The organism is Dactylosporangium sp. NPDC048998 (assembly GCF_043197855.1).
GTDB lineage: Bacteria > Actinomycetota > Actinomycetes > Mycobacteriales > Micromonosporaceae > Dactylosporangium.
Map to the genome: position 1 here is coordinate 115344 of NZ_JBICTV010000020.1, position 41821 is coordinate 157164.

Annotated in this window: 42 protein-coding genes and 1 pseudogene; 27 read left to right on the plus strand and 16 right to left on the minus strand. The window is 70.1% G+C overall.

Annotated elements, in window-relative coordinates; genetic code table 11:
• Window positions 1–69 precede the first annotated feature (69 nt).
• Window positions 70–486, plus strand: a complete 417-nt coding sequence (locus ACGFI8_RS33005) for a hypothetical protein (protein ID WP_392810734.1) — start codon at window positions 70–72, stop codon at window positions 484–486.
• Window positions 487–600: 114 nt separating this feature from the next.
• A complete protein-coding gene (locus tag ACGFI8_RS33010; protein WP_392810735.1) occupies window positions 601–759 on the plus strand; it encodes a hypothetical protein in 159 nt (52 codons plus the stop codon).
• On the opposite strand, the gene ACGFI8_RS33015 is transcribed toward ACGFI8_RS33010, so the two are convergent.
• The 4 genes from ACGFI8_RS33015 to ACGFI8_RS33030 are packed head-to-tail and all read right to left on the minus strand — an operon-like array spanning window position 724 to window position 5076.
• On the minus strand, window positions 724–2454 hold the full coding sequence (locus ACGFI8_RS33015; RefSeq protein ID WP_392810736.1) for an FAD-dependent monooxygenase: 1731 nt from the start codon (window positions 2452–2454) through the stop codon (window positions 724–726). The two genes, ACGFI8_RS33010 and ACGFI8_RS33015, sit on opposite strands and share 36 nt — an antisense overlap.
• 14 nt (window positions 2455–2468) lie before the next feature.
• Window positions 2469–3092, minus strand: coding sequence for a maleylpyruvate isomerase family mycothiol-dependent enzyme (locus ACGFI8_RS33020; RefSeq protein ID WP_392810737.1), 624 nt, complete (start codon window positions 3090–3092; stop codon window positions 2469–2471).
• Window positions 3092–3922: a fumarylacetoacetate hydrolase family protein gene (locus ACGFI8_RS33025; protein WP_392810738.1), complete on the minus strand. Its 831-nt coding sequence runs from the start codon at window positions 3920–3922 to the stop codon at window positions 3092–3094. Before ACGFI8_RS33025 ends, ACGFI8_RS33020 begins: the two co-directional genes overlap by 1 nt.
• Window positions 3919–5076, minus strand: a complete 1158-nt coding sequence (locus ACGFI8_RS33030) for a cupin domain-containing protein (protein ID WP_392810739.1) — start codon at window positions 5074–5076, stop codon at window positions 3919–3921. Before ACGFI8_RS33030 ends, ACGFI8_RS33025 begins: the two co-directional genes overlap by 4 nt.
• 65 nt (window positions 5077–5141) lie before the next feature.
• Here ACGFI8_RS33030 and ACGFI8_RS33035 point away from each other — a divergent pair, with 65 nt between their 5' ends.
• The 5 genes from ACGFI8_RS33035 (at window position 5142) to ACGFI8_RS33055 (ending at window position 9455) form a co-directional block, all read left to right on the plus strand.
• Complete coding sequence (locus ACGFI8_RS33035; RefSeq protein ID WP_392810740.1) at window positions 5142–5912, plus strand: IclR family transcriptional regulator; 771 nt, start codon at window positions 5142–5144, stop codon at window positions 5910–5912.
• Between the two features lie 110 nt (window positions 5913–6022).
• Complete coding sequence (locus ACGFI8_RS33040) at window positions 6023–7204, plus strand: cytochrome P450 (protein WP_392810741.1); 1182 nt, start codon at window positions 6023–6025, stop codon at window positions 7202–7204.
• Window positions 7201–7389: a ferredoxin gene (locus ACGFI8_RS33045; protein ID WP_392810742.1), complete on the plus strand. Its 189-nt coding sequence runs from the start codon at window positions 7201–7203 to the stop codon at window positions 7387–7389. The genes ACGFI8_RS33040 and ACGFI8_RS33045 overlap by 4 nt, the downstream gene beginning before the upstream one ends.
• Window positions 7386–8522, plus strand: coding sequence for an NAD(P)/FAD-dependent oxidoreductase (locus ACGFI8_RS33050; protein ID WP_392810743.1), 1137 nt, complete (start codon window positions 7386–7388; stop codon window positions 8520–8522). The genes ACGFI8_RS33045 and ACGFI8_RS33050 overlap by 4 nt, the downstream gene beginning before the upstream one ends.
• A gap of 12 nt (window positions 8523–8534) precedes the next feature.
• On the plus strand, window positions 8535–9455 hold the full coding sequence (locus ACGFI8_RS33055; RefSeq protein WP_392810744.1) for a LysR family transcriptional regulator: 921 nt from the start codon (window positions 8535–8537) through the stop codon (window positions 9453–9455).
• Window positions 9456–9505: 50 nt separating this feature from the next.
• Here ACGFI8_RS33055 and ACGFI8_RS33060 read toward each other — a convergent pair whose 3' ends face one another.
• The gene (locus ACGFI8_RS33060) at window positions 9506–10120 is read right to left on the minus strand and encodes a TetR/AcrR family transcriptional regulator (protein ID WP_392810745.1); all 615 of its coding nucleotides are present in this window, start codon (window positions 10118–10120) and stop codon (window positions 9506–9508) included.
• A gap of 197 nt (window positions 10121–10317) precedes the next feature.
• Here ACGFI8_RS33060 and ACGFI8_RS33065 point away from each other — a divergent pair, with 197 nt between their 5' ends.
• The 7 genes from ACGFI8_RS33065 to ACGFI8_RS33095 all read left to right on the plus strand — a co-directional run bounded on the left by ACGFI8_RS33065 (window position 10318) and on the right by ACGFI8_RS33095 (window position 18826).
• Window positions 10318–11928, plus strand: coding sequence for an MFS transporter (locus tag ACGFI8_RS33065; protein WP_392810746.1), 1611 nt, complete (start codon window positions 10318–10320; stop codon window positions 11926–11928).
• 144 nt (window positions 11929–12072) lie between these two features.
• Window positions 12073–13068 (plus strand): hypothetical protein, encoded by a 996-nt coding sequence (locus ACGFI8_RS33070; protein WP_392810747.1) that lies wholly within the window; start codon window positions 12073–12075, stop codon window positions 13066–13068.
• A gap of 47 nt (window positions 13069–13115) precedes the next feature.
• Window positions 13116–14069: a phosphotriesterase gene (locus ACGFI8_RS33075; RefSeq protein WP_392810748.1), complete on the plus strand. Its 954-nt coding sequence runs from the start codon at window positions 13116–13118 to the stop codon at window positions 14067–14069.
• 14 nt (window positions 14070–14083) lie between these two features.
• Entirely contained in the window at window positions 14084–15205 is a 1122-nt protein-coding gene (locus ACGFI8_RS33080) for an FAD-dependent monooxygenase (RefSeq protein WP_392810749.1), read from the plus strand.
• A gap of 4 nt (window positions 15206–15209) precedes the next feature.
• On the plus strand, window positions 15210–16136 hold the full coding sequence (locus ACGFI8_RS33085) for an alpha/beta hydrolase (protein ID WP_392810750.1): 927 nt from the start codon (window positions 15210–15212) through the stop codon (window positions 16134–16136).
• Window positions 16133–17071 carry an MBL fold metallo-hydrolase gene (locus tag ACGFI8_RS33090; protein WP_392810751.1) on the plus strand — a complete coding sequence of 313 codons (939 nt, stop codon included), beginning with the start codon at window positions 16133–16135 and terminating at the stop codon, window positions 17069–17071. Before ACGFI8_RS33085 ends, ACGFI8_RS33090 begins: the two co-directional genes overlap by 4 nt.
• Before the next feature lie 24 nt (window positions 17072–17095).
• Entirely contained in the window at window positions 17096–18826 is a 1731-nt protein-coding gene (locus ACGFI8_RS33095; RefSeq protein WP_392810753.1) for a CocE/NonD family hydrolase, read from the plus strand.
• Between the two features lie 66 nt (window positions 18827–18892).
• On the opposite strand, the gene ACGFI8_RS33100 is transcribed toward ACGFI8_RS33095, so the two are convergent.
• Together ACGFI8_RS33100 and ACGFI8_RS33105 are read right to left on the minus strand one after the other, a co-directional pair.
• The gene (locus tag ACGFI8_RS33100) at window positions 18893–20395 is read right to left on the minus strand and encodes a C40 family peptidase (protein WP_392810754.1); all 1503 of its coding nucleotides are present in this window, start codon (window positions 20393–20395) and stop codon (window positions 18893–18895) included.
• 19 nt (window positions 20396–20414) lie between these two features.
• Window positions 20415–20870, minus strand: coding sequence for a DUF2690 domain-containing protein (locus ACGFI8_RS33105; RefSeq protein WP_392810755.1), 456 nt, complete (start codon window positions 20868–20870; stop codon window positions 20415–20417).
• 341 nt (window positions 20871–21211) lie between these two features.
• On the opposite strand from ACGFI8_RS33105, the gene ACGFI8_RS33110 reads away from it, so the two are divergent.
• The 4 genes from ACGFI8_RS33110 to ACGFI8_RS33125 all read left to right on the plus strand — a co-directional run bounded on the left by ACGFI8_RS33110 (window position 21212) and on the right by ACGFI8_RS33125 (window position 25485).
• Entirely contained in the window at window positions 21212–21556 is a 345-nt protein-coding gene (locus ACGFI8_RS33110; protein ID WP_392810756.1) for a hypothetical protein, read from the plus strand.
• Window positions 21557–21870: 314 nt separating this feature from the next.
• A complete protein-coding gene (locus ACGFI8_RS33115) occupies window positions 21871–22530 on the plus strand; it encodes a hypothetical protein (protein WP_392810757.1) in 660 nt (219 codons plus the stop codon).
• Window positions 22527–23879: a serine/threonine-protein kinase gene (locus tag ACGFI8_RS33120; RefSeq protein WP_392810758.1), complete on the plus strand. Its 1353-nt coding sequence runs from the start codon at window positions 22527–22529 to the stop codon at window positions 23877–23879. Before ACGFI8_RS33115 ends, ACGFI8_RS33120 begins: the two co-directional genes overlap by 4 nt.
• 649 nt (window positions 23880–24528) lie before the next feature.
• The gene (locus tag ACGFI8_RS33125) at window positions 24529–25485 is read left to right on the plus strand and encodes a hypothetical protein (protein WP_392810759.1); all 957 of its coding nucleotides are present in this window, start codon (window positions 24529–24531) and stop codon (window positions 25483–25485) included.
• Between the two features lie 3 nt (window positions 25486–25488).
• Here the strand turns inward: ACGFI8_RS33125 and ACGFI8_RS33130 are convergent, their stop codons facing one another.
• Genes ACGFI8_RS33130 through ACGFI8_RS33140 form a run of 3 tightly spaced genes read right to left on the minus strand, consistent with a single transcriptional unit; the run spans window position 25489 to window position 27600 of the window.
• A complete protein-coding gene (locus ACGFI8_RS33130; protein WP_392810760.1) occupies window positions 25489–25935 on the minus strand; it encodes a hypothetical protein in 447 nt (148 codons plus the stop codon).
• A 34-nt stretch (window positions 25936–25969) separates the two neighbouring features.
• Window positions 25970–27184 carry an RNA polymerase sigma factor gene (locus ACGFI8_RS33135; protein ID WP_392810761.1) on the minus strand — a complete coding sequence of 405 codons (1215 nt, stop codon included), beginning with the start codon at window positions 27182–27184 and terminating at the stop codon, window positions 25970–25972.
• Window positions 27184–27600, minus strand: a complete 417-nt coding sequence (locus tag ACGFI8_RS33140) for a YciI family protein (protein ID WP_392810762.1) — start codon at window positions 27598–27600, stop codon at window positions 27184–27186. Before ACGFI8_RS33140 ends, ACGFI8_RS33135 begins: the two co-directional genes overlap by 1 nt.
• Before the next feature lie 255 nt (window positions 27601–27855).
• On the opposite strand from ACGFI8_RS33140, the gene ACGFI8_RS33145 reads away from it, so the two are divergent.
• Window positions 27856–28809 carry a class I SAM-dependent methyltransferase gene (locus ACGFI8_RS33145; RefSeq protein WP_392810763.1) on the plus strand — a complete coding sequence of 318 codons (954 nt, stop codon included), beginning with the start codon at window positions 27856–27858 and terminating at the stop codon, window positions 28807–28809.
• Window positions 28810–29083: 274 nt separating this feature from the next.
• On the opposite strand, the gene ACGFI8_RS33150 is transcribed toward ACGFI8_RS33145, so the two are convergent.
• The gene (locus ACGFI8_RS33150; RefSeq protein ID WP_392810764.1) at window positions 29084–30307 is read right to left on the minus strand and encodes an RNA polymerase sigma factor; all 1224 of its coding nucleotides are present in this window, start codon (window positions 30305–30307) and stop codon (window positions 29084–29086) included.
• On the minus strand, window positions 30295–30666 hold the full coding sequence (locus ACGFI8_RS33155) for a YciI family protein (protein ID WP_392810765.1): 372 nt from the start codon (window positions 30664–30666) through the stop codon (window positions 30295–30297). Before ACGFI8_RS33155 ends, ACGFI8_RS33150 begins: the two co-directional genes overlap by 13 nt.
• 88 nt (window positions 30667–30754) lie before the next feature.
• Between ACGFI8_RS33155 and ACGFI8_RS33160 the strand changes: the two genes are divergently transcribed.
• Entirely contained in the window at window positions 30755–31183 is a 429-nt protein-coding gene (locus ACGFI8_RS33160) for a YybH family protein (protein WP_392810766.1), read from the plus strand.
• A 184-nt stretch (window positions 31184–31367) separates the two neighbouring features.
• Window positions 31368–31880 (plus strand): hypothetical protein, encoded by a 513-nt coding sequence (locus tag ACGFI8_RS33165; RefSeq protein WP_392810767.1) that lies wholly within the window; start codon window positions 31368–31370, stop codon window positions 31878–31880.
• A 228-nt stretch (window positions 31881–32108) separates the two neighbouring features.
• Here ACGFI8_RS33165 and ACGFI8_RS33170 read toward each other — a convergent pair whose 3' ends face one another.
• Both ACGFI8_RS33170 and ACGFI8_RS33175 read right to left on the minus strand, forming a co-directional pair.
• Entirely contained in the window at window positions 32109–33182 is a 1074-nt protein-coding gene (locus tag ACGFI8_RS33170; RefSeq protein ID WP_392810768.1) for a sensor histidine kinase, read from the minus strand.
• Window positions 33179–33841 carry a response regulator transcription factor gene (locus ACGFI8_RS33175; protein WP_392810769.1) on the minus strand — a complete coding sequence of 221 codons (663 nt, stop codon included), beginning with the start codon at window positions 33839–33841 and terminating at the stop codon, window positions 33179–33181. The genes ACGFI8_RS33170 and ACGFI8_RS33175 overlap by 4 nt, the downstream gene beginning before the upstream one ends.
• An 88-nt stretch (window positions 33842–33929) precedes the next feature.
• On the opposite strand from ACGFI8_RS33175, the gene ACGFI8_RS33180 reads away from it, so the two are divergent.
• The 5 genes and pseudogenes from ACGFI8_RS33180 to ACGFI8_RS33200 all read left to right on the plus strand — a co-directional run bounded on the left by ACGFI8_RS33180 (window position 33930) and on the right by ACGFI8_RS33200 (window position 38762).
• Window positions 33930–34862, plus strand: coding sequence for an ATP-binding cassette domain-containing protein (locus ACGFI8_RS33180; RefSeq protein ID WP_392810770.1), 933 nt, complete (start codon window positions 33930–33932; stop codon window positions 34860–34862).
• Window positions 34859–36307 carry a hypothetical protein gene (locus ACGFI8_RS33185; RefSeq protein WP_392810771.1) on the plus strand — a complete coding sequence of 483 codons (1449 nt, stop codon included), beginning with the start codon at window positions 34859–34861 and terminating at the stop codon, window positions 36305–36307. The genes ACGFI8_RS33180 and ACGFI8_RS33185 overlap by 4 nt, the downstream gene beginning before the upstream one ends.
• 85 nt (window positions 36308–36392) lie before the next feature.
• Entirely contained in the window at window positions 36393–37088 is a 696-nt protein-coding gene (locus ACGFI8_RS33190) for an ABC transporter permease (protein ID WP_392810772.1), read from the plus strand.
• 59 nt (window positions 37089–37147) lie between these two features.
• A pseudogene (locus ACGFI8_RS33195) lies at window positions 37148–37396 on the plus strand (Dyp-type peroxidase); the annotation flags it as partial.
• Between the two features lie 220 nt (window positions 37397–37616).
• Complete coding sequence (locus ACGFI8_RS33200) at window positions 37617–38762, plus strand: HoxN/HupN/NixA family nickel/cobalt transporter (protein WP_392810773.1); 1146 nt, start codon at window positions 37617–37619, stop codon at window positions 38760–38762.
• Here ACGFI8_RS33200 and ACGFI8_RS33205 read toward each other — a convergent pair.
• Both ACGFI8_RS33205 and ACGFI8_RS33210 read right to left on the minus strand, forming a co-directional pair.
• Entirely contained in the window at window positions 38702–40690 is a 1989-nt protein-coding gene (locus tag ACGFI8_RS33205) for a hypothetical protein (protein ID WP_392810774.1), read from the minus strand. The two genes, ACGFI8_RS33200 and ACGFI8_RS33205, sit on opposite strands and share 61 nt — an antisense overlap.
• Window positions 40691–41085: 395 nt before the next feature.
• Window positions 41086–41487 (minus strand): hypothetical protein, encoded by a 402-nt coding sequence (locus ACGFI8_RS33210; RefSeq protein WP_392810775.1) that lies wholly within the window; start codon window positions 41485–41487, stop codon window positions 41086–41088.
• Window positions 41488–41642: 155 nt separating this feature from the next.
• Here ACGFI8_RS33210 and ACGFI8_RS33215 point away from each other — a divergent pair.
• On the plus strand, window positions 41643–41821 hold a 179-nt coding region (locus ACGFI8_RS33215), incomplete at its 3' end, for a DUF1775 domain-containing protein (RefSeq protein ID WP_392810779.1).

The window sequence follows — 41821 nt, forward strand, 5'->3', positions numbered from 1 at the left end:
CGCGGGCCAGAACCGGGCGCCTATCGTTCAGCACGAACACCCACCGCAACATTCCGAGGGACGGACAGGATGAGCGACTACGACGACGGCGGCCACCTCGACCCCGGCTACACCGGCAACGACCAGCCGGAGACGCTCGACCCGGGTTTCACAGGCAACGACCAGCCCGACGCCTTCGGCGGCCACGACGTCGGCTTTGGCCACTACGAGGCGGGCCAGGAGCACAGCGCGCTGGACCAGCTGCACGAGGACCACGGCTCGGAGACGGACTTCGGCCAGCAGTTCGGCGTGTTCGAGCACGACCACGCGCAGGCCGAGACGAGCGCGCTTGAGCATGGGCAGCACGTCGAGTACCGCGTCGGCTACGACGAGGGCGAGCAGCCGTCGTTCACGGGTGGCGACATCGACGACCTGCACGACCGCCTGAGCGGCCTCGGCGGCGAGGAGAACGGCGGCGAGGCCCACCTGGGCGTCGCCTCCAGCTGACGCATGCCGCCGCACCCGGCCGTGGTCACCCGACCCCGGCCGGGTGCGAAGCGGAGGGGGCCCAGCCTCACCGCGCCAGGCTGCGAGGTTGGCCCGGGTGGTTAACGTGTCGGGGTGGTAAGGACCGAGCATCCGTACCCGGTCGGCAAGCAGCTCTTCGTGGCCGCCGGCACCCTGATGCCGATGCCGTATCTGCTGTTCCTGTACGAGTTGCGGCTCGCACCTCACCGTCGGCGCCTAGGGCTGCAGCGCGCGGGCCACGGTGTCGTGTAGCAGCTGGTCGAACGGCGGGCTGTTCTGCAGAATCCGGGGCAGCTCGGCCCGGCCGAACCACGCGTACTCGGTGTGCTTGTCCCACTCCAGCTTCGGATCCGTGAGATCCCCGCCGACCTCGACCACGTAGCTCACCTCGTGGCGCCGCACCCCGTCGTTACCGGTGTAGACGACCACGCCGAGATCCCGCACGACCCGTTGCAGGCTCCACCCGGTCTCCTCGGTGATCTCCCGCGCGAGCGCCTCCCGCAACGTCTCGCCGGGCTCCACATGCCCGGCCACGAGGTCCCAGCACCCGGGGAACAGCGACCGGTCCGGCCCGCGCCGCTGCAGGAACGCCCGCCCCTGTGCGTCGAGGACCACCGCCCCGACACACCACACCTGTTCCGCGTCCGGCACCGCGTCCAGCTCGCACATGTCGTCACAGTATGCGGCCGGACGGGGTACGTCATGCACGAGGTCACGGTGCGCCGATACCAGTGGGATCGGCTCGAACATCGCCGGCTCGTCCTCGGGGAAGCGGGCGGTCGGGCCGTAGATCCAGTCCGTGAAGGAGTAGTCGTCGGCCTCCCGGGCGCGGAGCAGGACGTTGCGCTGCTCGCGCTCGACGCCGTCGAGGTGCCACAGTTCGCCCCACGCGCGAGCCGTCAGCACCACGCGTCGGCAGTGCTCCGGTCGGACCGCCTCGTAGGCCGCGAGTGCGCCCGCCCAGTCGACGGCGCCGTCGTCGCCCAGAAGTCGCTTGACGTGCCCGGCGAGTACCCAGCCGTCCTCGATCGCCATGATCGCGCCTTGCGCCAGGTATTGCAGCGGCGGGTGGGCGGCGTCGCCCAGGAGGGCGATCCGGCCGTCGACCCAGGTGGTGATCGGGTCGCGGTCGTACATCCGCCACCACTTGTCGCGCCACATGTGCGGCAGTCCCTGCTGAACGGCGTCGCAGGTCCCGGCGAAGGCGGTGTCGAGCTCGTCGGGTGTTCCCCAGTCCTCGAGCCCGGCGAGTGCCTTGGGGGACTCGAAGACGGCGACCTGGTTGAGGAGGTCGCCACCGCGCAGTCCGTAATGGACGAAGTGGCAGCGGGGGCCGACGTACACGACGACCTCGGAGAGGTCGACCGGGCGGCCCGCCTCCGCGATCGGCACGGTGCCGCGGTAGGCCACGTAGGCCGAGTTGACGGGCTGGTCGTCGATGAAACGTTTCCGGGCGACGGAGTGCAGGCCATCGGCGGCGATCACCACGGCCGCCTCATGGACGGTGCCGGCTTCGGTCGTCGCGGTGGCGGTGTCCCCTTCGTGCGAGTACGCCGCGACCCGCTGTTCGGTGAGCAGTTCGACGCCGGCCTCGCGGCAGGCCTCGAGGAATAGTCCGTGCAGGTCGCTGCGGTGGATGACCAGGTACGGGAAGCCGTACTTCCGCTCGAGGTCACGGAGGTCGAGCGAGGTCAGGTCGCTGCCGTCGACCGCGTCGCGCATCACCATTCTTTCGGGTACGACGCCGCGGGCCTTGGCCTCCTCGAGCAGCCCGTAGTCATCGAGGATCCGCGTGCAGTTCGGTGCGAGCTGGATGCCCGCGCCGACCTCGCCGAATTCCTTCGCCTGCTCGAGGACCCGCACCTGCAGTCCGATGCGGGACAGCGCGAAGGCGGCGCTCAGCCCGCCGATTCCGCCGCCGACGATGACAACGTCAGGGGTGCTCAAGTTCCTTGCCTTCCTCAGAGCCAGGGGCCGAGGTCGGGAACCCCGGCGAGGGTGTGGGGACGGCCGGTCAGGTAGGCGACCACCTCGGGCAGCGGTCCGTCGGGAACCCCGACGAGACCGCGCTTGGCCTGGATGTCCACCGCGAGCGCGGAAAGGAACCCGTCGGGGAGGTCTGCGAAGGCCAGCCCGGTGCCGAGATCGACGGCGTGCACGCAGACCTCGCGGGCCCGCAGCCACGGGATCTCCGTGGCGGAGACGGTCCGGCCTTGGGCGGTGACGACCTCGGCGCGCCACTGGTCCGTGGTGAGGTCGTCCATCGCGACCGCGAGGTTGCGCGCGGATGCGTTCATCCACGCCGCCAGTTGGGCCGCGGAGAGCCTCGCGCCGGACTCGATGTCGGCGTTTCGCTGGTCCATCGAGGAGTACATCGGCGTGCGCTCGCCGGTCCTGGCCCAGTGCACGAGGTTGCTAAGCGCGTCGGCGTTGGCGGCGATGTGCGCCACGAGGTGCTTGCGGGTCCAGCCGGGCAGGGCGCTGGGCTCGGTCATCGCCTGCTCGTCCAGCGCGGCGACCTGCGTGGCGAGCAGGTGCGTTCCGTGCTCGACCCACTGCAGCGATTCGGCGTGCGTGCGCGGCATCAGGACGCCTTGACGACCTGGTTGGTGCAGGCACCGATCCCGGCGATCTCGGTCACGACGGTCTCGCCGCCGACGAGGTACACCTTCGGGTCGCGCGCGTGGCCGACACCTGCGGGCGTGCCGGTCGCGATCAGGTCGCCCGGGTTGAGCCGGATCACCGTGGACACGTACCGCACCAGGTGCACCGGGTCGAACAGCAGCGTTCCGGTGTCGTCCTGCTGCATGACCTGGCCGTCGACGGTCGTCTTCACCTCGAGCGCCGGGCGGACGCCGCCGACCTCGTCGGGCGTCACGACGTACGGGCCGACGGGGGTGGAGGAGTCCCAGATCTTGCCCTGGGTCCACTCGATGGTCCGGAACTGCCAGTCGCGGACAGAGATGTCGTTCATGACGGTGAAGCCGGCGATGGCGGCCTCGGCCTCCGCCTCGGTGGCGCGCCGCACGGGCTTGCCGACCACGACCACGAGCTCGACCTCCCAGTCCAGGGCGTCGGTCTCGGCGGGCTTGGCGATGGGGTCGTTGGGCCCGATGAGGGTGTCGGCGAACTTGGTGAAGAGGGTCGGGTACGCCGGCAGCTCGCGACCCATCTCCTTGATGTGGTTGGTGTAGTTGTGGCCGACGCAGACCACCTTCGACGGGTGGGGCACGACCGGAGCCAGGTCTGCGCCCTCGGCCGGCCAGGTCTCACCGGTCGCGGAGGCCGCGGTCGTGGCCCAGCCGTCCTGCGCGAACAGGGCGCCGAGGTCGCAGTGGCCGAGGTCGACGAGGACGTCCCCGTCGAGGCGGACGGCACGGGTACCGCCGTTGACGCGGAGGGTGGCGAGCTTCATCGGAGGTTCTCCTGACGGTCGAGTCGCAGCGCCTCGAAGACGGGCGCGTCCGAGAAACGGAAGAGGTCGAGGGCGCCGGAATCGGAGTCAGTGGTGCCGGCCTCGGACCGGGCGGAGAACGGCTCCCAGGACGGCACCACGAACAGGTCGCCCCGGGTGACCGACCAGGTCCGGTCGCCGACGGTCACCGTGCCGGAGCCGTCGAAGACCTGGTAGACCGACGACCCGGTCTCGCGGAGCGGTGCGGTCTGCGCGCCGCGGGTGATCCGGTGGAACTCCGCGCGGATCGTGGGAAGCACGTCCGTGCCGTCGTGGGGGTTGCTGAACCGGACGGCCGCGTGGCCGGGCTCGACGGTGCCGCCGTACCCCTCCTGCTCCAGCAGCAGTTGGTCGTCGAGGGCGGCGTCGGTGTGCTCCCACTTGTAGGCCAGCAGCGGCGATCCGGGGGCGACCTCGCCCACCGAGAGCGGACGCAGGCCCGGGTGGCCCCACAGCCGCTCGGAGCGCGAGCGTTCCGGCGTGATCCGTTCAGCCGCGCTGATCTGCTCGCGGCCGAACTGGAAGAACTGCGACTCGGTGACGTACTGCAACGGGATGTCGAGACCGTCGATCCAGGCCATCGGCTTGGAGGTCGCGTTGTGGTGCGCGTGCCAGTTCCAGCCGGCCTGCGGCAGGAAGTCGCCGCGGCGCATCGGGACCGCGTCGCCGACCGCCGTCTCGCCGCTGCCGCCGACCACGGTCCACACACCGGAGCCCTCGACGACGAACCGGAAGGCATGCTGGGTGTGCCGGTGCTCGGGAGCGTCCTCGCCGGGCATCAGGTACTGGATCGCCGCCCACAGCGTCGGCGTCGCGAACGGCCGACCGCCGAGCGTCGGGTTCGCCAGGGCGATCGCACGACGTTCACCCCCGCGGCCGACCGGGACGATGTTGCCCGCCCGCTCAGCGAGGCGAAGCAAGTTGCCCCAACGCCACAGGTGCGGCACTGCCCGCGACCGCGGGTGCGCCGGCATCAGGTCGCCGATCTCGGTCCACAGGGGCACCAGCAGCTCCTGCTCGAAGCCGCGGTACAGCTCCTCGAGCGCAGGCGTCACGTCCGGCTGGTCCGGCGCCGAGACCGCCTTCAGGCGGACGGGGGTGTCAGGCCTGGTCATATCGCTACGATGACGCTGGTGGCATCAGCAGAACGCAGAATTCTGCAGAACGGAACGAGCAGGACATGGGCAGTGCGGAACCGAAGATCCCACCGACGTATCTGGTGACCAGTGCCGACCATGCGCTCCGCATCGCGGTCATGCTGCAGCTGGAGGGCCGGCTCGCGGTGAGCCAGGTCGCCGAGCGGCTCGGGGTGGCGCGCTCGACAGCCCACCGATTGCTGCAGACGCTCGTCTACCGCGACTTCGCGGTCCAGGACGACCGGCGGGTCTACCGTCCGGGACCGGTCCTCGAACTCGCCACGCACTCGCAGTCGCGCACGTCGCAGCTGCGGGCCGCTGCCCTGCCGCATCTCCAGCGGCTCGTCGACGTCGTGGGGGAGTCGGCGAACCTGTCCATCCGCACGGGCGACACGACGCGGTTCATCGCGAGCGTCGAGTGCCGGCAGGCGCTCCGGGTGGGTTCGCGCGAGGGCATGGTGTTCCCGGCCCACCGCACCACGGCCGGGCTCGTGCTGCTCGCGGAGCTCCAGCCGGCCGAGGTCGACGAGCTCTACGCCGCTGAGCGGTACGTCCAGCGCCCTGACGAACGACCGGACATGGCGACCCTTCGCGGTCGGCTCACCCGCGTCCGCCGGGCCGGGTTCGCGCTCAACAACGGGCTGTCGGAGCGGGGGGTCGTCGCGCTCGGCGTCCCGGTCCGCGACGCGGACGGTACGGCGCTCGCCGGACTCTCCATCTCGATGCCGGCGGTCCGCTACGACCGCCATCAGCTTCCGGCGCTCGTCGCCACCCTCCGCGGGGCGGCCGGGGCCATCGAGGCAGGCGGCGACTGAGTGGATGCATGCACCATGTGCATGTCGCGTCATGCACAACATGCGTTTGCCTGATGTGAGCGTGGCCACTTCCAATGGGCTCACCGAATGTGCCGACCCGAGGTGAACCCATGACCGACTCAGCCGTTCCCATCTGCGATCTCGACCTGTTCGACGACACGGTGCTCGTCGACCCGTACCCCTCGTACGCAGCACTGCGCGACCTTGGAGGCGTCGTCCATCTGCCGGCGAACGACGTCTATGTGCTCACGAGGTACGACGTCATCCGCAACGCCCTGGGTGACTGGGAGAGCTTCTCCTCCGAAGGGGCGATCGGGTTCAACCCGATGGTCAACGAGGCGCTCACGGGCACGTCCCTCGCCTCCGACCCGCCGGTCCACACGCGGCTGCGGGCGACCCTGACCGCGAACCTGTCGCCGCGTGCGCTCCGCGGCCTGAAGGACAGCATCGACGCCAAGGCCGACTCGCTCGTCGAGGAACTGGTCGACAAGGGCTCGTTCGAGGCCATCGACGGGCTGGCCCGCGCGCTGCCGCTCGAGGTCGTCGCGGATCTCATCGGGTTCACCGGCCACGTCCGCGACAACATGCTGCGCTGGGGCCAGGCCGCGATGCAGGTCATCGGACCGATGAACCAGCGCACCGCGGAGAGCTTCCCGATCGCCGGCGAGCTGTACCAATGGTGCTCGACCATCACCGCCGAGGACCTGACGCCCGGCTCGGTCGGCCGGGGGATCTTCGAGGCCGAGGCGCGCGGCGACATCCCGCCCAACGCGGCGGGCCACATCATCCACCAGTACCTCGGTGCCGGCGTCGACACCACGATCGCCTCGATCGGCAACATCGTGGCCCTGTTCGCGGCCCACCCCGAGCAGCTCGCGCTCGTCCGGGAGAACTCGTCGCTCGTGCCGGCCGCGTTCAACGAGGTGCTGCGCTACTGGGCGCCGATCCATGCCTGGGGACGTCGCGCGACCCGGGACGTGGAGGTCGACGGTGTCCTGATCCCGCAGGGCGCGAAGGTCGCGATCCTGTTCGGCGCCGGCAACCGGGACCCTCGCCACTACGAGAACCCCGACACGTTCCTGGTCGAGCGCAACCCGATCGACCACCTGTCCTTCGGGTACGGCCCGCACGGCTGCGCCGGGCAGGGGCTGGCCCGCCTCGAGGCGCACGCCGTCATCGACGCACTGGCCCGCCGGGTCGAGCGACTGATCGCCGGCCCCGAGGTCCGCGTCCCCAGCAACATCACCCGCAGCATCGAGGAGCTGCCGGTCCTGGAGGTGGTGCCGGCATGAAGATCGTCCTGGACCGGGCGCGCTGCGAGGGACACGGGCTGTGCGAGGAGGCCGCCTCCGGCCTGATGCACCTCGACGACGACGGCGAGCTGGTGATCGACCGCGAGGAGATCAGCGCCGCCGACACCGGGCTGGCCAGCGCCGCGGTCCGGGTCTGCCCGGTCGCGGCCCTGCGGCTCGTATGAGTACGCCGATCCAGCGGGTCGTCGTCGTCGGAAACGGCATCGCCAGCCTTACCGCGGCCGACACGCTCCGTGACGTCGGCTTCGACGGTGAGATCACCATCGTCGGCGACGAGACGCACGCGGCGTACAGCCGTCCGGCGCTGTCGAAGACGCTGCTGCTCGACGGCGACGACATGTCGTCCCACGAGCTTCCGCCGACCACCCACGGGGCGACCGAGCTTTTGGGCGTACGCGCGACTGGACTCGCCGTCGACCGTCGACTCGTCACACTCGACGACGGCACGGCGCTCTCCTACGACCGTGTCGTCCTCGCCACCGGGTCCCGTGCGCGACGGTTGTCCGGCCTTCCCGAGGAGTTCACGCTGCGCGGCCTCGACGATGCACTTGCCCTGCGCAAGCGCCTCGCTGGACGACCATCAGTCGTCGTGGTCGGCGGGGGTCCGCTCGGCATGGAGATCGCGTCGGGCTGCCTGACCGCGGGTTGTCGGGTCACCCTTGTCTCCCGGGGCGTGCCGCTGATCCTGCAGCTCGGCCCATACCTGGCCGACGTCTTCGTCACGGCAGCGCTGGAGCGCGGGCTCACCATCGTGGAGACCGGATCGGCGCGACTCGAGGGGCGTGGCGGCGACGCACGTGTCGTACTCGACGACGGCGCCGTCCTCGAGGCCGAGCTGGTGGTGACCGCCGTCGGTGACGTCCCCAACACGGAGTGGCTCGCGGACACGGGCCTGGCCGACCAGGGCGTCGTTCAGGTCGACCCGCGCGGACTGGTGCGCCCCGACGTCGCAGCCGTCGGCGACCTGGCCGCGTTCCCGACGCCCTACGGGCTGCGACGCATCCCGCTGTGGAGCAGCGCCATCGAGCAGGCGAAGGTTGCTGCGGCTGCCCTCGTTCGCGGGGACGACACGCCGCCGCTGCAGTTCCAGCCGTACTTCTGGACCGAGCAGTTCGGGCTCAGTCTCAAGGCCGTCGGCTATCTCCCGCTGGACGGAGCGCCGAGGTACGTCGAGGGAGGGCCCGGCGGTCCGGCGCTGATGCGCTGGTCGCACGACGACGGCTCCGGTGCGGCTGCGGCGCTGAACTACCGGATACCGATCCCGCGACTGCGTCGTGCGAGCCAGGAACCCGTGTAGCGTTTCGTCACGATGAGCGACGACGCAGAGGGCACCACGGGTTCCGGGTTGTATCGACTGACGTCGGTCAACCTCAATCTGCTGGTGCCCCTCCTCGCGCTCCTGGAGGAGCGCTCGGTGACGAAGGCGGCCCAGCGCGTCGGTCTGACGCAGCCGGCGATGAGCCACGCGCTGGCTCGCATGCGTCATCTCTTCGGCGACGACCTGCTCGTCCGGCAAGGGAGCAGTGTCACGCTGACTCCCCGCGCGCTTGAGCTGATCGGGCCGTTGCGGGCGACGCTCCAGCAGGCCGCGGACGTGGTCAATTTCCCGGGCTTCGATCCGGCGACGGATCGTCGTGTCATCACCGTCGCGATGACCACCAGCACGGCCTTCGTCCTCGGGGCACGGCTGGTTCGGCTTGTGGCGGAACGAGCCCCGAACGCGATCCTCCGCGTGCGCACCATCACCGTGCCGACGGAGACCACCTTCACGGAGCACGGTGTCGACGTCGTGCTGCTCTCCGAGGCGTTCACGTCGCCGTACCCGCGGGAGCGCCTGTACGACGACCGCATCGTGGTGGTGGCCTCGACAGGCACACCACCGGAAGCAAGCACGCTCGACCTGCTGACGACGCAGCCGCACGTCATCGTCGACACCGAGCGGCGGGTCTTTCCGTACTCGGTGCTCGACGAGAAGGGGGTCACCTACCGCGTCGGCCAGCTGATCTCCGACTTCCTGCTCGTCCCGTACCTGGTCGGACGGGCCGGCGGTGTCGCCCTCCTTCGCTACCGGGTCGCCGCTGAGATGCGGACGCTCGTCGGCCTGCGGATCGAGGAGTTCCCGTTCCAACTCCCGGGGCTGGGCATCGACATGGTGTGGAACCCGCATCTGGGCGACCACTACTTCATCTCATGGCTGCGCCAGCTCCTGTTCGACGCAGCGAGACCGTGACACGCATCGTGCGGCGCTGACGTGTCGCACGGGCCGGCGCGGCCTAGCGCTCAGTGGCGCCCGATCGAGCCGACCCAGCTCTCGGTGAGGACGTCCAGCATCTCGTCGTGCCCGACACCCCAGGTCCCCGCTGTCCAGTGGCGCGCGACGTGGTCGAGCTCGGTGATGGCGATGACGCTGCGCATGTGGCGGGTGCCGGCTGGAAACCGGTCGGCACGGTCGAGCCCGTCCTTGATGTCACCGATGGCCTCGTTCAGCCACTCGTCGAGGAGCGTGCGGATCTCGGGGTCGACGGCTGCGGCCTCGAAGGCGGCCGTGGTGTAGGGGCGAATCGCATCCCATCGTTGCGAGGTCGACGCGAGCCACGCGCGGATCCGCTCCTGCGAGCCGTCCTCGACCACGGCGACCAACTCGCGCTCGGTCGACCCGTGCTCGGCCGAGGGGACCCGGTCGAGCACGGCGTTGAGCCGCTCCGAGATGAGGGCCTTCATCAGGTCGACCTTGGAGGGGAAGTACGCATAGAAGGTCACCCGCGTCGTCCCCGCCGCCGACGCGATGTCGTCGACCGTCGTCGTCGCATAGCCCTTGGACACGAACAGGTCCAGGCCGGCGTCGAGCAGGAGCTTTCGCGTCATCTCCTTCTGTGCCTCACGAAGCGTCGCCATGCCCGCCAGCATAGAGCATGCTGGCTGCGTTCTATGCGTACCGGCCGTTCTGATTACGTGTTGCTCAGACTCTTGACGCCGTGTCAAGCGTTATGACACCTTGCACATCCAACAGGTGATCGCGCTCACTTCGGGGTGGCCGATCCCGCGCGGTCGGAACCGATCGCCCCCGGCTTATCGACAAGGAGAAGTCCGCAATGACGCAGACCGCTGCGCGCAAGCAGGGCTACACCGCCACGGTGGTCGCCGGCTGCTTCGCCGTACTCCTCGCGCAGGTGGCGTACTCGCTGCCTGGCGCGCTCAACGGCACCCTCCAGCAGGAGTTCCAGACCACCGGCGCCGAACTGACCTGGGTCACGGCCGCCTTCGCCATCCCCATGGTCGTCTTCGAGCTGACCACCGGCGTGATCGGTGACCTGTTCGGTCGCAAGCGGCTGCTGCAGGTCGGTGCTCTGCTCACCGTCGCCGGCTCGCTCGTCAGCTACGTCGCCGAGACGGTCCAGATCCTGTGGGTCGGGCAGGTCGTCGCGGGTCTCGGAGCCGCGATCCTCTATCCGATCTCGCTCGCCATGCTGGCCGCGGTCAGCCCGTCGCAGGAGTCCCGATCCAAAGCCATCGCCGTCTGGGCCGGCTTCCTCTCGATCGGTGCGGCGATCTCCCCGCTGATGGGTGGGTGGCTGGCCGCAGCGGGCAACTGGCGAACGTCGTACATCGTGGTCATCGCGGCGGCGGTCGTCTCGCTCGTCATCACCCAGTTCGCCGCCGACTCCTCGGCGCCGGAGGGGCGCAAGCTGGACATACCGGGCCAAGTCACGCTGGCCCTCGGTCTGATCGCCATCCTCTTCGCTGCCACGCAGGGCTCGGAAGCCGGCTTCGCCCGCCCTGAGATCATCGGCGCCTTCGTCGCGGGCCTCGTGCTCCTCGGTGCCTTCGTCGTCATCGAGCTGCGGACGGACGTCCCGCTGCTGCACCTCAACATCTTCGCCAACCGTTCCTACGCGATCGTCGCGATCGCCACGGTGGTCGGCATGTTCGCGTTCCTCGCGACCTGCTACTCGACGAGCATCTGGCTCGGCGCGATCCAGCACCAGAGCGCTCTGAAGATCGGCGTGCTGTTCCTGTTCATCCAGGGGCCGGCCTTCGTGCTGGTGCCGGTTGTCTCCCACCTGATCCGGAACTTCTCGCCTCGTTGGGTGCTCACTGTCGGCTTCGCCCTGATCGCCCTCAGCGGCATCTGGTGCTCGACGTTCGACATTCACGACATGGGCTGGACGCAGTTCATCGGTCCGATGCTGGTCCTCGGTGTCGGCTTCGCGCTCACCGTCGGCTCGATCACGGCCGTCGCGATCAACACCGTTCCGCTGCGGCTCGCCGGCATGGCCAGTGCCACCACCAACCTGCTGCGCGACTTCGGCTTCGCGCTCGGTCCGGTGCTCATCGCCGCGTTCGCGGTCAGCCGGGCGAACGGTGACCTGAGCGCTGGTGTCGGCGGGGCGATCGGCGAGTCCGGGCTCACGCCGCCGTACACCGACATCGCCGGGGGCATCGCACATGAGGGTGGTGCCATGGCGATCAACTCGATGCCGGTCGTGCCCGGTGCCGGTCCGGACATGCCGCCGGTGCCGATGCCGGCCAGCCTGCACATGCTCGCGTTCGACTCGCTCGGCAGCGCCTACAGCCTCGCGTTCCTGGTCGCCGGCCTCTGTGCCGCCGCTGCCGCGGCGCTGACGCTGTTCGGGCTCTTCGGCTCGAAGCGTGCCGAGGTCGAGGCGCCGGTGATCGACGAGGAGTTCGTCCCCGCCGGGTGAGCTGCACGCCGTCGAGCCGATTGAGGTCCCCGCGAGAGTAGTCTTTACCTACTGAATGATTTCTTGACACGATGTAAATCGACATGACATCGTTCACATCGCCGGCGTGACCGCGGTCACTCGGCGAGATCGAGAGGAATGCCAGTGAAAGGCGCCCAACCCGCCGAGCGCACCGCCGGCGCCACCGTCAACACCGTCCTTGGCCCCGTCCCCGCGCAGCGGTTGGGGGTCGTCGCGGTGCACGAGGCCCTGCTGTCGGTTTTTCCGGGAGCGCAGTACGCGTTCGACGTCACCATCGACCGCGCCGAAATCTTCGAGGCCCTGGCCGGGAAGCTGAAGGACTTCCGCAGCCACGGCGGCGGGACGATCGTCGACAGCACCGGCATGTTCCACGGGCGCGATATGAGGCTGTACGAGGCCCTGTCACGCGCGACCGGCGTGCACATCGTCGCGTCGACGGGCCAGGGCCCCGAGGAGATGCTCGGCGGCTACTTCCTGACGCCGCAGACCAACCCCCCGACGCCGTGGCCGGCCGAGAAGTTCGCCGACCTCTTCGCCAAGGAGGTCGTCGAGGGCATGGTGGTTCCCCGTGTCGAGCGGCGGGGTGCCGCGGGCCTCGTGGCCACCGCCGCGACCCTCGCGGGCATGACCGCGACCGACGAGAGCCTGTTCCGCGGTGCGGCCCGCGCCGCCCTGACCACCGGTGTTGCGGTGTCCATCCGCTACGGCAACGACGCCGTGCACGACCTCGAGGTCGTGCTGGACGAGAAGCTGCCGGCCGACCGCGTCGTCGTCGGCGGGCTCGACCGCAAGGACGCCGTCGCCGCCGGCGCGCCGCTCGAGGTCGCGACCCGCGGCGCCTACGTCGCCCTCGACCACGTGGGCACCGAGGACGACACCCACGTCGCCGACGCCGAGCGCGCCGCCCTGGTCGTCGAGTTGGTTGCGGCCGGCCACGGCAACCGGATCCTGCTCTCGAGCAACGTGACCGGCGTCGCCAAGGGCCACCCGGCCAAAGACCTGCCCTACAGCTACGTGCTGACCACGTTCGTCCCCCTCCTCAAGGCACAGGGCCTCAGCGAATCCGACGTCCAGCGGATGCTCGTGGACAACCCGCGTGACCTGCTGTCGGTGCGCTGAACGCGCGACAGGCCAAGGCATCAAGTCTCTTTGCAAAGGTGAGTGCTGTGTCGAGAGTGAACACCGTCCTCGGGCCGATCCCGGCCGAAGAACTGGGTCTCGTGGCCGTCCATGAGCACATCGGGTACGGCATGCCGGGCTCCGAGCTGGACACGAAGTGGTGGAAGAGCCCCGAGCAGCGATACGAGGAGACCGTCCCGAAGCTGCGTCAGTTCCACGAGTACGGCGGCGGCACCTTCGTCGACGTGACCGGAATCTGCAACGGGCGGGACATCGACCATTACAAGTCGCTGTCCGCGAAGACCGGGGTGCACATCGTCGCCTGCACCGGCTTCGTCGGCGGCGACACCGCGCTGCCGTTCTTCGCCCGGGCGAGCGTGGACTACCTGACCCGGCACTTCATCCACGAGATCACCGTCGGCATCGGGGACACCGGCAGCCGCGCCGGCGTCATCAAGGTCGGGGTGAGCCGCGGTGGCCGCATGACGGACCTGGACAAGCGCATCTACCGCGCCGCTGCCCGCGCGGCGCTGACCACCGGCGTGCCCATCCTGACCCACCTCGCGATCGACGCCGAGAACGCGATCGCCATCTTCAACGAGGAGGGTCTCCCGCTCGACCGCGTCCTGTTCGGGCATGTCGACGACGGCGTCAACGCCGACAAGACCCGCGACACCTGGATCGCGGAGCAGGGCGGGCGGATCGGGTTCGACACCTTCGGCTACGAGACCGAGCTTCCGGACCCGCCGTTCTGGGCCCGTCCGCGCAAGGAGCGGCTGGAGCACTTCCTCCGGTTCATCGGTCAGGGCCACCTGGGCAACGTGCTCGCCTCGGCGGACGCCAACTGCAGCCCGCTGGGCTGGCCGGGCGTGAAGGGCCACACCGTCAACTACATCTTCGAGGATCTCATCCCGGATCTCCGCGCCGCCGGTCTCGACGAGGCCGCGATCAAGACCATCTTCGTCGACAACCCCGCCGACTTTCTGACCATCAAGAACTGACCGAGGACAGAACCATGCAGACCTCAGACCTCAAGAACCTGAACGTCGCCATCGTCGGCGCGGGGTATGCGGGTGCGGCGGCGGCCAAGGCGCTCTCGCTCCTCGGTGCCGATGTCAACGTGTACGAGCAGGCGAACCAGATCCGCGAGGTTGGCGCCGGCATCGGCCTGCGCCCCTCCACCATGGACCGGTTCCGCCAGTGGGGGATCTTCGACGCGATCGCCAAGGTGAGCTCGCCGAGCGACTACTTCGAGATCCTCACCGCCACGGGCGACCCGATCATGAAGGAGGCGTGGCCGGAGATCGACACCTTCGGCGCGAAGACCCACCTGATCCACCGCGGGGACTTCATCGATGCACTGGTGGGCGTGCTCCCCGAGGGCATGGTGCACCTCGGCCACAAGCTGGAGACCATCAAGGACCAGGGCGACCACTCCGTCCTCACCTTCGCCAACGCAACGACCGTCGAGGCCGATCTGGTCGTCGGCGCGGACGGCATCAAGTCGGTGGTGCGCCAGCAGCTCTTCAGCGACAAGGGCCCGGTGTTCTCCGGTGAGCACGCCTACCGCGCGGTGATCTCCGCCGACGACGCCTACGGGATGTGCGTCGACGACAACCTCCGGATGTACATCGGCCGGGGCACCAAGGTGTACTTCCTGCCGCTGCGCCACCGCAACCAGGTCTCGTTCGACATCACCGCCCTGTGCCCGGACAGCACCTGGGCGCCCCAGGTCACGAAGGACGATCTCCTGGCGACGGTGGAGGGTTTCGACGAGCGGATCGTGAACATCACCCGCGACCTCGACATGGACGCTGCGAACGTTCGCGCGGTCTACGACATCGACCCGGTCGACACGTGGCACTCGCACTCCGTCGTCCTCGTCGGCGACGCGGCCCACTCCATGCTGCACCACCAGGGCCAGGGCGCCAACTCGGCGATCATGGACGCCGGCGCCCTCGCCGACGCCCTTGCCCAGGCCGACTCCGTCAAGGAAGCGATGGCCCTCTACCAGGCGACCCGCAAGCCGGTGACCGACGAGCTGCAGCGCATCTCGCGCCAGGGGTGGAGCGAGGATGAGGTCAACGAAGTCTTCCCCGGGCAGAAGCCCGCGTCCCAGCAGCCGCAGGCGGCCTGACGCGATGGCGATGCACCCCGAGATCGCCAAGGTCCTGGCGAGCCTCCCGGCCCCGCCCGAGGGTCCGCTCGACCCAGTCGCCATGCGCGCAGCCGAGGAGGTGCAGGTGCCTCCCATGCGGGAGCGCCTGCCGCTCCACTCGGTCGAGGACGCCACGGCGCAGACTCCGACGGGCGAGATCCCCGTGCGCATCTACACGCCGGTCGACGCCGAGGCGTACGGCCTGCTGGTCTACTTTCACGGCGGCGCCTTCTTCCTCGGCAGCCTCGACACGCACGACCACGTCGCGCGCTCGCTGGCCAAGGAGACCGGGTGCAAGGTCGTCTCCGTCGGCTACCGCCGGGCGCCCGAGGCCGCCTTCCCGGCCGGCCTCCAGGACTGCCACGCGGTGGTGCGATGGGCCGCCGAGAACGGCGAGCGCCTTGCCTGGGACGGCGCCACTCTCGCCATCGCCGGTGACAGCTCGGGCGGCACCTTCGTCGCGGCCGTCGCCGCGATGGCCCACGACGAGGGATTCGATCGCATCACGCACCAGGTCCTCTTCTACCCCTCACTCGATCTCGACTTCGACGTCGATCGCTACGCCTCGCTGCGCGAGAACGCCGCCGGCTACGGCCTGGAGACGGCTGGGCTGAAGCCGTTCAACGCCTTCTACCTCGAAAGCGGCGCCGACCCCGCCGATCCGCTGGTCTCGCCGATCAAGCGGGCCGACCTCACCGGGCTGCCGCCCGCGCTGATCGTGACCGCGGAGTACGACCCGCTGCGCGATGAGGGCGAACGCTACGGCCAGCGGCTCAAGGAGGCCGGAGTCGACGCCACGGTGAGTCGCTACGCGGGCGCCGGCCACGGATTCGTGCAGCACTTCTCCTGGATCCCGGCGTACCACCGGGTCTTCGAGGAGACGGCCGCCTTGCTGCGGAGCGACTCATGACGCACGTGAACGTTCATCCCCTGGTCTCGCCGTGGGGTCGGTTCGGTCTGTACAGCTTCTTCATCGACGCCCCCGAGCCGACCATCGTCGACACCGGGATCGCCTCCTCGCCCGCCGCGGGCATGGCCCCCGCGCTCGAGGCCATCGGGTGCCGCATCGAGGACGTGCGCTGGATCCTGCTGACCCACGGTCACATCGACCACGTCGGCGGCGCCTACGCCCTGTGGGAGCTCACCGGCCGGCGCGCGCAGGTGGTCATCCACGAGGCCGACGTCGCGATGCTGCGCTCGCGCCGGGCGCACGTGGATGAGTACCTCCACGGTCGGGCGCGGTACCTGAACGACCCCGGCGGCGAGGCGAAGGTGACGGCCGCGGCCAATGCGGTCATCTCCGGCGAGATGGAGCCGACCATGCTGCTCCAGGGCGGCGAGACCCTCTCGCTCGGCGGCGACGTCACCGTCTCCGTCCGCTCGATCCCGGGCCACACGCCCGGATCGGTGGCCTATGTGATCGACGGCCAGCGCTCGGTGTTCGTCGGCGACGCCGTCCAGGTCCATGGGGCCGCCAACGGCTTCCCCGGCTATGTGGATCCGGTCGCGTACCGCGCCAGCCTGCAGTACCTGCGCGACGACATCCGTCCGCAGCACCTGTACCTCGGGCACCCGTACCGCCGCGCAGACGGCACGCCGTACGGCGTCGAGCTCGACGCCGACCAGGCCCGGGAGGCGATCCAGGGGAGCCTGGACATCGAGGCCGGTGTCAGCGACGCGGCCTGCCGCTGCCTTCAGGACGGACTGCAGGAGACGGACTCGCCGTACTCCCCGTTCGCCCCGGTCGCCGATGAGCTCGGCTACACCGGCGACCCCACGCTCGAGCCGTCGCCGTTCTTCACGTCGATGCACGGCTACCGCACGAACTTCAACCAGAACTCGTGAGAGTGGACAAGGAACTTCGCACTCATGGCTGACTTCCAGACGATCCAGGCGGGCGAGCAGACGATCGCCGTCCGCAAGGACCTGCGGGTGCCGATGCGCGACGGGGTCACCCTCGCCGTCGACGCCTACCACGGCACGCAGGACAAGCCGCGGCCGGCCCTGATCGCGATGAGCGCCTACGGCAAGGAGCTGCAGGCCCTCGCCCTCACCACGCCGCCGCAGCGTCGCCCCAGCCCGATGTGGGACGGCTGTATCGAGGCCGGTGACATCGCGCGCGTCGTCAAGGAGGACTACGTCCACGTCATCGGTGACATGCGTGGCACCGGCGACTCCGGCGGCGTGATGATCGGCAACTACAACTTCGGTGGCGTTGCCCAGGGCCAGGACCTGTACGACCTCATCGAGTGGGTCGCCGAGCAGCCGTGGTGCGACGGAAACGTCGGCATGATCGGCATCTCCTATTTCGGGTCGATGCAGGTGCTCGCCGCGGCCGAGCGGCCGCCACACCTGAAGGCGATCTTTGTCAGCGGCGGCCATTTCGACTTCTACGAGACCACCTACCACGGCGGCATCATGTGGTTCATGCCTCGGGCTGCCCGCGAGGGACGCGGTGGCGACTCCGGCATCGCGCACACCAACGTCAAGTCCCGCATGCGGGAGGTCTACTCCCCGGAGGAGCTCAAGAAACTCGTCGCCGAGCGCCTGGCGGACCCGGACGTGGCCGCGTGGCCGAACCTCGTGCACGTGCTGAAGTACCCGAAGCACCGCGAGTTCTGGTTCGACATCGTGATGAACAACCTCGACGGGGAGTGGTACGAGGAGCGCAACCCCATCACGCTGGCCGAAAACATCGACATACCGGTCTATCTGCAGATCGACCAGGGCCGCGGCTGGACCGTGGACGGCCACATCGAGCTGTTCAACGTGCTGAAGGGTCCCAAGAAGCTCGACATCGGCTCCTACCCGCCGATGCAGTCGCGCCCCTGGATCGAGGAGCACGACACGATGTTCCGCTGGTACGAGTACTGGCTCAAGGGCATCGACAACGGCATCATGGACGAGCCGGCCGTGAGCGTCTTCGTCGAGGGCTCGCGTGAGGTGGTCACCGCAGCGCAGTGGCCGCCGAAAGAGATCGAGTACAGGCCGCTGTATCTGCGCCCGCGCCACAAGCTCTCCCCGGAGCCTGAGCTGATGGGCGCCGAGCACGCCGCCCCGGACGGCTTCTACCAGGCACCGCTGACGGTGACCGACAAGGTAGCGACTGTCAGCTGGAGCACCGAGCCGTTCGAGGAGCCCACAGAGCTCATCGGCACCGGTGCGGCGCACCTGTTCGCCGAGATCGACCAGGACGACACGAACTTCATCATGCGGCTGTGGGACGTCGCCCCGAACGGAAGCCGCCAGCTGATCACCACAGGCTTCCTCAAGGCATCGCACCGCGAGTTGGACGACCGGACGACCGAGGGCAACCCGTACCACCCGCACACCCGCGCCGTGCCGGTGGAGCCCGGGAAGATCGAGGAGTACGTCCTGCGGCTCTACCCGTTCGCGGCGACGTTCAACCCCGGCCACCGCCTGGTCGTGGAGCTGTCCAACGACGAACCGCTCGCCGACGCGCACAACGCGCTGCTGCCGCCGGACGCATTCCACCTGCCGGTGGGGCGCCCCGTCACCCACAAGATCTATCGCGACGCCGCCCACCGGTCCCGGCTCGTGCTGCCGTTCACGGCGCGCACCGCGGTGGAGAGGAGGTAGCGATGTTGGTCCAGGCAGCTGCCGCGCCCGGGACGTGCGGGCGCGGCAGCCGGTTCGTGCGCGTCGTCAGCAGTCGGGGATGACCACGCCGTTGTTGTCCTTGGCCTCGTCGTTGCCCCAGCGGCTCAGGTAGTACGCCGAAACGTATTGATTGGCCGGTCCGACGTCCGGGTCGGTCTTGAGCCACCAGTGGTTGTAGCTGCTGCCACTGCCGATCTGGCGACCCCAGACCTTGCAAAAGACGTAGTTCGTACCGGCGTACAGCGTGCCGGTCACGGAGGTGCTGGTCGCCGAAGCGTAGACCGAAACGGTGTCCCACGTGTCGACCCAGTACTTGGCCGGTGGCGGCGGCGGGCTGCTCGCGCAGTCGGGGATGACCACGCCGCTGTTGTCCTTGGCCTCGTCGTTGCCCCAGCGGCTCAGGTAGTACGCCGAAACGTATTGATCAGCCGGTCCGACGTCCGGGTCGGTCTTGAGCCACCAGTGGTTGTAGCTGCTGCCACTGCCGATCTGGCGACCCCAGACCTTGCAATAGACATAGTTCGTACCGCCGTTCAGCGTGCCCGTCTGCGTGGTGCTGGTCGCGGAGGCGTACACGGCGGCATTGGCGAACGTATCGACCCAGTACTTCGTCGCCGTCGGTGGTGGTGGCGGGGTCTGCGCGCAATCCCGGATGACCACGCCGCTGTTGTCCTTGGCCTCGTCGTTGCCCCAGCGGCTCAGGTAGTACGCCGAAACGAACTGGTTCGGTGCACCCTCGTCCGGATCGGTCTTGAGCCACCAGTGGTTGTAGCTGCTGCCACTGCCGATCTGGCGACCCCAGACCTTGCAGTACACGTAGTTGGTGCCGGCGTACAGCGTGCCGGTCTGCGTCGTGCTGCTCGGCGTCTCATAGGTCGGCGCGTTCGCGAACGTGTCCACGAGTTGTGTGTTCGGGTTCGGCGTCGGCGGGGGCGGCGGCGGAGGCGTGCCGCCGCCCGGGTTGTAGAGGCGGATCGCGCCGTAGTAGTCGCCGTGGCTGGATAGCGACGCGACGCTGACGAGCGCCCCCGAGTGCGGCGCCTCGACGATGTAGCCTTGGCCGAGATACATCGCCACGTGGTGGATGTTCTGGGAGGTGCCGAAGAACACCAGGTCACCGGGGAGTAGCGGGGCCGTCCCGTCGGACTTCCCCCACCGCCGGACCGCCCGCGACGAGTAGTACTGGTCCTGTGCGGTGGTCCGGCCGAGGACGTCGGAGCCGACCGCCAGGTAATACGCGTACCTCGTCAGACCGGAGCAGTCCAGGCCGTAGACGTGGCAGTCGTTCGGCGCGCCGACGTCCGCGCGGCAGGCGCCGTAGGACAGTCCAGGTGTCGCCCCGTGGCCGCCACCCCAGGAGTACGGCACGCCGATCTGCTGGCAGGCCTTGGTCACCGCGGTCATCGCCTGTGACGCGGCGCCGGACACCTTCGCGTTGCAGGTCGGCGCGGCGCTGGCCGGGCCGGGTTTCGCGGCGATCGCGAACGTGCCGGTCACCACTACCAGCAGTGCCAGCACCGCGCCGGTCCGCGCGAGTCGCTTGAGCATCGACATTCTTTCGTCCACCTCAGTAGCGGCCGGTGCAGCCGAGCCGGCTGCCGGGGGTGGTCGCCCAGGCCAGTTGCAGGCAGGCACGGATCTCCACGCTGTGGTCCTGGACCATCCGTGACCACTCGTCGTTGCCGGTGAAGTACTCCCACTCAGCGACCGCGGTGTAGCCGCCGATGCCGTCGTACCGCTCGAACACGACCTTGTCCTGGTTGCTCGCGCCGTAGAGGCGGGCCCAGACCATCTCGCAGTTGTTGCTGTACCGCAGCTGCAGCGTGCGGCCGTAACCGGCGTACGTGGACACCGTCACGGCGTCGGTCCCGCACGGGTTCGACGACGGGTAGGTCTGCGGGTTCTGGCCCACGCAGCTACTGCCGCAGTACCACTTCGCCGCGGCCGCGGGTGAGGCGCCGGACAGCAGCGTCGCGAGTACCGCGAGCACCGCGAGCGACACTCCCACGGCGGCGGATCTCACGGATTTGATCGGAACGGACATCAGCGCCACCCATCTGGACGAGTTGGAAACGTGACGCCGGAGATCTTCGTCGGGCGCGCGACTAATCGGTACCTGTGACCTCACAGGGACAGCCGCGATCCGCGCGCGTTATCTCACGTACCGACGGCTTAAGTGTCCGAAGTGGACGGTTAGTCAGCGCGTAGTGTTGCTACCTACGCAACCCTGGAGCCTCACAGGATCCCGCCACCGGCGGAGCGCGACACAATCAACACGCCGAAGCAGTCGAAGCGTCCGCCGCGACCACCGCCATCAGCTGTCCAGCATCGGTCGATCCAACGAACGCCACGAACACGAGTTCGGTGTTCACGGTGCCCGTGGGCAGCGGCAAGACGATGTATCTGTGGTCGGGTTATGTCGGCGGCATCCAGTACGCCTGGACGAAATTCGACTCCTCGGCAAGTGGGAACCAGATCTGGCTCGACTACTCGACCGACGGCGGGGCGAACTGGCCTCAGTGTGATCTGCGGACACTGGACAGTGGACGAAACTATGGAACGGCGTTTAGGGCCAGCTCCGACACAAAGGTGAAGATGCGGGCAGGGTCGAGGCCGAAGGGCGGCGCTTCACAAACCAGCAACTGGTGGTCCGACAAAACGACGCAAAACATCGACATGAAGGCGGCCCTTCCAAGATCTACTTCGTAGAGGTCCCACGTCGACGATGAGTGTCGACCTGCACCTCAACGCTCAGCGTGCGCGGTGAGGCCCCTGCTGCGACTACCTCCACGAGGGCGTCGGGGTACTCGCAGTCCGTGCCCCAAGGCTGGAATTCGCATGCCCTGATCAGCTATCTTCGATGCTCCGGTGCCGCGCCGGGGTAATCGAATGCGGGTGAAACGGGGGCAAGGTTGGGCACACTACTGGTGCACGTTCCGGCCATCGGTCAACGGGCGGCCTGTTCGCTGCAGTTGCCGGCGGGAGAGACCGCCAGGTTCGGTCGGGGCGTCGATGACTGTCCGGTGAGCATCGTCGTGTCGGATCCGGCCGTGCCACGAGTGGCCGGCGAAATCCTGGCCACCGACACCTACTGGCACTTGAGCAATCTCAGTGCCGAGCAGAGCCTGCTGGTGGAAAACCCGGAGGGTGCGGGCGAATACATTCGCATCGCGCCGCGGCGGTTGTCCGCGCCTGTTCCGTTCGAATTCAGCCGGGTGGTGCTGGCGACCCGCGCAGGCAGCGTGAGTTTTCAGGTGTACGCGCCCAGCCACAGCTACCTCGACACGAACGCGCTGCCGTCACGCCCGGGCGCGGGCACCGTCAGCCCGTTCTCGCTCAACGAAGAGGCGACATACTTCCTCGTGCTCGTGGCGCTGTGTGAGCCGCGACTGCGCGATCTGTCCTGTGTCGCCGTTCCCACCACGCCGCAGGTGGTGGAGCGTCTGCGCCAACACCCGAAGCACCGGGAGGTGAGCGCGTCTGGGGTCGGCTTCCACATTGACTACCTCGCCGATACCAAGCTCCGGGTCAAATCGCCGTCACAGCATGGCCGGCTGGACTGGAAGCGCGAGACGCTGGTCTCGGTCGCCATACGGTTCGGCCTCGTCGAGGAACGGCACCTCGCGCTGCTCCCGCCGCACCCCCGAATGAAGGCGCCGGTCGTGCAGGGCGTGACGCGATGACCGCGCCGGAAACCGGCATGGGTTGGGCTGTACGCGTGCCGGTCGGCTACCGCGTCGGAGCGTGGGAGGTGACGGCGCCGATCGCCACCGGCAACTTCGGCAGCGTGTACGCCGCGCGGCGGTTCGACGGTGAGGCCCACGCCGCCGATGTTGCGTTGAAGTTCATGGCAACCGGCCCGTCAGGGCTGCGCCGCTTCCGCGAAATACAGGAGCTGGCGCAGCGCGAGGTCGCCTTCAGCAAGAGTGTGGCCCACGAGCGCCTCATTACGGTCCACCACTCGCTTGTGGTCGAGGATCCCGACACCGAGTTCGACGGCGCCGTCGTGCTCGTCATGGAGCGTGCGGAGAAGAGCCTCCAGGATCTGCTCGATGAGGCTGCATCGCGACTGCCGCTGCCCGACGCGGCCCGGCTGACCGCGCAGATCTGCGAAGGGCTGGAATACCTGCACTCCTCGGGTTGGGTGCACGGTGACCTCAAGCCGTCCAACATCCTGCTCACGGCCGACGGCTCGGTGCGGCTGGCCGACTTCGGTCTCGTCACGCAGCTCGACGGCACCCATGGATACGGCCTGCCGCTGGGATCGACGGACTACTCGCCGCCGGAGCGGTGGGACGACCAGTTGGGTGAGCGTGGTGTCCGGGTGCGGACGAGCGCCGACGTGTGGGCGCTGGGCATCACCGCGTACCAGCTTGTCACCGGTGGCTCGTTCCCCTTTGCCGGGGGCACCGCCGGTACGCGCGCCGCGGCCGCCCAGGAGTTCGCCGCGGGTCGGACACCGCTCCGGCTGCAGAGTGACCTGAACGAAGACTGGCGCGAGTTCATCGTCCGGTGCCTCACCCCGGACCACGTCAACCGGCCATCTGCTCGCGAATTGCTCGACCGTGCCAGACGGCTCGCGGATGAGGCGCGACCGCCGCGGACGTGGGACTCGCGGCGGGTCCGATCGCTGGTCTACGTGCTCGCCCCGCTCGCCGCGACGGCAGGCGTCTGGTGGACGGTCGCCGATCACGGCACGCCCGCTCAGGCCGATACGACCGTGCAGCTGCGTGTGTACAACGCCGAGGTGTCCTGCCGCGACGACCCAGCGTACAGCTGCAGCCTGGGGCTGGCGCTCGATCCGCACCAGCCTTACGACGCCGATAACGTGTCCAAGCATCGTGTGCGACACGGGGACCGGCTCGCCGCCAGCTGCGTCGTTTATGACGCCACCAGAGTGTCGGACGAATACGGTGTCGGCTCCAACACCTGGTACCGGGTGGCCGTGGACGTCGAGCCCAGCGGGTACGCGTGGCTTCCCGCGGTGCGCACCCGGGACGACGCCAGCAAATTGACGGTCTGTCCCTCATGAGGCCCGGCCGTCGGCTCACAGCGACGGCCCGGTTTGTTGCTGCCTGACGTTCGGCGATCGACGTCAGGGTGTCGCCGGGCGCGCCGGTATCAACGTGCTCCGCACACCACCACAGGCGCCGAGAGCAAACGCCTTCGCGGAAAGTCCCTGAACTGGGAAAACATCCGCCAGAGTCGTGGACATACGCATCCGGCGGCCCTGCATGCCATCCTCGCACAATCTGCCGACCGCATGTGCCTGACTACTGATGAAGTAGTCGGACAGCGCGATGGTCACCCCGGGGCCGCAGCCAACCCGGAGGATCGGTCGTCCGGCCGACCTACCGAAGCCCCGGGTGAGGTGCCCGCGGCGTCGCCGGTCCGCGGGTGTGAAGCGGTTCGGCAGCGACAGGCTGGCACGTAGTGAGAACGTGGCCCGAACGAGCGAAGCACGATGAACCTGGATGTTTGGTGTCGTCCTGAGTGGAGAGGCAGGGGTCGTCTCCGGGGGAGCCATGAACTGTGCGGACATGTGGCCCGTGCTCGAGGCGGCCACCATGACTCCGCGAAAGGACACCGTCCCCTTGCCCGCTCGGTTTTCAATCCGCAATCGACGACAGGCATCTGCCGCGCTCATCGCCGTGCTGCTGGCACTCGGGATCGTATTTACCGTGGCAGTTGCCAGATACCTTACGCAGACGACCTCGCATACCCAGCCGCATACATGGGCGACCCCCGCGGCGGCGCCGGAGCAGGCCAGGCCGACGTTCGACCCGAGCGTCGGCGCGCCGCTGCCGAAGAACCGGATCGTGGCGTTCTACGCGGTGCCGGGCGCGGCGGCGACCGGGCCGGCCTACCAGCTCAGCCCGGCGATGCTCACCCGGCTGAAAGACCAGGCCGCGCAATATCAAGCCCTCGACCCCCAGCACCCCGTCGTCGCCGGGATCGACCTGGTGGTCAGCGTGCCCGACGGATACCGCGGGTCTGCCGGCACCTACAGCCACCACGTCGACAACGCGACCATCGACAGCTACGTCGATTTCTGCCGTACCAACGGGCTGGTGTTGTTCCTGGACCTCAACTTCGGCTGGACGGATCCGCTCACCGAGCTCAACGCCTTCCGCGAGTACCTCAAGCTGCCCTTTGTGCACGTCGCGGTCGACCCGGAGTGGATGTTCCCCCGGCGCAACGGCATTCCCGGCACAAACCTGGCGAACGTCCGCGCGTCCGACCTCAACCCGCTCATTGAGGCGGTCGCCGCGATGCCGGAGGAGTACAAGGTGCCACGCAAGATGTTCCTCATCCACCAGTACCGCCCCGACGGCGACGGCCTCGCCGATCCGTACGATCCCAGCAAGGCGCTGATCGCCGACAAGCGCAACCTCGTCAACGACGACCGGGTCGACGTCATTGTCCACGTCGACTCCGTCGGCGGCTGGCCCGGCGACATCGAGCTCAAGGTACAGCAGTACTCCGCCTGGGTCGGCCAAAGCATGCAGCAGTACGGCAACTTCAAGTACGGCGGATTCAAGATCTTCTACCAGCTGGAGTCGAAGCACAGGCTGATGACCCCACAGGAAGTGATGGCCCTGCAACCTCAGCCGATGGTCATCACGTACGGCAACTGACCGCTACCGGCGGCGGGCAGCGCGGCGGCGGAAGTAGACGTACACGAGGACGTTGAACAACAACGCCAGACTCATCGCCAGGCCGGCGGCGGTCCGCACGGTCACCGACTGCAGCGCGGCGAACGTCATCGCGCCGAGCAGGATGCTGAACAGGTTCAGGAAGGTGAAGGCCAGCACCGTAGCGCGCCGGAACAGCCGCACCAGGTGGTACGTGGACAGGATCCGCTCGGATTGGCGCTCCAGGGTGGTGAGGCTCAGCGTGGGGTCCTCGGGACGGATCAGCTCCAGCTCGCGACCTAGCCGGGCGTCGTACAGCACCGCGGCGCTCCAGCAGACCTGGTGTACGCCGGCCAGCCGTAGCAGCAGGTCGACGGCGGGGTCGGCGAACGATTCGGTCACCACGGAGCAGTGCCGGCCAATCCGGATGATCGACGCCGGGTACTCCTGCACCGGGCAGTCCAGCCCGTCGGTCGCGCTGGAGAAGTCAGCCCAGCGCGGCCGCCTTGCGCAGCAGCACTGAGCGTTCGTGCTGGTTGGCGCACAGCCGGGCCGCCAGCTCCAGCTCGGCGCGCGCCTCCGCTCGCCGACCGAGGCGGGCCAGCAGCTCACCGCGTACGGTCGGAACCAAATGTGAACCGGGGAGCCGGTCCAAGGCGATCAGTTCGTCCACTATGGCCAGGGCTTGTGCCGGACCCGAGGCCATGGCCACGGCGACGGCCCGGTTGAGCTCGACCACCGGCGAGGGCGCGACCCGGCCGAGCGCCTCGTAGAGCACCACGATCCGGTCCCAGTCGGTCGCCTCCACCGACGGCGCCGACGCGTGGGCGGCGGCGATCGCAGCCTGCAGGCCGTAGGGGCCGAGCCCGCGGGCCGATGCCTTGGCCAGCGCGGCCAGCCCGCGGCGGATCGCCGAGAAGTCCCACCGCCGCCGGTCCTGGTCTGCCAGCAGGATCGGCGAACCGTCCGGGCCGGTCCGGGCCGGGAAGCGCGCGGCCGTCAGCTCGCACAGCGCGAGCAAACCGTGCACCTCCGGTTCGTCCGGCTGTAGCGCGGCCAGCGTGCGGGCCAGCCGGATCGCCTCGTACGCGACGCCGGGGCGTAGCAGCCGGTCGCCCGACGTGGCCGTCGACCCCTCGGTGAAGATCACGTAGACGACGCTGAGCACGCCGCCCAGCCGTTCCCGGCGCTCATCGGCCGGCGGCAGTTCGAACGGCACCCCGGCCGCCGCGATCGTCTTCTTCGCCCGGGTGATGCGGGCCTGCACGGTCGGCACGGGTACCAGGAACGCGCGGGCGATCTGTTCGGTGGACAGGCCGCCGACCACGCGCAGGGTCAGCGCCACCCGGGCCTCGGGGGAGAGCACCGGGTGGCAGCTGACGAACATCAGCGCCAGGATGTCGTCGTCGATCCGGTCGGGGTCGATGTCCTCGTCGACCACCGGGTCAGCCGCCAGCAGGGCGTATCGGTCCTGCAGGGCGGTCCGGCGGCGGATCGCGTCGATCGCCCGCCGCCGGGCCGTGGCCATCAGCCAGCCGGCCGGATTGGCCGGAGAGGTGAGCGGCCACGACACCAGCGCCTCGGCCACCGCCTCCTGGGCGGCATCCTCGGCCAGCCCGAAATCGCCGGTGAACCGGGTCAGCGCGGCGACGATCCGCGCCGACTCGATCCGCCAGACGGCCTCGACGTCGGCCGTACCCATCAGATCCGGCCGGTGCTCTCGCTCCCGGCCCGTTCCTCGACGGACCCCGCGGTGTCCTGCGGCATCTCGTCGTCCCCGGCCACCCGTCGGATCTCGATCTTGGACCCGGTGACCGCCGGGACCCGCTTGGCCCACTCGACCGCCTCCTGCTTCGAGGCGACATCGAGCAGGAAGTAGCCCCCGAACAGTTCCTTGGTCTCTCCGTACGGCCCGTCCGTGACCACCGGGGCTTCGCCGCTGAAGTCGACCACGACGCCCTGGCCCGCATCGTCCAGCCCTTCGGCCGCGACGAACACGCCGGCCTTGACCAGCTCCTCGATGTAGTGGTACGTCTTGGCCGCCGACTCTTCGAACCCGGCCATCAGGGCCGCGTTCGACTCATCGGTGCCCCGCATGATCAGCATGTACTTCGGCATCGTGTTCTCCTCGTCCGGCGGGACCGCCTCTCGGCCCTCGCACTCGCACCCACACGTCGAACGAGCGGCCCGCGGATCGACACGGCCCCGGAGAATCTCTCGCCGCGACGCAGCCGAATCCGTCCGACCCGCGTTGCGCCCGTCAGACCTGGCCCTGAGCGATGGCTGACGCGGACGCCATGCTGATCCGAAAGCTTATCGTCGCAGCTTTGGAAGGCGGCGACGCTCACACGGATCTGCCGGATGCGACGCCCCATGCCGCTGGCGCCGCGGTCAGATGGCCGACCCGCGGCGCCGATACTCGAGCATCTCATCGAAGTCCATGAACCGGCATTCGCCGGTGTCGAGGTCGACCACGATCGGCAGGTTGCCGGCCAGTTCGGCGTCCAGGATGCCGTGGTCGAGCAGATCGACCCCCGGGCAGGGGTGCCGCGCGGTGCCAACGTCCACAGAGGATTCCCCAGGGACGACGCCCTGGGCGGCCACTTCGCGGTGCTGCGGTCCGGTGACGGCGCTGCCGCGGGGTGGCATGCTGGTTCGATGTCAGGCCCGGTCACCGCCGACGGCAGACCCGTCGGCCTCTACGAAGCGCTCCCGCCGACCGGAGTGCCGAAGTTCATCCACAGCAACATCCCGCCCGGCGCGGCGATCCTGGACCTCGGCGGCACCGGTGGCCTTGTCGCGCATCGGCTGATCGAGCTGGGCCATCCGGTGGTCGTCGTCGACGACTCCACAGAGATGCTGGCCCAGGTGCGCGTCGCCCGGACCGTCCAAGCCGACATCGAGACGCTGGACCTCGGCGAGGATTTCCCGGTAGTACTGGTGGTGAGCCCCGGCATCAACACGGCGGACGATCGGCAGCGGGCCGCGCTGCTCGCCGCGTGCCGGCGCCATGTCAGCCCAACCGGTCAGGTCATCGCGCGGTGGCTACCGCCGTGGTGGTTCGACACGGCGGTCTCGTGGACGGGCCAAAACCCGCCGGACGCGACCGCGTTCGAGGTGCTGTCCTTCGACGGCACAGTAATGCAAGGCCGCATATCGTACCGGCTGAAGAAGGGGCCGAACTGGGAGCACGAGGTCGCTTGGCGGCGGCTCAGCCCGGACGAGCTGGACGCCGCGCTGGCGGACGCGGGACTGCGCTTCAATCGACACCTGAGACGCGGGCGGCAGCTCTTTTCAGCCGTGCCGATCGACGTCCAACCCACTTGACGCGTAGGTTTCCGGCTTCCGTTAGCCGGTGTCCGAGGCGTGTGTGAGATCGGCACCGATCCTGATGAACGCGAAGTACACCGGCCGGCTCGGGCTAACGAGCCCGATGGTTACCTTCTCGGCTCGTACCGCATCGCCACCGCCCCCGAGGCGAGCTCCAGCCGGCTCACGAGCTCCAAGTCGACATACTTCGATAGCCCCGCGAACAATGTCGGCCCGTGGCCCGCAAGCCTGGGATGCACCACGAACTCGTACTCATCGATCAAGCCCAGATTCAGCTCGGCGTCCAGTCGCGTCCGAGCTGCGCGGCCCGCGACTCCAGATAGCGCTGCTCGGGCCGGCTGAGCGTGAGCCGCGCCGCCAGCCGGTAATGCTCCCGCGCCCCGGCCCGGTCGCCGGTCAGCTCCAGCAGATGGGCCCGCACCGCCGCGGTCCGGTGGTGCCGGGCCAGCACCGGATCCTCGGCGATCTGGTCCAGAGCGGCGAGCCCGGCTTCCGGGCCGTCGACCATGGCACGCGCCACGATCCGGTTCAGCGTGACCATCGGGCTCGGGGCGAGTGCGTGCAGCATCCCGTACAGGGCGAGGATCTGCGGCCAATCGGTGTCCTCGGCGCGCGCCGCCTCGTCGTGCACCGCCGCGATCGCGGCCTGCAGCTGGAACGGGCCGATCGGGGCCCGCGCCAGCGTGTGGGTGATGATCGCGACGCCTTCGGCGATCGCGGCCGCGTCCCAGCGGCGCCGGTCCTGCTCGGCGAGTGGGACCAGGGTGCCGTCCGGCCCGGTACGCGAGGGCCGACGCGCGTCGGTGAGCAGCATCAACGCGAGCAGCCCGGCCACCTCGCCGTCGTCCGGCAGGCGCCGGTGCAGCTGCCGGGTCAGCCGGATCGCCTCCCGGGTCAGCTCCACCCGGTTCAAGGCGTCGCCGGAGCTGGCCGTGTAGCCCTCGTTGAAGATCAGGTAGAGCACGTGGCGGACCGCGGTGAGACGCTCGCCGAGCTCGCCCGGCGCGGGCATCTCGAACCGGGTGCCGGTGTCGCGGATCCGCTGCTTGGCCCGGCTGATCCGCTGGCCAACGGTGGCCTCCGGCAGCAGCAGCGCCCGGGCGATCTCCGCGGTGGTGAGCCCGCCGACCGCCCGCAGGGTGAGCGTGACCTGCGCCGGCACGCTCAGCGCGGGATGGCAGCAGAGCAGCAGCAACGCCAGCTCGTCGTCGCCACGGACCTGCGGCGCGGGCTCGTGGCGGACCGCCTCCTCGCGGCGGCGGCGGGCCGTCTCGTTGCGCAGCAGCTCCACCCGCCGGCGGCTCGCCACGGTGATCAGCCAGTTCCGCGGCTGCTGCGGGACGCCGGTCTCCGGCCACTGCCGGGCGGCCGCGATCAGCGCCTCCTGCACCGCGTCCTCGCAGGCCTCGAAGTCGCCGTAGCGGCGCACCACGGCGGCCAGGACCTGCGGCGCGCACTCGCGCAGCAGGTCCGGCAGCCCGGTCACAGCTCCCATGTGCTCATATCGAGGATCGGGCGCACCTCGACCCGGGTGTACGCGGCGTCCGGCGCTTTCGCGGCCCAGGCGACCGCCTCGTCGAGATCCGCGACGTCGATCAGGTAGAAGCCGGCCAGATGCTCCTTGACCTCGGCGTACGGGCCGTCGGAGGTGATCGTCCTACCGTCACGCACCGAGACCTGGGTGGCCAGGGCCGGATCGCCCAGCCCTTCGCTGACCACCAGCACGCCGGCCTCGCGCATCTCCTCGGTCAGCCGCAGGTGACCGACGCCGAAATCGGCCCGCTGCTGATCGGTCAGCGTCTCCCAGACGGCCAGCGACTGCGGGTTCGACTGGATCAGGATCAGGTATTTCACGGCTTCTCTCCTTCTCTCTTGCCCGGGATGTCGAAACCGGCCGGCCTGGCTTCGACATCCCGGGCAAGAGAGAAAGGTAGGACCTGTCATGGACGAGATCCGGGAAGCCATCGAGGGCAAGGCCGCGCTGCTGCAGCAAGGTGACGCCAAGGCCATCATGTCGTACTACGCGCCCAGCTACGTCGAGTACACCCTCGCCCCGCCGCTGCGCCAGCCCGGCGACGGCCGGAACCCGGCCGCGCTGGAGGCCTGGATGGCCACCTTCGTCGCGCCGCCGCGCCGCGAGGTCACCCAGCTGGAGATCACCACGGACGGCGACGTGGCGTTCGCGACCAGCCTCGACTGCCTGACCGCCGTGCCTCGCGGCTCGACCGAGCCCTTCAGCCTGTGGTTCCGGGTGACGCTGGGCCTGCGCCGCATCGACGGGCGCTGGCTGGTGACGCACGAGCACGAGTCGGTGCCGTTCGAGATGGACGGCTCGTTCCGCGCCTCGACCGGGCTGACCCCCACCGACTGAGATGATCAGGAGCGCTGGGCCCGCCGCCGACGCCCCTCGGCGGCGGCCCCAGCCGGAGGCTCGGCGAGGTCGTGGACCGCGATGCCGAGACCGCAGTTTGGCGGTGGTGTGAAGCACGCATTGAGCCTACATTTATCAATGTCGATGCTAGGTCTCCATCTGCACGGGAGTACCCATGAGAGTAATGACCAAGGTCGCTGTGGCGATGACGCTGCTGGCGACCGTGATCTCCGCTACCGCACAGGCGGCGGTCGCGCGCACCACGGCCGCGTCCCAGACGATCTGCTTCAACACCCCACCGCCGACCGGCTGGATGATCACGGCCTACTACGACTCGAACACGTGCGGCACTCCGGGCAGCGTTGTCTACAACGCGAAGTCGATCGTGGACGTGCAGGGCACGCCGGCGGGCGGCCGGGTGAACGCGTGCCAGATGCCGCCGCCCAGCGGCTTCTACGCGACCTCGTGGTCGTACTCCTTCTCGTGCGAGGCCAGCAAGACCCCCAACCGGCTGTTCAACAACCTGCAGGTCGTCACGAACCTGAACGGACTGCCGTCGGGTACCAGTATGGTCATTTGCGGCATCCAGGACGCCCCGGCGGGCTGGGTGCTGGTTGCCGTGGTCTCGGCGTACCAATGCATCTACGTGAACGGCGGCGGTCTGGGACAGAACGCCGTATCGATCCGCAAGAGCTGAACCGGCGCAGCCGATTCGGTTGCTGTGCAGGTGGCACCGGCGTGGCGGGCCAGCCAGGCCCGCACCGCCGGGGTCCTGCGGGTGCAGCGCGCGGTGCCGGTCGCCGCTACAGGAGGAACGCTTCCTCGGCCGTGGGGTCGCCCAACGCCGTGGTCCGCTCCATCGGCATCGCCCGCGCCGCCCCGTCCCGGAGACAAAATGCCGGCCGATGCCTATCGGCGGGGCACGCTACGCACGCGGAAGCGCGAAGTCGACGGTGATGTGGAGGCCGCCGCCGGGGCGTGGGCCGGCGGTCAGAGGGGCGCGGTGCGCGTGGGCGATCGCGGCGATGATGGCCAGACCGATGCCGTGCCCGTCGCTCTGATCGGTGCGGTCCGCCCCGAGGCGCTGGAAGGGCTGCAAGAGGCGGCCGATCTCGGCAGCGGGGATTGCAGGCCCGGTGTTGCTGACGGTGAGGCGGCCGGAAGGAGCCGTGGCGATCTCGACGATGCCGCCGGGCACGTTGTGCCGCAGTGCGTTGTCGACCAGGTTCGTGACCAGGCTTGCGGCCAGGCGCGGATCGCCGGTCACCGTGACCGGGGCGAGCGCTGTGCGCACGCCGATGCCGCGCCGCGAGGCCTCCGCGCGGTGGTCCAGGACGACCCTCCGGGTGAGGTCGGCGAGGTCGAACCGCTCCCAGTGCGAGATCCCCTGATGGCCGCTCGCGAGGGTGAGCAGCGCGTCGATCAGGTGCTCCTGCTGCTCGCCCAGGGCGAGCAGCTCGTCGCAGGCGGATCGCAGTGTCTTGGCCGAGGCGTCGGGGTCGGCGAGGGTCAGCTGGAGGAGGGTCCGCTGGACGGTCAGTGGCGTGCGCAGCTCGTGGGAGGCGTTCGCGATGAACTGGCGCTGCGCTGTGAAGGACTCGTGCAGGCGCTGGCGCAGGGCGTCGAAGGTGGCGGCGAGCTCGGTGAACTCGCGGTAGGCGGCGGGGACCGCCAGGCGGTGGTCCAGCGTGTCCGCGGACATGGTGCGGGCGGACAGGGTCATCGCGTGGAGAGGGCGCAGTGCCCGGCTGGCGATCCACCAGCCGAGGGCGACCGAGACCGCGGCGAGGACGACGAGGGCGACGGCGGAGTACCGCAACAGCTCGAAAAGGTTGGTGGTGGTCTCGGCGGCGGCGGGCTCACCGGGTGCCGGCCTGTGCGTGGTCTGGCCGATGCTGAGCAACGGCAGGTCCACGATGGCGAGCAGCACCACGCTGCAGGCGAAAGCTAGGCCAGCGTGGAGGAGCGCGAGCCGGGTGCGCAGGCGGGGGCGGGTCACGGCTCGCCGATCCGGTAGCCGCCCTCGCGGACGGTGTGGATGGCCGGAGGCTGGCCGAGCTTGGCGCGCAGGCGGCCGATCGTGGTCTTCACCGTCGTGGTGAACGGGTCGGTCGCGTCGTCCCAGACGCGTTCGAGGAGCTCCTCGGTCGACACGACGCGGCCGGCCGCCGCGAGCAGGTACTCCAGGACCGCGAACTCCTTCGGGCTCAGGTCCAGCCGGCGGCCGGCGCGCGAGGCGACGCGGCGGTTGGGGTCCACGGTCAGGTCGCCGTTGTCCAGGACCGGGGGCAGCGGCGGGGTGCTGCGGCGCGCCAGCGCCCGCACGCGCGCGACCAGCTCGGCGAAGTCGAACGGCTTCGGCAGGTAGTCGTCGGCGCCGAGGCCCAGGCCCTCGACGCGGTCACGGACGGTGCCGGCGGCGGTGAGCATCAGGACGCGGGCGCCCGAACCGCCGGCCACGATCCGGCGGCACACCTCGTCGCCGTGCACGCCGGGCAGGTCCCGGTCCAGGACCACGACGTCGTAGCGGGTCGCGGACAGCTGCTCCAGCGCGGCGTGGCCGTCAAGGGCCGTGTCCACGGCCATCGCCTCGCGGCGCAGGCCCGACGTGACCAGCGCGTTCAGCGTGCGGTGATCCTCGACGACCAGCACCCTCATGGGGTCAACGATGCCAGGCGCCGGGTGACAGGCCGGTCACAGCGTCGCGTACCGGGCTGTCACCGGCTCCGGCGTACAAACCCTTGGCATGACTGATGCCACGATCGAGGTCGCGGGGCTGCGGAAACGGTACGGGTCCACGACCGCGCTGGACGGGATGACGTTCACGGCCGAACCGGGGCGGGTGACCGGGTTCGTCGGGCCCAACGGCGCCGGCAAGTCCACCACCATGCGGATCATCCTCGGGCTGCACGCCGCCGACGCGGGGCGCGCGCTGGTCGGCGGGCGGCCGTACCGGTCGCTGCGCCGCCCGATGCGGCACCTGGGCGCGCTGCTGGACGCCTCCGCGCTGCACCCGGCGCGGACCGGGCGCAACCACCTGCTGTGGCTCGCGCAGTCGCAGGGCCTCGACGGCCGCCGCGTCGACGAGGTCCTCGAGCGCGTCGGGCTGGCCTCGGCCGGCCGCCGCCCGGCTGGCGGGTACTCCCTCGGCATGCGGCAGCGGCTCGGTCTCGCCGCCGCGCTGCTGGCCAACCCGCCGGCGATCATGCTTGACGAGCCGTTCAACGGGATGGACCCCGAGGGCATCGTGTGGCTGCGCGGCTTCCTGCGCGCCCTCGCCGGACAGCAACGGGCCGTGCTGGTGTCCAGCCACCTGATGAGCGAGCTGCAGGGCATGGCCGACCACGTGGTGGTGGTCGGGCGCGGCCGGGTCATCGCCGACACGAGCGTCGCCGGCCTGATCGCGGCTGCGTCCGGTGACCGGGTGCGGGTGCGCACGAGCGCGCCGCAGCCGGCCGCGGCGGCGCTGACCGCCGCGGGCGCGCAGGTGACCCGCGCGGGCGAGGACGTGCTCGACATCAGCAATCTCACCGCCGAGCGGATCGTCGCGGTGCTCACCACCGGCGGGCTGCCGTTCTCTGAGCTCGCGCCGCACCGTGCCACCCTCGAGGAGGCGTACCTCGACCTGACCCGCGACGCCGTCGAGTACCGCGCCGCCGCGGACGGAGCGGCGCGGTGAACCGGCGCCTGCTGCGGGCGGAATGGACGAAGTTCCGATCGGTACCCGCCTGGGTGCGCGCCGGCGCCGCCGCGGCCCTGATGATCCTGGTGTTCCCCGTCCTCGGCATGGGCGGCGCAGGGGGCGGCGAATCGACGCAGGTCCCGATCGGGCCGGACGGCGTGGCGGTCAGCGACGGGTACTACTTCGTGCACCGCCCCCTGTCCGGCGACGGCCGGATCACCGTCCAGGTCGCCTCGCTGACCTCCGCGCGTGCACCGCAAGCCGGGGCCGTGCCGTGGGCGAAGGCCGGGCTCATCGTCACCGCCGGCCCGGACCTCGGCTCCCGCTACGCCGCGGTCATGGTCACCGGCGGGCACGGCGTGCGGATGCAGCACGACTACCTCCACGACCGCGCCGGGCAGCCGGCCGCGGCGCGCTGGCTGCGGCTGACCCGCTCCGGCGACACGATCACCGGCGAGGCCTCGGCCGACGGTGCGACCTGGAGCGAGATCGACACCGTCCGGCTGCCCGGGCTCCCCGCGACCGTCCGGGCCGGCCTGTTCGTGGCCTGCCCGCCGCGCGTGGACGGCATCGGCACGGCCGTGGACGCGGCCACCGCCGAGTTCGGCGAGCCGGAGCTGTCCGGCGGCTGGCCCGCCGAGACCTGGACCGGCGACCAGATCGGCGCGCACACCGCCACCTTCGCCGGCTACCCGCGCGGCGTCACCGGCGGGTTCGCGCCGGCCGGCGACGGGTTCACCGTGACCGGTGCCGGCGACCTCGCCCCCGCCACGCGCGGCGACCTGCCCGTCGGCGCCGCGCCGAGCGACCTGCTCTACGGGACGTTCCCGGCGCTGATCGTGATCGTCGTCGTGGCCACCCTGATGATGACGACCGAGTACCGGTACCAGATGATCCGCACCACGCTCAGCGCCGGCACGGGCCGCATCCGCGTGCTCGCCGCCAAGGCCGTCGTGATCGCCGGCGTCACGTTCGCCACCACCCTGGCCGCCGCCGCGGTCGCGGTGCCGCTGTGGACGCGGCTCGTCCGCGGCCTCGGCATCTACGTGTTCCCGGCACCGCCCGGCGACCTGCTGCGCGCCGAGGCCGGCACCGCCGCGCTGCTCGCCGTCGTCGCCGTGCTCGCCCTGGCCGTCGGCACCATCCTGCGGCGCAGCGCCACCGCGGTCACCGCCGTCGTCGCCGTCACCGTGCTGCCCTACTTCCTGGCGCTCATCCCGTTCATGCCGCCGCCCATGGCACGGTGGCTGACCGAGGTCACCCCCGTCGCCGCGCTGGCAATGCAACAAACCCTCATCCGGTACCCCCAGGTCGACACGATCTACACCCCCGCCAACGGCTACTACCCACTGCCGCCGTGGGCCGGAATGGCGGTGCTGTGCGGCTACACCACTCTCGCCCTCGCGGTCGCCGCCGTCCTGCTGCGCCGGAGGGACGCGTGAGCGGTCCGGAGCGAAGCGGAGGAGCCGCGAACCATGTGAACAGCTTTGGCTCGCGCCGTCGCCGGAGCGAAGCGGAGGTGGCGGCGTGAGCACCGCATGGAACGCGATACGCGCGGAATGGACGAAACTGCGCACCGCTCCCGGCCCCGCGTGGCTGCTTTTGATCACCGCGGCCGTCACCGTGGCGCTGGGCGCCGCGATATCCGCCGCAGCCGACTGCGCGCGGGACGGCTGCGGGGCCGACGCCACCCGGCTCGCCCTCAGCGGCGTGTACCTGGGGCAGGCCCCCGTCGCGGTGCTGGCCGTCCTCGCCGTCAGCGGCGAGTACAGCACGACATTGATCCGCACCACCGTGACCGCGATCCCGAACCGCGCGGTGGTGCTGGCCGCCAAGGCGCTGGTGCTCGCCGTCACGGTCGCCGCGGCAGCGAGCCTCACCCAGCTCGCCTCTGTGCTGGTCGCCGGCACCCTCCTGCCGCGCCTCTCGCTCGCCGACGGCCCCGTCCTGCGCGCCACCGCCGGCTCGGTCGCCTACCTGGTGCTGATCGCGCTCCTCAGCCTCGGCACCGCCGCCGCCGTGCGCGACTCCGGCGTCGCGATCGGCACAGTGCTCGGCCTGCTGTACCTCCCGCCGATCCTCGCCCAAATGGTGACCGACCCGCAATGGCATCGGCTGTTCGAACGTATCGCCCCGATGACCGCCGGTAAGGGCGTGCTCGTCGCCTGGGCGTGCGGGACACTGCTGATCGGCGCGCTCCTGCTGAGGTTTCGCGACGTATAAGAAATGCATGTACTCCATAGCACCGCGGCGCCAGGGGGTCGCTTCGCGCCCTGCTCAGCGACCGGCAGCGCATCTTCCGCCGGCCGTACAACTACGACGAGCCGCCCGGCCCGGACGGCACCGCCGACGCCGGGCTCATCTTCGCCGCCTATCAGCGCGACATCGCTCGGCAGTTCCTGCCCATCCAGCGCAACCTCGCCGAGGCCGACCTGCTCAACGAATGGATCACCCCGATCGGCTCCGCGGTGTTCGCCGTTGCGCCGGGCTGCCAGCCCGGCGGCTGGATCGGCCAGGGCCTGCTCGGATGAGCGAGAGGCCTGGCCGCGGACGCGATCCTTCGGGACCTGAACTGCGCGGACGTGGTGGCCGTCACCCGCGGGGTCCTCGGCCGCGGTGGCGACGAGGCGTGCCTGGCGCCGCACCGCTGACATGGCGGATGTCTCAGCCGCGTGGGGAGGATCCCTTGCCTGCGGGGTTGGCCAGTACCGTCGGCGAACTGTGCTCGATCCTCGACCGGAAGGTGGTTGTGTGACCGGAACGCCGTCGCGGCAACAGGCCGCTGGCGCTGGGCTGCGCGGTGCGGATGCCGTCGGCGATGGGCGGTTGCGGCCGTGGGATCGGCGTGACTGGTGGCGCACCGTGGGCCTGCTGGGTGTCATCGCCGTGCTGCATGTGCTGGCCTGGGGTGTGCTGCTGCTCGCGGTGGTGCCGCAGCGGTACCAGGTGGGCAGCACGGTGTTCGGGCTCGGCCTCGGGGTGACCGCGTACGTGCTGGGGGTGCGGCACGCCTTCGACGTGGACCACATCGCCGCGATCGACAACACCACCCGCAAGCTGATGGTGGACGGGCGGCGGCCGGTGTCGGCCGGGTTCTGGTTCGCCCTCGGGCACAGCACCGTGGTCGTCGTGCTGGCGACCCTGATCGCCGTGGGTGCGCGCACGGCCAGCAATGCCCTGCTCGACGACGGGTCCCGGCTGCATCAGACCCTGGGCGTGGTCGGCACGAGCGTGTCGGGACTGTTCCTGTACCTCATCGGTGCGCTCAACCTGGTGGCGCTGGCCGGGGTCGTGCGGCTGTTCGCCCGGGTTCGGCGAGGCGAGGTCGACGCCGCGAGCCTGGACACCGGGCTGGCGGCGCGGGGCGTGCTGAGCCGGCTGGTGCGGCGGCTGACCCGCTCGATCACCCGACCGGGTCAGATGTTTCCGATCGGGCTGCTGTTCGGCCTGGGGTTCGACACCGCCACCGAGGTCACCCTGCTGGTGCTGGCCGGGTCGGGCGCGGCGTCCGGGCTGCCGTGGTACGCGGTACTCGTGCTGCCGTTGCTGTTCGCCGCCGGGATGAGCCTGTTCGACACCCTGGACGGGGCGTTCATGGCCGTGGCGTACCGGTGGGCGTTCGCCAAGCCGATCCGCAAGGTGTACTACAACCTGGCCATCACCGGCCTGTCCGTCGCCGTCGCGCTCGTCATCGGCACGATCGAGCTGGTCACGGTACTGCACGACAAGCTCCGCCTCGCCGACCCGGTCACCGGCTGGATCGCCTCCCTCGACCTGGGCAACGTCGGCTTCGTCATCGTCGGTCTGTTTGTCGTGGTGTGGGCGGCTGCGGTCGGCTACTGGCACCTGGCCAAGGTCGAAGACCGCTGGGCGGTCCCATCCCGGGAGCCGAGCTGAGCCGACGGTCGCGCCGCCCGGGCCGGCGAGCCGTGTTCCCAGGCAGGGACGGCCGCCGGAGGGCACGAGGTGCCACGGCGGGCGGTGGCGCCAGTAGACGTACGGATGTGCAGGTGATGGGCCCGCCAGAGGCCGTCGGCGAAGGCCAGCGCGGCGCCGACGTTGACCGCGGTGAAACTGCGCGCGGAGGGCCGCGCCGGCGGACCGGCAAGTGCGGTGACCGTGCCGATGGCGGTGGCCACCTGCGCCAGCACGATGGCGTCCCGGTCGACGTGCCGCGCTTCCGCCACGGCCTCGACGAGCAGGACGGCCGTCGCGAGCTCGGAGCCGATCAACACGTGCGCACCCCACGGCGGCGGTGAGCCCTCCGTGTGTACGCCGAGCCCACAGTCCGCGGTACCCAGTGCCGGCCGATCGCCCGAGAGCAGCATGACCGCCCCGCCGGCGGCCTGGATCTCGCGTACCACCCCGACCAGTCCGTGGCGACGGTCCACGACGGCGTCGGTGTAGTCGGCTCGCGGTCGCCGCTCATCCGTGGCGAGCACGACCTTGAGTCCGGCGCGGCGGGCCGCGGCGACGACGGTGTCATGGTCGGGTGCCGTGGCCGCCTCGGCCACCAAGACGGCTTCCAGCCGCCTCCGCCGGGCCAGGCCCAGCACCACTCCGGCGCCGGCCTTGGCCAACCGGCGCTGCTGCCGGACCCCGGTGCGTCCGCGCAGCTCAAGCTGATCGACCGGGCCCATCGTCCACTCGCCGGCCCGCCGTACCGCCCAAGGGTTCTCCGGGCCGAACAATGCGAAGCCGTGCTCGGCCACCTCGCCGGCGTCCACACCCGCCAGTGGGACCAGGCCGGTCAGCGCCCAGTGACCACCGCGCAGCACCGTGTCGTCCAGCACCAGTGTGTCGAGCCGGTCCAGACGGCGCAGCACCGCCCGATCCATCACGAGTGCGCCGCTGCGAGACAGTACCTGGCCCAGGTGCGACGCGAACGCCGCGCGACCCGCCTCGGTCGCCTTGGGCAGTGTGGCGAGCCCGACGGCCGCCGCGCGCCGAAGACCGACCAGTGGTACAGCTGCCGGCACCGCGGCGGCGCCGGCGGCGAGTATCCGGCGCTGGTAGCGCTCCACCGGGCCGTCCGGCAAGGGGCGCGGACGCTCGACCACCATCGGATCAGCCCCGGCATCCTCGGGACCACGGATGAGCCGTGGCTCCGCCGCGCGCCACGCCTGCTGATCGGCGCGGGCCTCCTGCCACCGGCCGATGCGTTCGGCGAAATCCACCACCAAGCCCGACCCGCCGGCCGCGAGGGCATGCGCCAAACCGGCGGCCATGGACAGCAGCGATTCGGCCCGGTCGTGCCCGTGCAGCCGCCTGGCGGCCAAGTCACGCAACCGTGGATGTAGCTCAACGGCGGACACGAGGCCCGCCAACTCGGTCGGCAGCGGCGCCCATGGTGCCACCCTGATAAGGCCGGCCAGCCCGAACGCGACCGCGTCGACCACCAGGTTCGCCAGCGCACCGGTACGTCGCGGGCTCTCGGCAGGGTGGTGCAGCTCCTCCTCGGCGACCTCCTCGTCCAGGCTCGTCGGGGCGGACTCGGCCTGCGCCACCAGGGCCACCACCTCCCGGCGCGGCGGTGGCGGATCGGTCAGCGCGACCACGACCCGGCAGGCCGGCGCGTTCACCCTCGCCCACACCACTCCCGGATGCCGCTCCAGGGCGCGCTCCACCCGCCGGGCCACGCGTGCGCCGTTGGCGCCGTGTACGCCGTGCGTCTCGATGTGCAGGCGGCCTGCGCACGCCCACACATCACGGCCCCCACCCGTGAGCCGGGCCGCTACCGCGGTGGCCAAGCCGATCGCGCCGGAGACGGCAGTGGGCGCATGCCGGTCCACCAGCACCATGACGCTCCTGTCTCTTCGACCCATGCGCGGAATTGTTGTTCCCGCATCCGCCGCCACTATGCCGCCGGACCGGCGCGGGTACCTCGGACGCACCGCGGCCTCGACTTCGTCCAGGGTGGGCCGGACGTACCGCCGCCGACGTCGTTGTTGCAACCCCTTGGCAAATGCAGGAGACTCCTATCAGGTGAGGCTGGTTCGGTGCCGCCCGATGGGGATGTTGTGTGCGCCGCGCTGGGCGGCCTCACCGACGAGACGCCGTGGTCGGCTCTGAGTGGGCCTTGGGGCCGGCTTGGCGTGGCGGCGCCCAGCGCGATGGTCCTCAACCTCTTTGGGCGCCGCCACCTTTGCCGATTCTGCACCAGCGGGCGCACTGCCGGCCCGGTGAGGCGCATCGGGCTCGGCTTCGCCTCGCGGCGGGGTCAGGACGGCGGTGCGGGGAGGACCTGTTCCACGAGGATGTTGAGCTCCTGGACGAGCTCGTCCACGGTCTGGCCGGTTTGGGAGCGGACGAGGCCGAGGGCGAGTTCGGCAAGCAGGCAGAACGCCCGGGTCTGTTCGGTCGGGCCGGTGAAGGCGGTGAGGAGGGCCTCGGCGCCGTCGAGGTCACCGCGGTGGCGTGCGGCGATGACCCCGGTGGCGCGCTGGACCGCCTCGGCCGTGCGGGCCGGGGACGGCGGGCCGTCCTGCAAGTGCTGACCGCTGGCCGCCAACCTGATCCACCAGCGCGCCACGGGCGTCGGTGAGGTCGGCGCGGCGGGGCACCGGCCCCGCCAGGCCAGGCCGACCACGACGTCCGGCAGGTAGTCGCCGGAACCGTCCACGGGGTCCCCGGCAAACGCCGAGCTGCACCGGCGGCGCGATGGTCAGGCGCGTTCGGCCTCGGCCTGCGGACGTCCGGGAACTTTCCGGCGTGTGGCAGCGACTACCCGTCGGCCATCTCGCTGAGCTCAATCAGACAGATCTGGAAGGATCATCGATGCGTCGTACCGTCCTCCTTCGTGCCGGCGTCGCCGTGCTCGCCGCCGCGGCGGCCGCTCTCGCGCTGCCCGGCCCGGTGTCCGCGCACGTCACGGTCAGCTCCGCCTCGGCCGTGCAGGGCGGCTACAGCAAGGTCACCTTCCGGGTGCCGAACGAGAAGGACAACGCCAGCACCGT

Excerpts from the sequence above, each read along its gene's own strand:
- ACGFI8_RS33005 (WP_392810734.1), top strand. The coding sequence starts at position 70 with ATGAGCGACTACGACGACGGCGGCCACCTCGACCCCGGCTACACCGGC.
- ACGFI8_RS33100 (WP_392810754.1), bottom strand. The coding sequence starts at position 20,395 with ATGCTCAAGCGACTCGCGCGGACCGGCGCGGTGCTGGCACTGCTGGTA.
- ACGFI8_RS33120 (WP_392810758.1), top strand. The coding sequence starts at position 22,527 with ATGACCGCGCCGGAAACCGGCATGGGTTGGGCTGTACGCGTGCCGGTC.
- ACGFI8_RS33020 (WP_392810737.1), bottom strand. The coding sequence starts at position 3,092 with ATGCCGCGCACGCACGCCGAATCGCTGCAGTGGGTCGAGCACGGAACG.
- ACGFI8_RS33040 (WP_392810741.1), top strand. The coding sequence starts at position 6,023 with ATGACCGACTCAGCCGTTCCCATCTGCGATCTCGACCTGTTCGACGAC.
- ACGFI8_RS33025 (WP_392810738.1), bottom strand. The coding sequence starts at position 3,922 with ATGAAGCTCGCCACCCTCCGCGTCAACGGCGGTACCCGTGCCGTCCGC.
- ACGFI8_RS33080 (WP_392810749.1), top strand. The coding sequence starts at position 14,084 with ATGCAGACCTCAGACCTCAAGAACCTGAACGTCGCCATCGTCGGCGCG.
- ACGFI8_RS33090 (WP_392810751.1), top strand. The coding sequence starts at position 16,133 with ATGACGCACGTGAACGTTCATCCCCTGGTCTCGCCGTGGGGTCGGTTC.
- ACGFI8_RS33180 (WP_392810770.1), top strand. The coding sequence starts at position 33,930 with ATGACTGATGCCACGATCGAGGTCGCGGGGCTGCGGAAACGGTACGGG.
- ACGFI8_RS33045 (WP_392810742.1), top strand. The coding sequence starts at position 7,201 with ATGAAGATCGTCCTGGACCGGGCGCGCTGCGAGGGACACGGGCTGTGC.
- ACGFI8_RS33050 (WP_392810743.1), top strand. The coding sequence starts at position 7,386 with ATGAGTACGCCGATCCAGCGGGTCGTCGTCGTCGGAAACGGCATCGCC.
- ACGFI8_RS33060 (WP_392810745.1), bottom strand. The coding sequence starts at position 10,120 with ATGGCGACGCTTCGTGAGGCACAGAAGGAGATGACGCGAAAGCTCCTG.
- ACGFI8_RS33205 (WP_392810774.1), bottom strand. The coding sequence starts at position 40,690 with ATGGGTCGAAGAGACAGGAGCGTCATGGTGCTGGTGGACCGGCATGCG.
- ACGFI8_RS33085 (WP_392810750.1), top strand. The coding sequence starts at position 15,210 with ATGGCGATGCACCCCGAGATCGCCAAGGTCCTGGCGAGCCTCCCGGCC.
- ACGFI8_RS33095 (WP_392810753.1), top strand. The coding sequence starts at position 17,096 with ATGGCTGACTTCCAGACGATCCAGGCGGGCGAGCAGACGATCGCCGTC.
- ACGFI8_RS33165 (WP_392810767.1), top strand. The coding sequence starts at position 31,368 with ATGACCAAGGTCGCTGTGGCGATGACGCTGCTGGCGACCGTGATCTCC.
- ACGFI8_RS33145 (WP_392810763.1), top strand. The coding sequence starts at position 27,856 with ATGCCGCTGGCGCCGCGGTCAGATGGCCGACCCGCGGCGCCGATACTC.
- ACGFI8_RS33055 (WP_392810744.1), top strand. The coding sequence starts at position 8,535 with ATGAGCGACGACGCAGAGGGCACCACGGGTTCCGGGTTGTATCGACTG.
- ACGFI8_RS33035 (WP_392810740.1), top strand. The coding sequence starts at position 5,142 with ATGGGCAGTGCGGAACCGAAGATCCCACCGACGTATCTGGTGACCAGT.
- ACGFI8_RS33030 (WP_392810739.1), bottom strand. The coding sequence starts at position 5,076 with ATGACCAGGCCTGACACCCCCGTCCGCCTGAAGGCGGTCTCGGCGCCG.
- ACGFI8_RS33160 (WP_392810766.1), top strand. The coding sequence starts at position 30,755 with ATGGACGAGATCCGGGAAGCCATCGAGGGCAAGGCCGCGCTGCTGCAG.
- ACGFI8_RS33135 (WP_392810761.1), bottom strand. The coding sequence starts at position 27,184 with ATGGGTACGGCCGACGTCGAGGCCGTCTGGCGGATCGAGTCGGCGCGG.
- ACGFI8_RS33150 (WP_392810764.1), bottom strand. The coding sequence starts at position 30,307 with ATGGGAGCTGTGACCGGGCTGCCGGACCTGCTGCGCGAGTGCGCGCCG.
- ACGFI8_RS33065 (WP_392810746.1), top strand. The coding sequence starts at position 10,318 with ATGACGCAGACCGCTGCGCGCAAGCAGGGCTACACCGCCACGGTGGTC.
- ACGFI8_RS33175 (WP_392810769.1), bottom strand. The coding sequence starts at position 33,841 with ATGAGGGTGCTGGTCGTCGAGGATCACCGCACGCTGAACGCGCTGGTC.
- ACGFI8_RS33140 (WP_392810762.1), bottom strand. The coding sequence starts at position 27,600 with ATGCCGAAGTACATGCTGATCATGCGGGGCACCGATGAGTCGAACGCG.